General features: G+C 40.7%; 42 protein-coding genes and 12 tRNA genes. 28 read left to right on the top strand and 26 right to left on the bottom strand.

Features of this window, described 5'->3' with window-relative positions; all coding sequences use genetic code 11:
- The first annotated feature begins 125 nt into the window (after window positions 1-125).
- Window positions 126-1763, top strand: coding sequence for a tetratricopeptide repeat-containing response regulator (locus B5G52_RS19335; protein ID WP_087534266.1), 1638 nt, complete (start codon window positions 126-128; stop codon window positions 1761-1763).
- Window positions 1764-1925: 162 nt separating this feature from the next.
- On the opposite strand, the gene msrB is transcribed toward B5G52_RS19335, so the two are convergent.
- The 8 genes from msrB to B5G52_RS19295 all read right to left on the bottom strand — a co-directional run bounded on the left by msrB (window position 1926) and on the right by B5G52_RS19295 (window position 10761).
- Window positions 1926-2366, bottom strand: a complete 441-nt coding sequence (gene msrB, locus B5G52_RS19330; RefSeq protein ID WP_087534265.1) for a peptide-methionine (R)-S-oxide reductase MsrB — start codon at window positions 2364-2366, stop codon at window positions 1926-1928.
- 25 nt (window positions 2367-2391) lie between these two features.
- Window positions 2392-2832 (bottom strand): hypothetical protein, encoded by a 441-nt coding sequence (locus B5G52_RS19325; RefSeq protein WP_087534264.1) that lies wholly within the window; start codon window positions 2830-2832, stop codon window positions 2392-2394.
- Between the two features lie 16 nt (window positions 2833-2848).
- Entirely contained in the window at window positions 2849-3346 is a 498-nt protein-coding gene (locus tag B5G52_RS19320; protein ID WP_087534263.1) for a DUF2919 domain-containing protein, read from the bottom strand.
- Window positions 3346-3690, bottom strand: a complete 345-nt coding sequence (locus B5G52_RS19315) for a DUF3392 family protein (RefSeq protein WP_087534262.1) — start codon at window positions 3688-3690, stop codon at window positions 3346-3348. The genes B5G52_RS19320 and B5G52_RS19315 overlap by 1 nt, the downstream gene beginning before the upstream one ends.
- A complete protein-coding gene (ligA, locus tag B5G52_RS19310) occupies window positions 3683-5704 on the bottom strand; it encodes an NAD-dependent DNA ligase LigA (protein WP_087534261.1) in 2022 nt (673 codons plus the stop codon). Before ligA ends, B5G52_RS19315 begins: the two co-directional genes overlap by 8 nt.
- A 92-nt stretch (window positions 5705-5796) precedes the next feature.
- Window positions 5797-6528 carry a cell division protein ZipA gene (zipA, locus tag B5G52_RS19305; protein WP_087534260.1) on the bottom strand — a complete coding sequence of 244 codons (732 nt, stop codon included), beginning with the start codon at window positions 6526-6528 and terminating at the stop codon, window positions 5797-5799.
- A 38-nt stretch (window positions 6529-6566) separates the two neighbouring features.
- The gene (locus B5G52_RS19300) at window positions 6567-9962 is read right to left on the bottom strand and encodes a chromosome segregation SMC family protein (RefSeq protein WP_087534259.1); all 3396 of its coding nucleotides are present in this window, start codon (window positions 9960-9962) and stop codon (window positions 6567-6569) included.
- A 67-nt stretch (window positions 9963-10029) separates the two neighbouring features.
- A complete protein-coding gene (locus B5G52_RS19295) occupies window positions 10030-10761 on the bottom strand; it encodes an RNA methyltransferase (protein WP_087534258.1) in 732 nt (243 codons plus the stop codon).
- 174 nt (window positions 10762-10935) lie between these two features.
- Here B5G52_RS19295 and B5G52_RS19290 point away from each other — a divergent pair, with 174 nt between their 5' ends.
- The 3 genes from B5G52_RS19290 to B5G52_RS19280 are packed head-to-tail and all read left to right on the top strand — an operon-like array spanning window position 10936 to window position 13360.
- Window positions 10936-12033 (top strand): YjgN family protein, encoded by a 1098-nt coding sequence (locus B5G52_RS19290; RefSeq protein ID WP_087534257.1) that lies wholly within the window; start codon window positions 10936-10938, stop codon window positions 12031-12033.
- Entirely contained in the window at window positions 12033-13070 is a 1038-nt protein-coding gene (locus B5G52_RS19285) for a M48 family metallopeptidase (RefSeq protein WP_087534256.1), read from the top strand. Before B5G52_RS19290 ends, B5G52_RS19285 begins: the two co-directional genes overlap by 1 nt.
- Window positions 13067-13360: a hypothetical protein gene (locus B5G52_RS19280; RefSeq protein ID WP_087534255.1), complete on the top strand. Its 294-nt coding sequence runs from the start codon at window positions 13067-13069 to the stop codon at window positions 13358-13360. Before B5G52_RS19285 ends, B5G52_RS19280 begins: the two co-directional genes overlap by 4 nt.
- Window positions 13361-13405: 45 nt before the next feature.
- Here the strand turns inward: B5G52_RS19280 and speB are convergent, their stop codons facing one another.
- The 4 genes from speB to B5G52_RS19260 form a co-directional block, all read right to left on the bottom strand.
- Entirely contained in the window at window positions 13406-14329 is a 924-nt protein-coding gene (speB, locus tag B5G52_RS19275) for an agmatinase (RefSeq protein ID WP_087534254.1), read from the bottom strand.
- Window position 14330: 1 nt separating this feature from the next.
- Window positions 14331-16244 (bottom strand): biosynthetic arginine decarboxylase, encoded by a 1914-nt coding sequence (gene speA / locus B5G52_RS19270; RefSeq protein ID WP_087534253.1) that lies wholly within the window; start codon window positions 16242-16244, stop codon window positions 14331-14333.
- Window positions 16245-16441: 197 nt separating this feature from the next.
- On the bottom strand, window positions 16442-16903 hold the full coding sequence (locus B5G52_RS19265; RefSeq protein ID WP_087534252.1) for a GNAT family N-acetyltransferase: 462 nt from the start codon (window positions 16901-16903) through the stop codon (window positions 16442-16444).
- A gap of 138 nt (window positions 16904-17041) precedes the next feature.
- Window positions 17042-17662: a sulfotransferase gene (locus tag B5G52_RS19260; protein WP_176372590.1), complete on the bottom strand. Its 621-nt coding sequence runs from the start codon at window positions 17660-17662 to the stop codon at window positions 17042-17044.
- A gap of 249 nt (window positions 17663-17911) precedes the next feature.
- Between B5G52_RS19260 and cysZ the strand changes: the two genes are divergently transcribed.
- A complete protein-coding gene (gene cysZ / locus B5G52_RS19255; RefSeq protein ID WP_087534251.1) occupies window positions 17912-18637 on the top strand; it encodes a sulfate transporter CysZ in 726 nt (241 codons plus the stop codon).
- A 40-nt stretch (window positions 18638-18677) separates the two neighbouring features.
- On the opposite strand, the gene B5G52_RS19250 is transcribed toward cysZ, so the two are convergent.
- From B5G52_RS19250 to hemA, 13 genes are all read right to left on the bottom strand, one after another.
- On the bottom strand, window positions 18678-19031 hold the full coding sequence (locus B5G52_RS19250; protein WP_087534250.1) for a YkgJ family cysteine cluster protein: 354 nt from the start codon (window positions 19029-19031) through the stop codon (window positions 18678-18680).
- A 47-nt stretch (window positions 19032-19078) separates the two neighbouring features.
- Complete coding sequence (rlmM, locus tag B5G52_RS19245) at window positions 19079-20164, bottom strand: 23S rRNA (cytidine(2498)-2'-O)-methyltransferase RlmM (RefSeq protein WP_087534249.1); 1086 nt, start codon at window positions 20162-20164, stop codon at window positions 19079-19081.
- Between the two features lie 39 nt (window positions 20165-20203).
- Entirely contained in the window at window positions 20204-20572 is a 369-nt protein-coding gene (locus B5G52_RS19240; protein ID WP_176372589.1) for a DUF423 domain-containing protein, read from the bottom strand.
- Window positions 20573-20592: 20 nt separating this feature from the next.
- Window positions 20593-21219, bottom strand: a complete 627-nt coding sequence (locus tag B5G52_RS19235; RefSeq protein ID WP_087534248.1) for an alpha/beta family hydrolase — start codon at window positions 21217-21219, stop codon at window positions 20593-20595.
- A gap of 1 nt (window position 21220) precedes the next feature.
- Window positions 21221-22117 (bottom strand): transcriptional regulator GcvA, encoded by an 897-nt coding sequence (locus B5G52_RS19230; protein ID WP_087534247.1) that lies wholly within the window; start codon window positions 22115-22117, stop codon window positions 21221-21223.
- Between the two features lie 121 nt (window positions 22118-22238).
- On the bottom strand, window positions 22239-23093 hold the full coding sequence (kdsA, locus tag B5G52_RS19225; RefSeq protein WP_087534246.1) for a 3-deoxy-8-phosphooctulonate synthase: 855 nt from the start codon (window positions 23091-23093) through the stop codon (window positions 22239-22241).
- A 9-nt stretch (window positions 23094-23102) separates the two neighbouring features.
- Window positions 23103-24356: a DUF819 domain-containing protein gene (locus B5G52_RS19220; protein WP_087534245.1), complete on the bottom strand. Its 1254-nt coding sequence runs from the start codon at window positions 24354-24356 to the stop codon at window positions 23103-23105.
- A 17-nt stretch (window positions 24357-24373) separates the two neighbouring features.
- Window positions 24374-25201 carry a tetratricopeptide repeat protein gene (locus B5G52_RS19215; protein WP_087534244.1) on the bottom strand — a complete coding sequence of 276 codons (828 nt, stop codon included), beginning with the start codon at window positions 25199-25201 and terminating at the stop codon, window positions 24374-24376.
- 125 nt (window positions 25202-25326) lie between these two features.
- The gene (locus tag B5G52_RS19210; protein WP_087534243.1) at window positions 25327-25701 is read right to left on the bottom strand and encodes a SirB2 family protein; all 375 of its coding nucleotides are present in this window, start codon (window positions 25699-25701) and stop codon (window positions 25327-25329) included.
- Between the two features lie 37 nt (window positions 25702-25738).
- Complete coding sequence (locus tag B5G52_RS19205; protein WP_087534242.1) at window positions 25739-27277, bottom strand: response regulator; 1539 nt, start codon at window positions 27275-27277, stop codon at window positions 25739-25741.
- Between the two features lie 53 nt (window positions 27278-27330).
- Window positions 27331-28173 carry a peptide chain release factor N(5)-glutamine methyltransferase gene (prmC, locus tag B5G52_RS19200; protein ID WP_087534241.1) on the bottom strand — a complete coding sequence of 281 codons (843 nt, stop codon included), beginning with the start codon at window positions 28171-28173 and terminating at the stop codon, window positions 27331-27333.
- A 2-nt stretch (window positions 28174-28175) separates the two neighbouring features.
- Entirely contained in the window at window positions 28176-29261 is a 1086-nt protein-coding gene (gene prfA / locus B5G52_RS19195) for a peptide chain release factor 1 (RefSeq protein ID WP_087534240.1), read from the bottom strand.
- A 7-nt stretch (window positions 29262-29268) separates the two neighbouring features.
- Window positions 29269-30525, bottom strand: a complete 1257-nt coding sequence (gene hemA / locus B5G52_RS19190; RefSeq protein WP_176372588.1) for a glutamyl-tRNA reductase — start codon at window positions 30523-30525, stop codon at window positions 29269-29271.
- An 83-nt stretch (window positions 30526-30608) separates the two neighbouring features.
- On the opposite strand from hemA, the gene lolB reads away from it, so the two are divergent.
- The 18 genes from lolB to B5G52_RS19100 all read left to right on the top strand — a co-directional run bounded on the left by lolB (window position 30609) and on the right by B5G52_RS19100 (window position 37628).
- Window positions 30609-31205 carry a lipoprotein insertase outer membrane protein LolB gene (gene lolB / locus B5G52_RS19185; protein ID WP_087534238.1) on the top strand — a complete coding sequence of 199 codons (597 nt, stop codon included), beginning with the start codon at window positions 30609-30611 and terminating at the stop codon, window positions 31203-31205.
- Window positions 31198-32079: a 4-(cytidine 5'-diphospho)-2-C-methyl-D-erythritol kinase gene (gene ispE, locus B5G52_RS19180; RefSeq protein WP_087534237.1), complete on the top strand. Its 882-nt coding sequence runs from the start codon at window positions 31198-31200 to the stop codon at window positions 32077-32079. Before lolB ends, ispE begins: the two co-directional genes overlap by 8 nt.
- 76 nt (window positions 32080-32155) lie before the next feature.
- Window positions 32156-33103 (top strand): ribose-phosphate pyrophosphokinase, encoded by a 948-nt coding sequence (locus B5G52_RS19175; protein ID WP_087534236.1) that lies wholly within the window; start codon window positions 32156-32158, stop codon window positions 33101-33103.
- Window positions 33104-33254: 151 nt separating this feature from the next.
- The gene (locus B5G52_RS19170) at window positions 33255-33872 is read left to right on the top strand and encodes a 50S ribosomal protein L25/general stress protein Ctc (protein WP_087534235.1); all 618 of its coding nucleotides are present in this window, start codon (window positions 33255-33257) and stop codon (window positions 33870-33872) included.
- 18 nt (window positions 33873-33890) lie between these two features.
- The gene (gene pth, locus B5G52_RS19165) at window positions 33891-34475 is read left to right on the top strand and encodes an aminoacyl-tRNA hydrolase (RefSeq protein WP_087534234.1); all 585 of its coding nucleotides are present in this window, start codon (window positions 33891-33893) and stop codon (window positions 34473-34475) included.
- Between the two features lie 49 nt (window positions 34476-34524).
- Entirely contained in the window at window positions 34525-35616 is a 1092-nt protein-coding gene (gene ychF, locus B5G52_RS19160; protein WP_087534233.1) for a redox-regulated ATPase YchF, read from the top strand.
- A gap of 278 nt (window positions 35617-35894) precedes the next feature.
- A tRNA-Met gene (locus B5G52_RS19155) sits at window positions 35895-35971 on the top strand.
- Window positions 35972-36118: 147 nt separating this feature from the next.
- A tRNA-Leu gene (locus B5G52_RS19150) sits at window positions 36119-36203 on the top strand.
- 38 nt (window positions 36204-36241) lie between these two features.
- Window positions 36242-36316 (top strand) — tRNA-Gln (locus tag B5G52_RS19145).
- Window positions 36317-36321: 5 nt separating this feature from the next.
- Window positions 36322-36398, top strand: a tRNA-Met gene (locus B5G52_RS19140).
- A 169-nt stretch (window positions 36399-36567) separates the two neighbouring features.
- Window positions 36568-36652: transfer RNA gene (locus tag B5G52_RS19135), tRNA-Leu, on the top strand.
- 40 nt (window positions 36653-36692) lie between these two features.
- Window positions 36693-36767: transfer RNA gene (locus tag B5G52_RS19130), tRNA-Gln, on the top strand.
- A 70-nt stretch (window positions 36768-36837) separates the two neighbouring features.
- Window positions 36838-36922 (top strand) — tRNA-Leu (locus B5G52_RS19125).
- A gap of 40 nt (window positions 36923-36962) precedes the next feature.
- Window positions 36963-37037 (top strand) — tRNA-Gln (locus B5G52_RS19120).
- 70 nt (window positions 37038-37107) lie between these two features.
- Window positions 37108-37192: transfer RNA gene (locus tag B5G52_RS19115), tRNA-Leu, on the top strand.
- Between the two features lie 40 nt (window positions 37193-37232).
- Window positions 37233-37307 (top strand) — tRNA-Gln (locus tag B5G52_RS19110).
- A gap of 122 nt (window positions 37308-37429) precedes the next feature.
- A tRNA-Leu gene (locus B5G52_RS19105) sits at window positions 37430-37514 on the top strand.
- Between the two features lie 39 nt (window positions 37515-37553).
- A tRNA-Gln gene (locus B5G52_RS19100) sits at window positions 37554-37628 on the top strand.
- A gap of 637 nt (window positions 37629-38265) precedes the next feature.
- Here the strand turns inward: B5G52_RS19100 and B5G52_RS19095 are convergent.
- Complete coding sequence (locus B5G52_RS19095) at window positions 38266-39435, bottom strand: FAD-dependent monooxygenase (RefSeq protein ID WP_176372587.1); 1170 nt, start codon at window positions 39433-39435, stop codon at window positions 38266-38268.
- A 270-nt stretch (window positions 39436-39705) separates the two neighbouring features.
- Between B5G52_RS19095 and miaB the strand changes: the two genes are divergently transcribed.
- Genes miaB through lnt form a run of 5 tightly spaced genes read left to right on the top strand, consistent with a single transcriptional unit; the run spans window position 39706 to window position 45168 of the window.
- Entirely contained in the window at window positions 39706-41151 is a 1446-nt protein-coding gene (gene miaB / locus B5G52_RS19090; RefSeq protein WP_087534232.1) for a tRNA (N6-isopentenyl adenosine(37)-C2)-methylthiotransferase MiaB, read from the top strand.
- A gap of 51 nt (window positions 41152-41202) precedes the next feature.
- A complete protein-coding gene (locus B5G52_RS19085; protein ID WP_087534267.1) occupies window positions 41203-42264 on the top strand; it encodes a PhoH family protein in 1062 nt (353 codons plus the stop codon).
- A 4-nt stretch (window positions 42265-42268) separates the two neighbouring features.
- On the top strand, window positions 42269-42727 hold the full coding sequence (gene ybeY, locus B5G52_RS19080; protein ID WP_087534231.1) for an rRNA maturation RNase YbeY: 459 nt from the start codon (window positions 42269-42271) through the stop codon (window positions 42725-42727).
- 22 nt (window positions 42728-42749) lie between these two features.
- Entirely contained in the window at window positions 42750-43634 is an 885-nt protein-coding gene (gene corC / locus B5G52_RS19075) for a CNNM family magnesium/cobalt transport protein CorC (protein ID WP_087534230.1), read from the top strand.
- Window positions 43615-45168, top strand: coding sequence for an apolipoprotein N-acyltransferase (lnt, locus tag B5G52_RS19070; RefSeq protein WP_087534229.1), 1554 nt, complete (start codon window positions 43615-43617; stop codon window positions 45166-45168). The genes corC and lnt overlap by 20 nt, the downstream gene beginning before the upstream one ends.
- The last annotated feature ends 220 nt before the right edge of the window (window positions 45169-45388 follow it).

The following is a 45388-nucleotide window of genomic DNA, read 5'->3' as shown; positions in this document are numbered from 1 at the left end:
ATTGCACTTATTATCCGAATCTAGGAAATAAAAAACTCACTAATAACGAATAAATTTTAAATTCACTTGTAAGCTACTAGACTGTTGATTATAGTCACCAATACATTCACGTGGTTTTAAGCTTAATGCCAGCAAAGATTTTTTCTAACGCAAAAATACTCATAGTTGAAGAGCAACCTCTTGCTCAAAGCTATATGAAGCAATCGCTCGAAAAGCTTGGCTTTCGGCAATTACGCTTTGCTGATCATGCGAATTCAGCAAAAGAGCAATGTTTAACCGAGCAATTTGATTTGATCGTTTGTTCATTTAATTTGAGTAAACATCAGGATGGCTACCAATTATACGAAGAGCTAAGAGTTAAAAAGTTAATTAAAAACTCCACTGGCTTTATTTTTATCTCTGCAGAAACCACAGGCTCTTTAGTACATAGCGTCCTTGAGCTGCAGCCTGATGACTTCCTTGTAAAACCATTCACTATTTACGAACTTAAAATACGAATTGAAAAAATCTTATTACGTAAAACTAACTTGCAAAAGGTTTATGATTTAATTGATGATGGGAATGATTCAAAAGCACTCAAGTTTATAAATACCGCGCTTGAACATAAGACCAGTGCTTATAGCGCTATTTTATTACGTTTAAAAGGTGATGTATTACTGCGGTTAAAACGCAGTGAAGAGGCTAAGAACTTTTTTAAGTCAGTTCTTGATATACAAAAATTTGCATGGGCAAAAGTTGGTTTAGTCGAAGCGCTTATCGCGAATAATGAGCATATATTAGCGCAACGTATGCTAAAAGCAATGCTTATTCGTCAAGAGACTCGACTAGTTGCACTTGATTTACTTGGCTCTTTGGAAATAAAACTAAACCAGTTTGAAATCGCTCAAGAGTTCCTCAGCGAAGCGGCCGAAATAGCGCCAAGAAACCTTAATCGTCAGAAAGCCTTAGGCCATGTTGCACAGCTCAATCATGATTACGAAAAAAATTATGCAACCCAAAAAGATATCGCTCAATTTGCCAAACATTCAATTCATGATCACCCTGATGTTTACTTGAATGCGGCCCGCGCTGGTATCGACTTTGCCCTAACGACAGATCAAAGTGATCAAATACAACGCATTACACGCCAAACTAATAAATATTTAAATGATCTGAAAGGGCAGTTTCCCAATAGCCAGAACCAAGCTCAAATCGATGTGCTTAATGCACGCTTACACTACCTAAAGGATGAGCATAAAAAAGCAAAAATGCTTATTGAGCAACTTGATGACGATACTCATATACGATCAATAGATGGCGCACTTGATAAAGCAAAGGCCTTTCACGAATTAGGCTTTCAAAATAAAGCACAAACACTGTTTAATAAAATAATCAGTCATTGTGAAACCCACCCGAATGTGAGTGATCCAGTCTATCTTCGTTATATTCAACAGCAACAAAGTGAACGCCGAGATATAATAATGGGCCCTAAAGAACTCAATAATCATGCTGTTACTCAGTTTAACCGAGGCCACCTAAATACTGCTCTAGAGGCATTCAGCCAAGCCTTTAGAATAATGCCTCGCAACGCAAGCATTGCACTAAACTTATTACAATGTTTATTCGATAGCACAAAGAACAATAGCCAAAGTCTTAATTTGATAATGGCTAAAAAGTGCTATGCTTTACTTGTAAAAACAAATCTAGACTCTGAGCAACAACAAAGATTTGATAAAATCACACAGCAAGCCAATACTATGGGCTTAGTATTAACGAATAATTAGTTACTACTCAATACAGGGAAATCTATTGAAATCCCTGATATCACCTATACCAAGTCTCAAAGTAACACTAATCACATGCAAAATGTCAGCCGGATCTAATTATTATGGATATGAAAATTCCGGTTATGGCTGGCTTAGAAGTAACTAAACAGTAACGGTTTGTTATAATTTTTTTAGTGCTAACGCGTTTACGCAATAGCGCAAACCGCTGGGCATTGGGCCATCAGGAAAAACATGACCTAAGTGAGCATCGCAGACGTTACAAACAGCTTCTATGCGTTGCATTCCATGACTGATATCACTGTTGTAGGCAATTGCATTTATTTGCGCGGGCTGAGTAAATGATGGCCAACCTGTGCCACTATCAAACTTTTCTCCGCCTTCAAATAACACATTATCACAACACACACAGGCATATTCACCCGGTTCGAACAAGGTGCAGCTATTTGAACTGTGTGGCCGCTCAGTGCCCTTATTACGAGTTACATAATAAGCTTCATCTGTTAATTGCGCGCGCCACTGCTCATCGTTTTTTATTACCCTGCTACTTGGCTCAGGATTACCATTGCTTGCAAAGCCTAAAATATCATTCCACGTCAACATAACTACCTCTTAAGAAAATGAACTGTTAGTCAATTATCATTGATTGTTTTTCTCGATCAGTTAGTAAAGAATTAAAATAAGTAACTAAGTCCGCTTTGCTACTTGGCAGGCTTGTTGAGAATACACACTCCCGATTAGCAAAAATAGACACAGAGTCTTCATAACACTTAATATGGTCGATGCTATCAATTGCAAGCCAATGTGGGCCAGCAGTACGGTCAAAAAAACCGGTAAGCGTAAAAAGTATTAACTGATGTTGATTCCTCTGTATCAGTTTATCTAAGCCATTACGTTCTCTAAACAAGGAGGTAAGACGATAACAACATGAACTAAATACAAAGACCCAAAGCGCAAGCAGTAACACAAACCATGGCTGCGCCAATAGTGGAGTGAAAATGCAAAGCAAAAATAATACACAACCAATAACAGCAACTATCAAGGCAAGTTGTCTATTAATTTTGTACATGCACAGCTCCTAATATTTACTTTGATTGAGCTTTATTTTCAGGCTCAGGCCAATCATTAAAAAATACAGTTAAATATCGGCTTTTAGCTAAGTATAATAGCACCCATAACACCACCACCATTTGCAATGCTAAATACATCGAAAATTGATAATAACTATGCGCAGCTTGGATAATCAACCAAGTTAAATCAAGCACCGCACATCCAAGTAAAGGCCAGCGCATAAAACGCCACAGTTTGGCTAGCCGTACTGCACTCTGAGCGTTTTTTTGCGGCCTGCGTAAACAAAACACCACCGCAGGGATAATGGCAACGGCACCGATTGCCAGTGCACTAAAAAAATCATGCTTTGAGCGAAAAACTAAAGACATAATATCTAATTCAGGACGGCGACTTAGCGCGGCGATTACCCAAATAAAATAAGCACGCAGAAGCACAAGCAAGCTTAAGTGAAATGCAATCGGCGTACGGTATGTACCATATTTATCCCAGTACTCTGGACCATAATAGCGCATTATAATTGGTTCTTCTTATCTGCAATCACACCTAATATGGCAAAAGCACATATCACCATAATACCTAACCACTGGCTACCAAACAGCATGAGTAATTGACTCAGCAAAGGAGTGACAAAAACCACTAGTAGACCAAAACCAAAGCCAGTCACCAACACAAATACAGCAACCCTTATGAAAAAGTGACGACGAGCAACAAAACGTTTAGTGACTTTGATAATGTCATTTGCATACAAAGATACAAGGCACACCACTAAGAGCAAGGCTATATTATACAAGTGAGGCCTTAGCCACTGACCAAAGCTCATGGCAAGGCTTGAGAGCATAACTAAAACACTATCCATTATGCTTTACCAACAGTGCAATTAAATCATCCTCGGTAAGAATATCTATGCCTAAATCTTGTGCTTTAGTCAGTTTTGAGCCTGCCTTTTCACCAGCAATAAGTGCATCGGTTTTTGCAGAGACACTCCCAGATACTTTAGCACCTAATGCTTGTAGTCGTGCTTTAGCATCGTTGCGGTTAAGCTCATTAAGAGTACCAGTCAACACATAAGTTAGCCCTACTAGTGGCTGAGAAGCTTCACTTGGGGGGGTTAACTCAGGCCAATGCACACCTTGCTCTATAAGCGCATTAACCACATCTGTATTGTGTGGCTCAGCAAAAAAGTTATTCACGTGTTTTGCCACTATTTCGCCTACATCATTTACTTCCACCAAAGCTTCGATGCTTGCTTGAGTTACTTTCTCGAGAGTTAAGAAATGCGTTGCTAAATTTTGCGCAGTGGCTTCACCTACTTCACGAATACCTAATGAATATAAAAACTTAGCTAATGTAGTTTGCTTTGCATCTAACAGTGCATTCACTAAGTTTTTGGCTGATTTGGGTCCCATTCGCTCAAGTGACTCAAAGTGCCCTTGTTTCAAAATAAATAAATCTGCAGGTGTTTTAACAAGCTCTCGGTCCACCAGCTGGTCAACAATCTTATCGCCAAGTCCATCAACATCAAGGGCTTTACGCGAGGCAAAGTGCTTTATTGCTTGTTTACGTTGCGCTTGACAGACCAAGCCACCAGTACAACGAGCAACGGCTTCACCTTCAATTTTTTCAACGTGAGAGTCACATATTGGACAGGTTATTGGAAACACGATGTCTTTCGCATCATCAGGGCGACGTTCAAGCACAACTTGAGTAATTTGTGGGATCACGTCACCAGCACGACGGATAATAACTGTATCACCCACTTTTACGCCTAATCGGGCAATTTCATCTCCATTATGCAATGTCGCGTTTGAGACAGTTACGCCACCAACAAAAACAGGCTCTAATCTAGCAACTGGCGTAATAGCCCCTGTGCGCCCAACCTGAAATTCAACATCGAGTAACTGGGTGATCTCTTCTTGAGCAGGGAACTTGTAGGCGATCGCCCAGCGTGGTGCACGTGCAACAAAGCCTAAACGCTCTTGCATGGCTTTGTTGTTGAGTTTAATAACTACGCCATCAATTTCATATTTTAAGCTGCTTCTACGCTCTAAGATATCTTGATAATAATCCAGAGCAGCTTTTTCACCTTCCACCAGCTTGGTCTCAGGACATAAGGGTAGCCCCCAATCAGTCAGCTTAGCCAGTTGTTGATAATGGTCGCTCGGTAACTCACCTTCAGTCACAACGCCAATACTGTAGGCATAAAACATCAGTGGTCGCTTTGCCGTTATTTTTGAATCGAGTTGGCGTAGACTACCTGCGGCGGCATTACGGGGATTAACAAATACTTTTTCGCCCCTTTTTTCAGCCTCTGCATTAAGTTTGTCAAAACCTGCGCTATCCATAAATACTTCACCACGGATCTCGATTTCTCGCGGGTAATCATCACCTCGTAATTTCAGCGGGACGTTACGAATTGTTTTCACATTTTGGGTGATGTTTTCTCCCGTTTGCCCATCTCCTCGGGTTGCTGCCTGCACGAGCACACCATCACGGTATAAAATAGAAACCGCCAAGCCATCAAGCTTTGGCTCACAACAAAAAGTAAGCTCACTTTTATCCATTAAGCGCTCTTTTACACGGCGGTTAAACGCGGCAAACTCAGCTTCGCTAAAGGCATTATCAAGCGATAGCATAGGCACCTGATGGGCGACTTGCTCAAATTTAGCAAGCGCAGCCCCACCGACTTTCTGCGTTGGAGAGTCGGCAGTTAAATATTCTGGGTTAGCCGTTTCTAACGCACTTAATTCACGTAATAGGCGATCGTATTCAGCATCTGGAATAGATGGGTTATCGAGCACATAATAATCGTAATTATGATCTTCTAATTGCTGACGAAGCGCGCTAATTTGCGTTAAAACTGGAGTAGACATACAGGCCTCTAAAACATAAAAAAGCCACTTAAACGAGTTATCGCCTAGTGGCTTAAAAAATTCTTAATTAATTAACTTTGTTTGGTTACTGCTCACGCGCAGAAGCTTCTCACTTTTTCTACATACTCACGTACACTATCAACGGTCATTTCTTCACGTTGTGAGTCTAAAATGGTAGCACCAAACTCATCTGCAAGCTTTTTCGCAGCACTATGAAGCATATTAAATGCAGCTAGACCATCACCATCACATGGTAAGGTCATAAATAGGCTGATCCCTGCAGTACTAAACTGTTCCATATTATCAATATCAAACGTACCTGGGTTGTACATATTAACTAAGCGAAATAGTACAGGGCCAAGACCTGCTGGGTCTAAATGACGATTAAAGAAACCTTCCTCTGAATATTTAAAACCAAGCGTATTAACCGCTGGTAATAATTTACTGCCTTCCATCACCATGCCTTCAGGCATTTGAATGTGCACAATAATAAAGTCAGCTGCGGGAGCCGCAGATTCACTTTCTGCTTTGGGCTCTTCAAGCTCTTCTGGCGTTTGCTCAACGCTCTGCTGTGGCTCATGCTGTTCATCTGCTGCAGAGAAACTAAGATCACCAAACTGGGGCTCATCACGTTCAGCTGAACGCTCTTGAATCGGCTCTGCCGCTGTTTGTTGTACAGGGGCTTGTTCAGTAGGTTCAACTCGCTCATCAGCGGTTGTCGCAGGCTCATCTTTTTTACGAACTGACCATAGGCCATGTATTAATAATCCACCAATGACAATTACACTGATAATGATTAAAACCCATCTTAATTGCTCGGCCATCCCCTCACCTTTTATTATTTGATTTGCCAAAAATTGTATTATGCATGTGCCATTTGCACCGCTTGTTCAATATCAACTGCCACCATGCGTGATACGCCTGGCTCAGCCATTGTAACACCAGTCAATCGCCCTGCCATTTCCATGGCAATTTTATTATGACTAATGTAGATAAATTGCACCGATTGTGACATTTCTTCCACTAAACGGCAAAACCTGCCAACATTCGCATCATCAAGTGGTGCATCTACTTCATCCAGCATACAGAAAGGAGCTGGATTGAGCCTGAATATTGAAAACACTAATGATAATGCGGTCAGCGCTTTTTCTCCACCACTTAAAAGGTGAATTGTTGAATTTTTCTTGCCCGGAGGCCTTGCCATTATACTAACACCACTTTCGAGTAAATCATCACTGGTTAATTCAAGGTATGCGCTACCGCCACCAAATACTTTAGGGAATAACTCACCGAAGTCTTGATTGACTTGATCAAACGTTGCTTTAAAGCGCGTTTTTGTTTCTCTATCAATTTTGTGAATTGCCCCTTCAAGGCTTGAGAGTGCATTGGTTAAATCATCTAATTGTTGTTCTAAATATTCGCTGCGCTGCTTAGCTTGTTCATATTCATCGATTGCCGCTAAATTTACCGCACCTAAACCCGTTACCTCCTGCACAACTCGGTTTAGTTGCGCTTGCACCCCCGATAAGCTGGCTGACTCAGGTAATTGCTCTAATACAGTTTTTAAATTCTGCTCAAGTTCAGTTAATGGCTCTAATGCGGCTTGTGCCTTTACAAGCAAACTTTGCTCTTCGAGTGCCAGCGTTTGCAGTGTCTCCTGCAACATTGTTAATTCACTTTGCGACGACTTCAGTACTGTTTGTTTATCTAATAGTGCCGCTTTAGCATCTGCTAACTGCTCATTGAGTTTACTTAATTCTTCTTCGCCTTGCTGGTGCTGTTCAAGCAATAATAAAATTTGTTCCGCGCTTTGTTCAAGCGGAATCACTAACTCTTCAATTTGGCAGCTGAGCTCTGATACAGCTTCACTGGCACTGTCATACGCAGTAAGTGCATGCTGAAGTTTAGTTTCACTTAATTGGGATTCACTACGAGCTTTTTGTTCAGCAAGATGCGCTTGATGAGCTTGAGTTTTATACTGCTCAAATACCGCATTGTGTTGGGTGTATTCGTTATCGCATGCTTGCTGATGTTGTTGTGCGTGTGTAAGTTGCGCTGCTAACTGCTGCTTTTGCTGCGCTAAACTATCAATAAGCTGTTGTTGATGCGCAATAGCTTGCGTTACGGATTGTTGTTCAGCAGTTAGTTGCTGGCGTTTTTCAGTTAGCTTTTGTTGTTGAGTGCGCCACTGTGTTAATTGCTCTTTAAGCATATCGCGCCGGGTACTCGCTGACGCTATTTTTTGTGCAAGTTGATGCACCGCTTCTTTTAAATTATCTCCTTGAGTTAATAACTCGCGGTGTTTAACTTCATTCTCTGTGACGTCAGCATGCTTTGCTTGTCGTTGCTCCTGCAATGAGGTTGCCCACTCTTTTGCATCTTTTAGCTGCTTATGTTTGAGTAATAATGAACTTTCTTCATCGCCTTGATTGCTTAGCTGCCAATTACGTCCATAGATTGTGCCATCCCTATCGATAGCCGCAAGCCAAAACTCATCACTGAATAAAGCCTGATCAAAATTATCTTGAACAGCAATTCGCTCTAATAAATCAGGGTAGACGCCATGCTCGATTAGCGCGGCAACAGAGTCAGTTTTGGCTTTATACGTACTTGGCCAAACACTATTGTTAGCCCTATCCGAGCTTACAGTTAAGTGCGTTAATCCTAAAAGCGCTTGCTCTACAATTTGTTCACAACCAGACTGCACACTAAGTTGGGCTAATAAATTAGCGTTACTTTCACTTGTTTGATCTGCCAGCATACTGGTTAAACCGGCAATTTGGGCTTTATTTTCATTAACCTCTTGTGTCACATTTTGCAGTACTGCTTGGCTTGTTGTTAATCTTTCATGCGCACTTTGTGTCGCCTGCTTAACGGTGTTTAACGCACTTTGCTTTGCCGCTAACTCTTTGGTTAGAGACTGCATTAACGCTTGCTGCTGCTCTAATTGTTGGGCAATTGCGTTGTCTGCTAGATCTTTTCCCTGTTGCTCAATATCAGCAATTTGTGTATCGAGGTATTGTAAACTTTGCTGCTGCTGTGTTTGTGTATTGCACTGTTTATTATAGTTATTTTCTAACGTTTGACACTGTTCTTTCAGTGCTTGCCACTGTTCATTAGCGTGTTGCTTTTGCTGTTGTGATTGTTCAACTTCCTGTGCAATCTGCTCTACTTGCTCATCACAAATAAGTGTGTGTTCAATTGCATGCTGTAGTGCTTGTGCGAGCTCATCGGTATGCCCTTGCTGCTGTAATTGCAGTTCCTGGTTTTGCAGTTGCAGGCTTTGTTGTTTAATTAAATTTTGGCTCAGGGTTTGATGTTGTTGTTTTAAGCTAATTTGCTGTTGTTCAATTCGGGTTAGCTGAGTATGCGTATTATGTTGTGCATGTTGCGCATCACTGAGATGTTGCTGCTGTTGTTCTACTTTAACTTCTAAGCTCGCCAGTACATCATCATGGCCTGAGTTCGCTTGCTTAAAAAAATCAATTTGTTCATTTAATTTAGCGATCTGTTGATTTTTATCAACTTGTTGCTGATGCAGTTTTTGCCATTTTAAAACCGCAATTTGTCCCTTAAGTGCACGCTCTTGGCTCTTTAGCTCGCGATACTTTTTCGCATTAATTGATTGCACAGCCAATTTATCAACTTGTGTTTGCAACTCTTGGCGAACATCAAGTAAACGTTCTAAATTCTCTCGCGTGCTCTTGATCCGAGTTTGCGTTTCTCGACGACGCTCTTTGTACTTTGAAACACCTGCGGCTTCTTCAAGAAATATTCGTAAATCAGCAGGTTTACTCTCAATTAAGCGTGAGATCATCCCCTGCTCAATAATTGCGTAGCTACGTGGGCCAAGCCCAGTGCCTAAAAATATGTCGGTAATATCACGTTTTCGACACTTACTGCCATTTAAAAAATACAATGATTGGCCATCACGCGTTACTAAACGCTTTATAGCAACTTGGTTACGATCGGCAAAAGTATTAGGAAGCTGGCCTTGAGTATTATCAAAAATCAGTTCGACAGAAGCTTGGGAGACAGGTTTTCGATTAGTTGAGCCATTAAAAATAACATCAGTCATGGCATCGCCACGCAAATTTTTAGCCGAGCTTTCACCTAATACCCAACGCACCGCATCAATGACATTTGATTTGCCACAGCCGTTAGGGCCAACGACACACGTCATTTGATCAGGGAACGGAATTTTAGTGGGCTCTACAAAGGATTTAAAGCCCGCTAATTTTATGGTGCTCAAACGCATCTATTTGGTTTACCGATTGTTATTATTATTTACTAAGTACTAATCTAACCTATTTTGAGACAAAAGGTTAAGCTTGGCGTTTAAAGTTATCTAAAATAATACCTGTAGCCATAGCAACATTTAATGACTCCGCAGCACCAAATGCCGGAATCGTAATTTTATTGCTTACTAACGCTGCGCATTCACTGCGAATGCCGTGTGACTCACTACCCATAAGTAACACACCTGATTGCGATAATTCTGCTTTGTGTAAATTCTCACCTTCTAAAAATGCACCATAGATTGGTAAGTTTAATGCAGATAAATAAGCAGGTAACTCAACTTGGCTAACTGCAACGCGCACGAATGACCCCATTGTGGCACTGATTGTTTTTGGATTGTATGGGTCTGCACTATCAATACTTGTCACTATGTGCTTTATACCATACCAATCGGCAACACGAATAATGGTGCCTAAATTTCCGGGATCTGAAACCCCATCGAGGGCTAAAATTAACCCTTCTGTGTTGGGTAGTTCTACTGTTGGCATTGCTACAACTGCAATTGCCGCATTGTTGGAAACTAAAGTACTGGCTTTTGTTAAGCTCTCTTCATCAGCCTCAATCAGAGTGATTTTATTAAACTGAGTCTGATACTGACTAATAAATGCAGGTGTGGCAAATACATCTACAACCGCTAAATCACTTGCTAATAACTCAAGTACATTTTTCTCACCCTGTACAAGGTATTGATTATACTGCTTTCGGTACTTTTTTTGACCTAATGCACGAATTAACTTGAGTTGGTTTTTTGAAATCATAACAGCCTCATAAAATGACGCCGTGAGTATAGCAGATCTAACCAATAATTCTAAAACTGATAACTCATACTTCGCTATAAACTAAAGATAATCAATGAGTACTGTTAATTGTGATTGATTAAAACGTAATTTTTTAGTAAGTTTTTGGACCTAACATAAGGAATTGGAATAATAATGGAACCCACCACTGTTCAAAACGAATCAACCGCAAACGAATCAAACCGAATTATATTTCAAGGGCGAGTACAATTTGGTGGCCAAGCCAGCGAGTTTTTTGGTATTTGGTCGGTAAATATTTTACTCAGTATTCTAACCCTTGGTATTTATTCTGCTTGGGCTAAAGTACGTACTTATCGTTATTTTTATAGCAATACGAAAATAGACGGCCACAGCTTTGATTACTTAGCAACGCCCATGCAAATTTTAAAAGGTCGTATTTTAGCAATCGTTGTATTTATTATTTATAGCCTAGTTGTACAATTTTTACCTGTTATTGGTCTGTTATTCGCCCTTGGCTTTTTATTTTCAATGCCATGGATCATCAATCAAGGACTGCGCTTTAATATGCGTATGACCCGTCATCGTAATGTACGCTTTGCGTTTTCAGGAAATTACGGTGATGCATTAATTAATTTTGTTCTACTACCTATAGCAAGTGTATTCACGTTATACTTATTACTGCCTTATGCACTCAAACGTATTGACCAATATTTACATGAAAACATCAGTTACGGTAATAAACCGATTAATGTCAACCTTGAAGGCGCCACCTATTACATGGCGGCATTAATCACCATTGGTGTTGCGATTGGCGGCTTAGTTATATTTGGCATTTTTGCAGGTTCAGTCGGTGCAGCTATGAGTTTAACCAGCTTTGATGTTGATAATTTTAATATCTCTACATTAATCTTCCCTCTGATGATTGTGGCACTTTATGTGGCTTTTCTAACAATTTTACGCGGCGTGTATGTGTCGATAATTCGTAACCATATTTTTAATAGCAGTGAATTTGAAGACGTTGCTAGCTTTAAATCTGACTTAAAACCAGCTGATTACGCACTAGTGTTGTTTACCAATGCACTGGCTATTATTTTTACCTTAGGGCTAGCTTATCCTTGGGCAAAAATACGCAGAGCACGATTACTTGCTGCGGCCACTGAAGTAACGATTTACGCAGGCGCACTTGATATTATTGATACCGCAGAAGAGCAACAATCATCGTTTGCTGAAGAAGCGGCAAATGTGTTTGATATTGATATATCGCTTACTTGATGAGTAAACATCATATTAAAGGCTGCTATTACTACCCTAATAGCAGCCAACACCAACACTGCTTTGCAACAATCAATAAGAGCCAAATACAGCTTATTGATACGCAGCAAAATGCGCTTTTATCTACATTTATTACTGACTGCCAAATAGATAGCCCGCTTCGTGGTGTTGCTTCAGAATTAAGCTTTGCTGAAGGCGGCCGCTTTGTTCCTGACGATATTAACCATCGCTGGGCATTTACGCATAAAAAAACGGGTATGAGTGAACGCCTCGAAAAATCTAAGCCACTCATAGTTGCCTCAATCATTTTAATACCTTTATTACTATGGTTTATTTTATATCGCGGGATCCCCGCTATCGCTGTGTACAGTGTTGGTTTAGCTTCTCCAGCTACCATAGAGGCAATGGGCGAGCAAACCCTCAACGTGATTGAAAAAGTAGCATTAGCACCGACTCAATTACCTGATGAAACTCAAAATGATATACAACTGACATGGCTGCAAATGCTCGATAAACTACATTTAGATAGTGCTAGGTATAGATTATCTTTTTACCAATCAGATTATTTTTCTGCTAATGCGTTCGCGTTACCCCATGGCCGAGTGATTGTTACCGATGAGTTAGTCATTTTTCTCAAAGATAAACCGGATGCATTGCGGGCAATTTTACTTCATGAAATAGGCCATGTTGAGTACCACCATGGCATTCGATTAGCGGCGCAAGCAACTGCCAGCACCATAGTGTTAGCGATTATTTTTGGTGACTTAGAAGGGATCACTGAAGTCGTACTTGGGTCCAGCTCTTCTTTTTTGCAGCAAGCATTTTCACGAGATATGGAACGAGAGGCCGATAAATACGCTATCGAGAAACTAATTACTTTAGGTTACTCTAACCATGATTTTGCCGATGCCATACAGGCACTGCAAAAAAAATTAGATGAGCAAACACAACTTGATAAGTCTTGGCTTAAATATTTATCTACACATCCTAGTTCTCAAGAACGCATTGATTTTGCGAGGCAGTACACACCACAATGACACCTGAGTTAACATTAATCACCTTGGTTATTACCGTAATCGCACTAGGTTATGGGGTTATTTACCCGCGCTTTGCTGGCAATGACTTTGTAAAAGTATCAAGCCAAGACTTGTTCGCGACAACCATTACATTAATCGTTGCGGGGAGTCTTTATTATGATTCTGGCATTGAGTTTAGCTGGTTAATCTTTAAGGTTAATTGGTTTTGGTTCACGTTTTTAACCTATGTCCTCATCGAAGTTCCTGTATGTTTGGCTTATGCAAAAAAACATAATATGAAGTTCAAGTAAATTATGTAAAAAGCGCCTACATGGCGCTTTTATTAAAGTGCTCAATCAGTACTTATGTTTTAACGTCCATAAATGCAGTAATTCATTAGCAATGGTCGCTGCTGCAATGGCGGTGAGTTCACTTTGATCGTACGACGGCGACACTTCTACAACATCCATTCCCACCATATTTATGCCTTTGAGTGCGCGTAATATTTTCAGCACTTTATCACTGCTTAGCCCGCCACAAACAGGTGTGCCAGTTCCTGGTGCAAATGCGGGATCTAAACAATCAATATCAAAGGTAACATACACAGGTAATTCCCCCACCCGCGCTAAAATTTGCTCAGCAATGGTTTGCGCCGATAAGTCATTCGCAGCCATCGCATCAATGACAGCAAATTCATGCTTGCTTTGATCAAAATCAGTACGAATACCAATTTGAATACTGTGCTCTACCTCTATCAGCCCCTCCATTGGGGCATGATAAAACATAGTACCGTGATCATAATGCGAGCCATTACTATAAGTATCTGTATGCGCATCAAAATGCACTAAAGCCATTTTGCCAAAGCGTTTAGCGTGGGCGCGAAGTAAAGGCAAAGTAACAAAGTGATCCCCCCCAAGGCCAAGCAATGTTTTACCCTGACGTAAAATTTGCTCCGCGGCTAATTCAAGCTGGGCGGTAAAATACTCAGGGTCGCCAACTGGGTAGGTAAAATCCCCAGCATCGACTAATTTTAAACGCTCAAACAAAGGAAACGTCCACGGGTATTTTGTTTCTTCCCACGCTAAATGCACCGATGCACGACGAATTGCATCAGGCCCTAAACGTGCACCAGGGCGACCCGACGTCGCCAAGTCAAACGGTAAACCAAGCACCACCAGATCTGCATTAATGTCGGTGATATTTTGCACCATGGGCTGGCGTAAAAACGTCATGCCATTGGAGTACAGTGAGTGATCGGTATGATCAAACAAGGTCGTCATATTAAAGCTCTTCTAAATAAGTATAACCGTCTAAACCTGCTTTTAATTCAGCAAGCACACTTTGCTGCTCGCTTGCAGGTAATTTACCGGCCACCAGCTGCGCATAAGAAGACTGAAAGCCTTCAACATCCAAGTGAACATAACGCATCATGTCTGCCACAGTGTCACCTTGGTTAATTTCTACAATACGGGCATCGCCTTGCTCATTCATCGTGATCATCGCACTGTGGGTATCACCAAATAAGTTATGCATATCACCTAAAATTTCTTGGTAGGCCCCTACCAAAAAGAAGCCCATTAAGTACGGTTTTTCAGCACTAAACTCCGGCACCGGTAGCGTGCTTTCAATGCCTTGACCATCAACATAGTGATCAAGTGCGCCGTCAGAATCACAAGTTATATCAAGCAACACCGCGCGCTTTTTCGGTGCTTCAGTCAAACCACTTAATGGTAATACCGGAAATACTTGATCAATTCCCCACGCATCAGGTAGCGACTGAAACAATGAAAAATTAACAAAAAACTTATCTGCTAATCGTGCATTAAGCTCATCAATAATGGGCCGGTGAAAACGGTTTTTATTATCCATATGCTTGTTAAGTTCATAACATACACGTAAGTTAATTTGCTCAGCCCACGCACGCTGAGTTAAATCTAATAACCCCATTGCAAATTGGTTATGCGCCTCAGCTAAATCACCTTGGCTATCGTGATAAATCTCAATTAATGCACGGTCATCAGTCAACACATGTAATTGCAGCCACGATTGCCACATATTTTTCAGTAATAACGGTGCGTCATCATCCGGTGCTTGAATGTCCTCTGGCACATAGCTTTCGGTGCCAATTACATTTGAAATAAGTACCGCATGGTGCGCGGTGAGTGCACGCCCCGACTCCGAGATAATTGTCGGAAATGGCTGCTCATACTGCTTACAAATATCGCCAATGGTATACACGATATTATTGGCATACTCACCTAAGCTGTAATTCATTGAGTTATGTGATTGGCTCCGTGTGCCGTCATAATCAACCGCCAAGCCACCGCCAACATCTAGGCAGTCAATTTGTGCGCCTAATTTTCGCAGTTCACAATAAAAACGCGCCGCTTCACTCACGCCTAAACGAACATCACGAATATTGGCCATTTGCGAGCCTAGGTGAAAATGTACTAACTGCACTAAATCAAGTTGGTCAGATTCTTTTAATTTATTTACCACATGCAATACTTGTGATGCCGATAAACCAAACTTTGATTTTTCGCCGCCACTGGCTTGCCATTTGCCTTTACCTTGCGACGCTAGACGCACACGAATACCAATGCGTGGTTTTACATTAAGCTCTTTAGCTTGGCTGAGTACCATGTCCAGCTCTGAGAGCTTTTCTAGCACGATATACACTTTGTGACCGAGCTTTTCGCCAATCAATGCAAGGCGCACGTACTCTTTATCTTTGTAGCCATTACATACAATCACAGCGCTGGTTTTTTCTGCCAATGCTAGTACCGTTAATAGCTCAGGCTTACTACCCGCTTCAAGGCCTAGTTGTTTCTTTTCAATATTTGCTTGGCTTGCGACTATCTCTTCAACCACTTCACGCTGTTGATTTACTTTTATTGGGTAAACCAGTAAGTAATCTTTCGGGTAACCGTAGCCTTCTATTGCAGTATTAAATGCTGCACATAAGCTATGAACGCGATGATGCAATATCTGCGGAAAACGCACCAAAGCAGGCAAACTCAATCCTTTATCTTCAAGTTGTTTGGCAATATCAATTAATGCAATGGTTTGCTCTGGGGCATCTGCCCTCGGCGCAACATACACATCACCTTGATCATTAATACCAAAAAAACCTTGGCTCCAATGACGAACATTGTAACTCGTGCGAGCTTGTTCAAGTGATGTTGTATCTTTCATTTATCTTTCTCTCTTATTTAATGGTGCCGACATCATTGTCGGCGAATTGCGCGCATTAAAAGAAAAAAAGACTATTGTGTCCAACAAGTATTTTTACTCGTAACGAGTGATATTTAACATCTTGGATTCACTGGGAGGATTAGGAGAGTGTTTGGTGCTTAATAAAGTATAAGCACCATAATAAAACCATAAAAAATCTACTGATTTAGGCCAAGTTCCATAAATAAACTTTGAGGGTTTTCACTGTAATTGCCAAATGGTCCGCAAGATTTAAACCCTAAGTTTTCATATAAGCTAATTGATTTTTTTTGTTTTGGGCCTGTTTCCAAACGAATTAAAGGAATTTGCTCTTCCCCTGCATGGTGCAACAGAATTTGCATAATACGACGAGACAAACCTTTACCACGATAGCTAGGTTTTACATATAAGCGGCGTATTTCGCCATAAGGAGGAGTGTCAAATTGCATAACAATAGCACCGCAGGCAACAATGCCATCCTCGTTTTTTAAGCCTATTGCATACACATTATCTAAGCTTAATTCATCTAAGGTAAGAGACTGCGCAGTCGCAACTGGGTACAAGGAGCAAATAAGTCGGTCGATATCGGTAAAAACATTAATCACATCCTGGTCATTGGGGTTTAAATCGACTAACTGCATAGAACATCTCAATTTTATATTAAAAATTTGTTGTCAAACTATACCGAATTGTAACAAATGAACAACCTTGTTCGGCCTGTTTTTTACTACTTTAAACTTATAACCTAAAAATATTACCTTAATATGGTCGTATAATGTTCAGGCATAATCAAAAAACTTTCGATGCTCTATACCTGCTAAGTTAGCATTCACTTTATTTGGGTGTTTATACTCACGCCAGTTGGCGACATTACGGCCAACATTCAATTTCGAAAAGTTAGCCTTCCCGTGTATGGGCAAACCTAAAAATTGTTTTAATGTTAAAAGGCTTCCAGGCTCGCTAACATCAATTGTTAAAAAGTCATCTCGGTCTTTAAAATATTCGAATACCTCTTGTTGATGCCCAAGAAAATAGCGAGTCAGGGTTGCTGTACATAACGGATGAATATCTGGAAAGGTCATATGAAAGCTTCGCTTGAGGACTGGGCTAAAATGCCCATTAGTTAACTCTAAATGCGGTGCCATTTTTTCAAGTAACATGGTGATTGACGGAAGCCACTTTTCTAAATCACGGCTTAAATACACAAATTTTGAGTTTGGGAATAATTTATCTAAATGCATATAATCACTAAAACAAGGAGCATCTGATATTGCATCTGCCACTTCAAACGCTTTTTTAGTAAAAGCGGTATGCGCTACTTTTAAACCCAACTCTAATAAAGCGACGCTAATACTGGTTGTACCGGTTCGTGGTAAACCAATAATAAAGATTTTAGACATGCTCATTGCTCAAAATGATGGGCCATTAGTATATCGGGATCCTCGAGATAAACCTACTAAACACTAATATTTGCACATATTTAAACCCAATATAGCGATTTTAAGTATTTTTAAAATTCCAGGTCATTAAAACCCACTTCTTCTCCTGAATTTCTAAAGAAAAAACACTTTGTTACTTAAAAACGCTGTTCAATAAAACTGAGCAATTTATACTGCGCTTAATGATAAAAATGATCCGAGGTATTTAACGTGCAGTTTACTCAAGGTATGGAGTATTTTTTTTCCGGTTTTAAGTTGATCACTCAAAAAGGTCTCAAGCGTTTTGTATTTATTCCTTTATTAATCAATATTGCGCTATTTGGTAGCTCACTGTTTTTTTTATACGGCTGGCTAACTGAAGGGTTTACTTATTTAAATAATATGCTGCCTAGCTGGTTAAGCTGGCTTGAGTGGTTAATGTGGCCTATTGCTATATTAGTCATTCTATTTAGTTACAGTATGCTGTTTAGCGTAATCACTAACTTTATCGCCGCGCCCTTTAATGGCTTACTCAGTGAAAAAGTAGAGCTTTATTTAACGGGTCAAAAAATTAACGATGACGGCTTCACTGATTTAATCAAAGATGTCCCCCGCATGTTAGGCCGCGAGTGGACCAAGCTGTGTTATTACCTACCCCGCGCGATTGGTTTCTTTATTTTATTATGGGTATTGCCTGTGATCGGCCAAGTACTATGGGTGTTGTTTACATGCTGGATGTATGCGGTGCAATATAAAGACTATGCATTTGATAACCACAAAATTTGTTTTAAACAGATGAAACAAGATTTAAAACAAAAGCAGGGCTTATCATATGGTTTTGGTTTAGCTGTTATGCTGCTTACTGCAATTCCAATCGTTAATTTAATTGTGATGCCTGTGGCTGTTTGCGGGGCAACACGTTTATGGGTAGACCAATACCGTCCTAAATACCGCTAATAGCATGACTCACAGGGGACATTAAAGTCCCCCTCCGTTTTTACACCAAAACTTGGCGTGTATTAGCAATAAAGTGGTGTACTTCACGTTCTATTTTTATGTCTACAGGCTTTTCTGGCTTACGGTCATTCGGGCAAGGCATTCTGGGAGTGGTACCAAATAAGCGGCAAATCAATGGGCGCTCATCATAGACAGTGCAGCCTTTTGGGCCAAGATGTACACAATTAAATTCATTTAACGCCGCTTCATGCTCTGCATCTGTTTTTACTGGTAATCGAGACATTTCTTCAGATGAAGTTGTCACGGGCCCACAGCAGTCATGGCAGCCTTCAACACATTCAAACTGTGGTATATTAGCGCGCAAGCGCAAAATAACTTTTTGGTTTTTATACATCAATTTTTACCTTTATTTAGCCAGTATTCATGCCGCACTAAAATTAATTAGCTATATAGGCTTTGCGGCACTTTTGTCACGTTCAGGTGTACTGTGATCTCTTCTCTGTCATGATATAAATGCTTAGCTTGTAGCTCATAGTTAATACCATATTTATCAAGCTCCTCCCTTATCATGGTTAAACACTCGTAAACACTGTCAAAGCGTTTTTTCATGGGGAGTTTTAAGTTAAAAATAAGCTCTTTAGCATACGCATTCACAGCCCAATCAATCATCAAGTTTGTTACTTTTGTTGGCTTTTCTACCATGTCACACACGAGCCATTGAATGTTGCGCTTTTCTGGGCGGTATTTAAAACCATCAACACGAAAATGTTTAACTTGGCCTGTTTCCATTAAATCATCATTCATTGGACCGTTATCAATCGCGCTGACAAACATGCCACGGCGTACTAATTGATATGTCCAACCGCCTGGGCATGCGCCCAAATCTACGCCGCGCATGCCTGCTTGTACCCGTGACTCAACTTCATTAGGCGGTATAAATACATTAAATGCTTCATCAAGCTTTAACGTTGAGCGACTCGGTGCATCACTTGGCATACGCAAGCGCAAAATGCCCATAAAGAATGGTGAATTATTGTAGCTATACGAATGACCCACATAAGCGGTGTTATTAGTTAAGAACATAACGTGCATAACTGGACGGTTAGCTTTAGGCTCACGTAACACGGTGTTTTGTTTTTCTAATGCTTTTTTGAGCGGTGTAGATATTTTTTTGCAGAACGTTAATAGCTCTTTGCCTTCATTAGTATCAGGGGTTTCTACACGCAGCTCTGAACACAGCGGAAAATCTGCTGCTGCGGTTTTAATTTCACCAACCCGGTCTTCAACGGGCATATTCTCAAGTAACGTTCCTGCAAACCATTGGCGCGCAAACACCATGTTTTTAAAATCAACTTTTTTTATGATCTCGTCACTGTGTGATGCTTCAAAGCACTCATAAACCACATAACCTGTGTTGGGTTTGGCTTTCACATAACCGGCAAAACCTTGCTCGGCAGCATGAAAAGTTATTTCTGCTGCGGCATCATTTTCAAACCCACTACGACAATAAATCACTACGCTTGACATAAAAACCCTTAAATTGCGCATTCTGCGCGATATTCTTTATTAAAATTTAAACCGTGCAACTTGCACTAAAATAATCAACCAGCCAACAATAAAACACAGTCCGCCTAAAGGGGTAATTGGCCCAAGCCACTTTTGCCCAGTCATTGCGAGTAAATATAAACTCCCGCTAAATAGTAAGATACCCGCAATAAAAAACCAGCCAGCGACGGTTAAATTTAAGCCCCACTTTATCAAAATAGCAACTGCAATAAGCGCAAGACCATGGACCATTTGATACTCAGCAGCGGTTTTAAACACGCCGATAGCATATTCAGAAACCCGACTTTTTAAACCATGGGCGGCAAATGCGCCAAGTACAACTGATAACATACAAAACACACTACCCGCCATTAAAAATAATTTAATCATCTGCTTTACCTTTAATTCAACTAACAATGCTGCTTAATAAATTTATTTGCGTGCTCTGCTGCTCGCTGTAAATTTTCCTCAAGCGTCGTGCCACTTTTTTTACGGGGCTTTAAAGAATGATCGCCATCCGCTAACCAGACAAATTCAGGGCGTTTATCGAGCGTGAGCACATTTAACTCTTCACGAGTGCCAAATGTATCTCGCTCACCTTGGAGCACCAAAAACGGGCAGGGGATTTGGCCAAAATGCTCAATACGCAACTTCTCGGGCTTACCCGGAGGATGAAATGGATAGCCGAAAGCCAACACACCGTTAATTTTTTTATTTGTTTCACACGCCAGCATAGAGGCCATTCTTCCCCCCATTGACTTACCACCAATAAATAATGGCAATGTTGGCTCTGTTTGTTCAATTACTTGGGCAAAATAAGCAAGTAATTTGGGAGCTCGCTCAGGCGGTCTGCGCTTATTCGTTTGTTTGGCGATTTGCATATATTCAAAATCAAAGAGCCCTACATTAATACCCTGTTCGGCTAGCAAATCTGCCATTTGTTGCATAAATTCAGAGTCACTGCCTGCACCTGCACCATGGGCAAAAATAAACTGTGCGTGGGCAGGCTGTTTTGCTTTTATCCATTGTATTGTCATGTTAAAACTCTTGTTCTTGCTCGACTAAATCAAGCATCCACTCTTTAAAGGAGACTATTTTACCCAGCTCTGATTGTGATTCACGATTCACCAAGTAGTAGGCATTTTTACTTTCTAGGCTATGGCTAAAGGGGATCACCAAACGTCCTGCGTCAATATCTGGTTTTGCTAAAACACTGTTACCAATTGCAACGCCTTGACCATGCACCGCAGCTTGGAGCACCATAGAAGAGTGACTAAAGATAGGCCCTTGGTTCACTTGTACATTACGTACACCGGCGGTTTTCATCCAGGTCTTCCAGTTTTTTCGCGTAGTATCATGCAACAATGTGTGATTAGCTAAATCGCTTGGTTGATCAAGAGGTTTAGGCCCTGTTAGCAACATAGGACTACATAAGGGCACCAGGTATTCGGTGTGTAGTTTATGTGTTTGCACCCCACTCCAATGACCACGGCCATAATAAATAGCCACATCAACATCATCAGAGAGCGAATTTTCGTCTTGATCTTGCGCCTTTATTCGTACATCAATCTCAGGGTGTAACTCATTAAATAAACTAAGTCTTGGTACTAACCACTGAATTGCAAAACTCGGGGTTAGGCTTACCGTTAGGGAGCCTTTCGCACCTCGCGCTAGCAGTTTTTCTGTCGCATCGATTAACTGGGTAAAGATTTCTTTTATATCTAAAAAGTAACCCTGTCCTTCCTCGGTCAATAATAACGAGCGGTTTTTACGCAAAAACAGCTTTAAACCAAGGTGTTCTTCAAGTGTTTTAATTTGATGGCTCACTGCTGCCTGAGTGACATAAAGCTCTTCAGCTGCTTTGGTGAAACTCAAATGACGAGCAGCTGCTTCAAATGCTTTTAGGGCATTCAATGGCGGGACGCGACGAGACATATTAACCACTCTTAGAATTAGTTTTTCTTATGAGTAGATTATATACCCATGCCAAGGATGTGTATATTCGAGACATAAAAAAAGCGACTTTATAAGCCGCTTTGTTTATCAAATCTTGTAATTATAAATCGCTGGCACTGGTATCCAGTGGTGCAAAGCTTTTAATTAAATCATCAACTGCTTTCATTTGGCTCAAGTAGCCTTCTAGTTTACTCAGTGCAAGGGCACAAGGTCCATCGCATTTTGCTTCATTAGGATTAGGGTGAGCTTCAATAAATAACCCAGCTAGCCCTAATGCCATGCCGCTGCGTGCAAGTTCAGCGGCTTGTGCGCGACGCCCATCTGCTGAATCAGCACGCCCTCCTGGGCGCTGTAACGCGTGCGTTGCGTCAAAGATAACAGGAGCCATTGGCTTCATGTCATCCATACCAAGCATATCAACAACTAGGTTGTTATATCCAAAGCTAGAGCCTCGCTCACATAGTGCAACATTATTATTGCCAGCCTCATTGAACTTAGTAATGATATGGCGCATTTCATGAGGTGCTAAAAACTGTGGTTTTTTCACATTAATTACAGCACCTGTTTTTGCCATTGCAACAACAAGGTCAGTTTGACGAGCTAAAAATGCAGGCAACTGTATCACGTCAACAACTTCAGCTACCGGTGCGGCTTGATGCGGCTCATGTACATCGGTGATTAAAGGTACGTTAAAGGTTTTTTTAATTTCCTCAAAAATCTTTAGTCCTTCTTCCATACCTGGACCGCGATAAGAGTTGATTGACGAGCGGTTTGCTTTATCAAACGACGCCTTAAATACATACGGTATATTCAATTTTCTGGTCACTTCTACATAGTGCTCAGCAATGCGCATGGCTAAATCACGCGACTCTAATACGTTCATACCACCGAACAATACAAACGGTTTGTCGTTTGCAAGTTCAATGTCATTAATTTTAATTAAATGATTGTTCATCGTTAGTCCTTAAGGTGCAACTGCTTGCATCATTAATCCACAAATATAAGCCATATAAGTGCCCACCCCGTAGCCCATTACCGCTAATAATACACCCACTGGCGCAAGTGATGGGTGAAACGCCGATGCAACCACAGGTGCTGATGCGGCTCCGCCAACATTGGCTTGTGAGCCCACGGCCATATAAAACAAGGGGGCTTTAATAATTTTAGCTACAATCAGCATCAAGCTTGCATGAGTTAACATCCAAATTAAGCCGATAACAAAATACATAGGCGATTCAAGAATAGCTGTAATATTCATGTGTAAACCAATTGAGGCAACTAAAATGTATAAAAAGCTCGACGCCACTTTAGATGCACCAAATGATTCAATATGGCGTACTTTAGTAAAAGATAAACTAATACCTATGGTTGTTGAGATAACAATTAACCAGAAAAATTTACTATTTAAGCTGTACTCTTGTGCCCACGGGAAGTTAGCGCCAAAGAAAGGGCCTAAAAAGTCAGCACAAAAATGGGCAAGTCCCGTAATACCAAATGCAATAGCAATAATCGTCATATAATCGTTAAGTGTAGGCATACGTGCATGTTCTGCATGATACTTCTCTACACGATTTTTTAAGTCTTCAATTGCACTGGTATCAGCACCCGTTTTAGCGTCAATCGCTTTATGGTTAGCAGCCATTAATAATAATACCGCCATCCATAAGTTTGCCACAATGACATCCACCGTAACCATAGCAGAGAATATATCGCCGCCAACATCAAACATTTCTTTCATCGAGGCTTGATTTGCACCGCCGCCAATCCAACTGCCTGCGATAGTCGTCATTCCGCGCCAAACAGCATCAGGACCGTGACCACCTACCGCATCAGGGTAAACTGCACTCATTACAAGTATGGCTAAAGGCCCACCGATAACAATACCCACCGTGCCTGTTAAAAACATGATAAGGGCTTTAGGACCTAAATTTATAATTGCTTTTAAATCAATACTGATTGTCAGTAAAATTAAGCACGCTGGTAATAAGTAGCGCGATGCAACGTAATACACGTTAGAAGAATGGCCATCAACAATACCAAAGGTATTCAGTAGCGAGGGTAAAAAGTAGCATAGTAATAATGCAGGGACATATTTGTAAAACTTTTTTAGTGCACTATTTTCGCTGTGCGATGTTTTAAAAATAAAGCCGAGAATTACAGCGAGTAAACCAAATACAACAGCATCATTGGTGATCAATGCAGTATGGGTGTCAGCCATGTTAATTCCTTAAAATTTTAGTGGTGAGTTTTATTATTATCTTCGAGTTCTTCAATCTGGTGTTGAATAATTTCAATGGCAGGATCGTCTGGGCATTCATCTATAAAAAATTGCAGATCATCACGTGCCATTTTTGGGCAATCTAATTGATTAAGAAGATATCCGCGGTCTCTGCGTTCATAGGGATCGTCACCCAACATTTCCATCAGCATTTCTACACATGTTAAAGCATGACCAAATTTATTTTCGCTTATAAATGCCCACTTCTGCTGGGCTAAATAAAGCTTATAAACATCCTCATCAAAGATGAGCTCTAACGGCTCTTGCTCGTCACCATTTTCTTCACTGGCATTTTCAGGAATGATATACCAACTTTGCTGACCTGAACTTGGCTCGAGTACATAACCTTCTTCGTCGCTTATGGCAACATGGACGTTAACGTCGTTATTAGAAATACACACGCTAGCATCATAATCCGCATGCTGTAATAAGTGACATAACAAAATACCTAAGGTTGTTGGTGAACCGCTACGCATAGCCAATGTATAGGTAAAGCTATTTAAGGTGTATTCAGGCACTTTCAAGCTGGATACACTAAACATCCACTTGGTGTAAAACATATCAAGCAGAGTATCAAGGCGGTCATGAATATCGTCTTGTTGTTGACACAGCTCAGTAATTTGGTTTTCAAATTCACTCAGAGTAGCAAAACTTTGGCTTAGGTGAGCCTGTGGATCCCATTTAGCTTCTGCGCTTATACAACGATACAAAGCTGCGGGAACAAATGCATCATAATTTTCATCTTGATAGGTTTCGTTTTCATCTTCAAACCAAGGTGTGGTCATTAATACTGCAACATCTGTTATTAATACGAAGAGTTAGTTTACCTAGTTTTTAGCCCAGTTACCAACGCGTTTACAGCCCAAAGGTATGAAGATATACCGATGAGCTGGTTTTACTGCCTATTTTATTAAAGTAGGATCGCTGTTTTTGTCACAGCTAGCTTACCTATTAACGCAATAACAGCGGTGGTTACTACTAAGAAGGCTAATTTCGCTGGCAATGCTTTTTGTTTACTCGCAATAATGCCAAAGGCAATATACGCAACAACCAAAATTATTTTCTCTAATAACCACATTTGTTCAAGTGGGTTTATTTTGGCAATGGCCATTAATGTAATTGCTGAGATAAGCAAGAATGTGTCTGTTACGTGGCTACCAATAAATACCACTTTATTTTTAGCAATGGCACCACTGCCAATACGTGAGAAAGATCGTACATAAAATAAAAGTATACTTAAAACGGCGATTGCCATATGTGTGTGTTTTACTGCTAAATAATCCATATTGCCCTATCTTAGTTTATAAAAAATGACGGTGTAATTAATCTGGGTATAACGCTAATATTTTCTCTAATTCATCTACTTGTTGATTAAATACATCAACTAATTTCGGCTCAAAATGTTTGCCTTTTTGCTCGTTGATTTCACTCACAACGGCCTCAACACTCCATGCCTCCTTGTAACAACGTTTATGGCGAAGCGCATCATATACATCAGCTAGTGCCACAATGCGACCAAATATGTGAATATTTTCACCTACTAACCCTTGTGGGTACCCAGTACCATCCCATTTTTCATGATGATCGCGTGCTACCTCAGCCCCAGCCTTAACAATATCGCGTTTCGACCCTTTTAATATTGCATGGCCTTTTTGCGCATGGGTTTGCATTATTGCCCATTCTTCATCAGTTAGCTTGGCCGGTTTATTCAAGATAGCATCAGGAATACCCACCTTACCTACATCGTGCAGCGGTGAAGCTAAGCGAATTAATTCAGCTTCTCGCTTTGATAAACCATAGCCTAAGGCTAATGAGTTACATATATGCGACACGCGTTTAACATGATTACCAGTCTCTGTTGAACGTTGTTCGAGTGCTTCACTTAAGCGCAAAACAAGTTCTTGTTGCGTGGCTTCAACTTCTGACTGCAGTTGCACATTTTCATACGCTAGCTGTACATTTTGTGAAAATATTTCAATCAAATGACGTTGAGTATCTGTTAAATATTGCGGAATTCCTGAAATAAACAGCATTGAATTATGGTTATATTCACTGCAACAATAGGCAAATAGGTAATTATTTTTATAAACAATTGTTTTATCTTGCAATGCTTGTTTGCATGCAAGTAATTGCTCATTATCAAGCACGTCTTCAATTGCTTTACCTTCGCTGCGTTCAAAGTCTCCTCGGCCAGAAAAAACAACTAACTTTTTTTGATTATCATCTGGGTTACTCGCCACTAGGCTGGTTGCATACATTGCTTTATCAACCGTCCCTAACAAAGAGGTTAACTGTTGCATAACCCCTTCGATAAAGTTTTCTAGTGAATGAGCAGCAAAGATATCTCTCGAGGCTTTAATTATTTTTTCGAGCCCTTGGCGAGATTGCTCAATGGATAAAATATCGCGATATGAACGTAAGCTCGACATCACCACAGTAAATAACTTTTGTGCGGTAAGCTCTGTCTTCGATTTGTAATCATTTATATCATAATTCACAATTACTTGGCGTTCAGGCGCTTGTCCTGGCTGACCGGTGCGAAGAATGATTCTGATATGATTATTTTTTGCTGTTTCGCGGATATACTGGGCGACTTTCAAACCTGCGTCATCGGTCTCCATGACAACATCAAGTAATACAATGGCCGCATCTGGGTGATTATCAATCATTGCTTTGGCTTCTTCGCCAGAATAAGCACTTATAAACTCTAAACGTTTATCTTGAAACTCAAAGTCGCTTAAAGCCAGTTTAGTTACTGCATGTACTTCAGGTTCATCATCAACAATAATGACTTTCCAAGTTCCCTGAACAATATTACTTACTTCTTCTTGTGGCTCATCCGAAAACAAAAAATCATCCATCACACTGGGTCCTTTGAAGGCTGTTACATTTTATTCTCACAGCGCTTTGTTGTTTATTTTGGCCACTGTGCGAACGTTACACGATCGTTATTTGCTAAATCTTTCACTGTAAGTATATTTGTATACGCCATTTGTGCAAAAAAACTATGCACTTTAGTACTTTGTTGATACCCATGCTCGAATATTAAATAGCCATTTGGCGCTAAATAATTCCTCGCTTGAGTGATAATATGCTTAATATCAGCCATACCATCATCATCGGCAACCAATGCTGAGAGTGGTTCAAAACGCACATCCCCTTGGGTTAGATGTTCATCATCATGCTCAATATAGGGCGGGTTACTTACTATTAAATCAAACTTTTGATTACTTACTTCACTAAACCAGTTACTTTGTAAAAAAGTAACCTGCTGTAAGCCTAATCGCTGTTTGTTTATTGTCGATAATGCAACTGCTTGCGCTATGCGGTCAACCCCTGTTATTTGCCAGTTTGCTTTTTCAAAGGCTAATGCAAGCGCAATTGCGCCAGTACCCGTGCCCAAGTCGAGTACTTTTGCATCTTCTTTGAGTGGTAAGTTTAGTGCAACTTCAACTAAGGTTTCTGTATCAGGTCGAGGGATTAGCGTTGTGGCGTTAACCTGCAGTGGCAAACTCCAAAACTCTCGCGTGCCGGTGATATGCGCAATAGGTTCACCATTTAAACGGCGCTGACAATAACTATCAAACAGCTGTTGTTGCTCTACCGTAAGTTGCTTTTCAGGCCAACTAAATAAATAGCTACGAGGTTTGTTTAATACCTCAAGCAGTAATACTTGGGCATCCAACTTAGCGCTGTCAGTGCTATTTTGCAAAAGCAAAGTAGCACTGTGGATTGCCGATTCAACTGTGTCTGTCACCTTTATTCATCGCCCATCGCAGCGAGTAAATCAGCTTGATGTTCTTGCATAAGCGGCTCAACAACACAGCCTAAATCCCCAGCGACAACTTCATTTAAACGATACAGTGTTAAGTTAATGCGGTGATCAGTAATTCGACCTTGTGGGTAGTTATAAGTACGAATACGCTCTGAACGGTCACCACTTCCCACTAAGTTACGGCGCTCAGATGCTTCTGCCGCGTGACGTTTTTCATCTTCAGCTTGTTGTAAGCGAGCAGCAAGTACTGACATCGCTTTAGCACGGTTTTTATGTTGTGAACGCTCATCCTGACACTCAACCACAACTCCCGTTGGAATGTGGGTAATACGTATTGCTGAGTCAGTTTTATTAACGTGCTGACCACCGGCACCTGATGCACGAAACGTATCAACTTTAATATCTGCGGTGTTTATTTCAATAGCCTCCGCCTCCGGAATTTCGGCCATAACCGCTACGGTACACGCAGAGGTATGAACACGCCCTTGCGACTCAGTTTCTGGCACACGTTGTACGCGGTGGGCACCTGATTCAAATTTAAGTTGGCCGTAAACACCTTCACCACTAATGTTTGCAATCACCTCTTTAAAGCCGCCATGCTCACCTTCATTGGTGCTCACAACTTCCACTTTCCACTTTTTCGTCTCAGCATAACGGGTATACATACGGAATAAGTCTCCCGCAAAAATAGCCGCTTCATCTCCCCCTGTTCCTGCACGTACTTCAAGAAACACGTTATTATTATCACGCGGGTCTTTTGGCAGCATCAGCACTTGAATTTGATCTTCAATAATTTGAATTTGTGATTTTGCTTCTTTATATTCTTCTTGCGCCATTTCACGCATATCAGGGTCAGAATCTTTTAGCATTTCTTCAGCGGTAGCAACATCCTCTTGTGACTGTTGGTACGATAAAAACGCTTTTACGATTTCTTCCAGCTCTGAGTATTCTTTTGAAAGAGCACGAAAGCGATTTTGATCGCTTATAACAGAGGGGTCACTTAGCAGCGCTTGCACTTCTTCATAACGCTCAACTAAGGTTTCTAATTTACGATAAACGGACTCTTTCATGTAACTGCTATTCCTGATCAATACCTAACATTTTCTTTAATTGGCTTAACTGATCAACTTCACCTTTTTTAGCCGCATCTTGAATTGCACGGGTAGGCGCGTGCATTAAACGGTTGGTTAATTTGTTGGCCAGCTCTAAAATTACTTTTTCTGCGTCTTTTCCGGTTGTTAATTGGCTTATAGCCTTATCAACCAGCTCAGACTTTATATCTTGTACATCTTGACGATAACTGCGAATTAGATCGACAGAATCAAGTGAACGCATCCACATTGCAAATTCGGCACTGCGATGAGTAATAATACCTTGTGCTTCTTCTGCGGCTTGCTCACGTGAGGCGATATTCTCGCTCACAATGGCTTGTAAGTCATCAACGGAATATAAATAGGCAGCATCAAGCTCCCCTACTTGGCTTTCAATATCCCGTGGTACTGCAATATCTATAAATAGCATAGGTTTATTGCGACGTTGTTTAAGCGCTTGTTCCACCACTCCTTTACCTATAATTGGCAACGTACTAGCGGTGGAGCTAATTACAATGTCGGCTTGGTGCAAACGTTCAGGTAACTGTGCTAACGCGATGACGTCAGCGGATACGTCTTGGGCTAAAGAGCGTGCACGTTCTATTGTGCGATTAGCAACCGTAATTTGCTGCGGTTCGTTTTGGTATAAATGTTTGGCAACCAACTCAATGGTTTCACCTGCGCCGATAAGCAAGACTTTAGTCTTGTTTAGCTTTCCGTATATATGCTTTGCTAAATTAACTGCGGCATATGCAACAGATACAGCGCTTGCTCCAATGTCAGTTTCAGTGCGCACTTGTTTTGCCACTGAAAAGGTTTTTTGAAATAAACGGTCGAATACCACATCAACAGAGTTGTGGTTTTTTGCACTATTATAAGCCTGTTTTATTTGGCCAAGTATTTGTGGCTCACCTAAAACAAGCGAATCTAAACCACAAGAGACTCGCATCAAATGGTTGATGGCTTCGTTATCTTGGTGGCAATATATATTTTTGCTCAGTTCCTGTTCATCTAACCCATGGAAACTGGCTAACCATTGCAACAGTATTTGGGAATTTTGCTGAGCAAGGCTACAATAGATTTCTGTACGGTTACAGGTTGATACAATAACCGCTTCATTAAACTGATCATGATCACTCAATTGCTGTAATGCTTCTGATAATTGCTCAGGTGAAAAGGCGACTTTTTCACGCAGTTCTACAGATGCGGTTTTATGATTAATACCAAGTGCTACTATGGTCATATGTGCCAAATATTGCTAAGCCATGCTCGAAAGGCAGTAATTTTATCAAAAATCATTGGAATATGGAAAGTAAGGAACGACATTTGATTCGACTATATTTGATTTTACTCACATTTTTTTTATTTTTAAGTGGTTGCGCACAGCGAATTGACCCACAAACGTCTCTTTATGTTGATTGGAAAGCAAAACTTTCAGCGCAAAATACATGGCAAGTTGAGGGGAAGCTGGCTTTTATTAGCCCTGATGAGCGTCAATCTGCCAATTTAAATTGGCAACAACAAGATGGTTTGAATCAACTGGTACTCACCACCTTTATTGGTACTCGTGTATTAGCACTTAAACAAGATGCCCAAGGTGCTGAGCTTGAGTACGATGGTGATACCTACCACGATACCAATGCAGCACAATTATTAAATCGTTTAACTGGATTTACTATCCCAATGGATAGTGCCGATGATTGGCTTAAAGGCACGGTTTCGAATGAGTCTTTGCAAGTAGATGAACTTGGCCGCGCGAAGAATGTAATGTGGCAGTCTCTTAACGGTCAAAAATGGCATATTAGCTACGGTGATTATCAACAATATGCAGGATTTTGGTTACCGAAAAGACTAACTTTGAAACATCAAAATATCAAAATAAAAATTCAATTATACCAATGGTACTTCAACGAACATGACTGATAGCACACTAACTCAATTTTCATTAATAGCCCCTGCTAAACTCAATTTATTTTTACATATAAATGGTCGCCGAGACGATGGCTACCATGAACTTGAAACCCTGTTCACATTTTTAAATTACGGCGATCAATTAGAGTTTACCTTATTAAATACCAATACAATTGAGGTAACTGGTGACACTCAAAATATCCCTTTAACTGACAACTTAATTTATAAAGCCGCTGTATTATTGCAAAAGCATACAAAAACCAGCCTAGGCGCAAAAATAAATTTAACTAAAGTTTTACCAATGGGAGGCGGTGTTGGCGGTGGCTCTTCAGATGCTGCAACCACCCTTTTAGCACTTAATACATTATGGCAGTGTAAGCTTTCTCTTACTGAATTAGCTCGCTTGGGTGTAACTCTTGGCGCAGACGTTCCTGTATTTATAAATGGTCGAAGTGCCTTAGCACAAGGGATTGGTGAGAAGTTGGTCGATGTTGAGCTTGAACAAAAATGGTATTGTGTTGTTCACCCAAGTGAGCATGTAAGTACCGCAAAAATTTTTACTCACCCTGATTTAACACGCAATACACCCAAGCTTAAAGGTGATTGGCAACAGCAGGTTTTACGTAATGACTGCGAGCCATTAGTTAAAAAGCTCTGTCCTGAGGTTGAAAAAACCCTCCAGTGGTTGCTAAAATACGCTCCGTCTAAGATGACTGGTACAGGCTCATGTTGTTTTGCTGAATTTGCAACGCAAATAGAAGCACAACATGTTCTTGAAAACCTCCCCCATAATTGGGATGGTTTTGTTACCAGTAGCGTTAATACCTCTCCTGCCCATACGCAGTTGAACGCAATTCATTTAAGCAATCAAGTAACGTACAAGTAAAATACAATGTAAGTTAACAAATGGCGCACTTGCCTCGTTTGTTAGTCCCAAAATTCAGTGCCTGAGGAACCCTACCGTGCCTGACATAAAGCTCTTCGCTGGTAACGCAACACCTGAGTTAGCTCAAAAAGTTGCAAAACGTTTATATATTGAAGTTGGCGATGCTGTTGTTGGCCGTTTTAGCGACGGTGAGATCAGTGTTCAAATAAATGAAAATGTTCGTGGCTCGGATGTTTTTATTGTGCAATCAACCTGTGCCCCTACTAACGATAACTTAATGGAGTTAATCGTTATGGTTGATGCATTACGTCGTGCATCTGCAGGTCGTATTACAGCCGTCATTCCTTATTTTGGTTATGCACGTCAAGATCGTCGTGTACGTTCTGCCCGCGTACCAATTACAGCAAAAGTAGTTGCTGATTTTCTATCGAGTGTAGGTGTTGACCGTGTTGTTATGGTTGATTTACACGCAGAGCAAATCCAAGGCTTCTTTGATGTGCCAGTTGATAACGTGTTTGGTAGCCCTGTGCTACTTGAAGACATGAAAAACCGTAACTTCGAAGATGTTGTTGTGGTATCTCCTGATATTGGTGGTGTAGTCCGTGCTCGTGCAATTGCTAAACTACTCAACGATACCGATCTTGCTATTATTGATAAACGTCGCCCACAAGCAAACGTTTCTCAAGTAATGCATATTATTGGTGATGTTGAAGGCCGTGATTGTATCATTGTCGATGATATGATCGACACTGGCGGTACTTTATGTAAAGCGGCAGAAGCACTTAAAGAACACGGTGCAAAACGTGTTTTCGCTTATGCAACTCACCCAATTCTTTCTGGGGTTGCAGCTGAAAACATCCGTAATTCTGTCATTGACGAAGTAATTGTTACCGATTCAATCCCATTAACTGAAGAATTAAAAACAATTGACAAAATTAAAGTACTGACACTTGCAGATATGCTTGCTGAAACGATTCGTCGTATTAGCAACGAAGAGTCTATCTCTGCGATGTTTGAACATTAAGCACACTATTTATTAGTGATTAAAGCGCCTAAATGGCGCTTTTTTTTTACCCTATGTTTCTTTTGCTGAGAGGTGGTGGTATGATAGCGCGCCTTTTGGCTAGGGACCTTGGTCGCAAAGGCCCTAACACTTTTAAATTACTGGAGACATTATGTCTAATACAACTTACACTTATGACGCTGAACTTCGCGTAGAAACTGGTACTGGTGCGAGCCGCCGCCTACGTCGCGAAGACAAAGTACCTGCAATCCTTTACGGTGCAGAAAAAGAAGCAGTAGCGCTTACTCTTGCTCATAAAGATATGATCAAAGCACAAGAAAGCGAAGGTTTTTACACTCATATTCTTACGCTTAACATTGGCGGCGAGTCTGTTGAAGCTATCTTAAAAGATATCCAACGTCACCCATTCAAGCCTAAGCTTACTCACCTTGATTTCCAACGTGTTGACGCTACTCATAAACTTCACACTAAAGTTCCTCTTCACTTCATCGGCGAAGATAAAGTAACTAAACTTGGTTCGACTGTTGTTCACCAATTAACTGAAGTTGAAATCACATGTCTTCCAAAAGCACTTCCAGAATTCGTTGAAGTTAACGTTTCTGACCTAGTAGCTGGTGATTCAATCCACCTTTCTGAACTTAAACTTCCTTCTGGCGTTCAATCAGTTGAACTTGCTAAAGGTGAAGGCCATGATCAGTCAATAGTTACTATTAAAGCTAACAAAGCAGCTCCAGCTGAAGACGAAGAAGCTTCAGACGCTGCAGAATAATATTTAAGGTCTTGCACCTTGAATTCTATTCAAATGCTTGTGGGCCTGGCTAATCCAGGCCCCGAATACGCAAACACACGCCACAATGCAGGTGCTTGGTTTATCGAGCAACTCGCAGCACGCTACAACTGTACGCTTAAACACGATCCTAAATATCACGGCCTAACCGGCAAAGTGATCATTCAAGGCCAAGAATTCAAATTATTGATCCCCACCACCTACATGAATTTAAGTGGTAAAGCGGTCAGTAGTTTAGCCAATTTTTTCAAAATCCCTATTGAAAACATCTTAGTTGCACATGATGAAATGGATTTAGACCCCGGCGTTGCTAAATTAAAAAAAGGCGGCGGACATGGCGGTCATAATGGTTTAAAAGACATTATTGCAAAAATGGCAAATCAAAAAGACTTTATGCGTTTACGTGTTGGTATAGGTCATCCTGGACATCGTGAAATGGTCACTGGTTGGGTGCTTGGAAAAGCAGCCAAAGAAGACCAAGAAAAAATGGATGCCGCTGTAGATGAAGCAGTTCGTTGTATGGAAATACTTGCAAAAGACGGTGTGTTAAAAGCACAAAACAGACTTCATTCGTTTAAACCCTAGTAACATCGTTATTAAATCGGTTAAACGGATCTAAACAAGGTATCTTACTATGGGTTTTAAATGTGGTATCGTTGGTTTACCAAATGTTGGTAAATCTACATTATTTAATGCATTAACCAAAGCGGGCATTGAAGCCGCTAACTTCCCTTTTTGTACCATCGAACCAAACACTGGTGTGGTTCCGGTTCCTGACGCTCGCTTAGACGAACTTGCTAAAATCGTTAACCCTCAACGCATTCTTCCAACCAGTATGGAATTTGTTGATATAGCAGGATTAGTAAAAGGCGCATCAAAAGGTGAAGGTCTTGGTAATCAATTTTTAGCTAACATTCGTGAAACAGATGCGATTGGCCATGTTGTGCGTTGCTTTGAGGACGAAAATGTCATTCACGTTGCAGGTACTATTGATCCAGCTGACGATATCGACGTAATTAACACTGAACTCGTACTTGCTGATATGGACAGTGCTGAGAAAGCGCTTTTCCGTAATGCCAAAAAAGCGAAAGGCGGTGATAAAGACGCAAAAGAGCAAAATGCTGCACTTGAAAAAGTAAAAGTACACCTTGATGAAGGGTTAACTTTACGTTCTTTAGAGCTAACTAAAGAAGAAAAAGCAGCCATTGCTTCTATCAACTTCTTAACTATCAAACCAACTATGTATATTGCTAACGTTGCTGAAGATGGTTTTGAAAATAACCCGCTCCTTGACCGCGTACGTGAAATTGCAGCAGCAGAAGATGCGGTCGTTGTTCCTGTATGTGCAGCGATTGAGTCAGAGCTTTCTGAGCTTGAAGAAGAAGACAAACTTGAATTTATGGCTGACCTTGGTTTAGAAGAACCTGGCCTTAACCTCGTAATCCGTGGTGGCTATGAATTACTTCATCTTCAAACTTACTTTACGGCTGGCGTAAAAGAAGTTCGTGCATGGACCATTCCTGTTGGTGCAACGGCACCACAAGCAGCGGGTAAGATCCATACCGACTTTGAACGTGGCTTTATCCGCGCACAAACGATTGCTTATGATGACTACATCTCTTTTAAAGGGGAAAGTGGTGCAAAAGAAGCAGGTAAAATGCGTCAAGAAGGTAAAGAATACATTGTTAAAGATGGCGATGTAATGAACTTCTTGTTCAACGTATAGTTACTATTTACGCTAAATAATGTTTAGCGATGATTTTAAAGGCTCGTATTTACGAGCCTTTTTTGTTTTTGTGCTATTATCGAATAATAGTGACGCGAGCATTTATGCTCATTCGCTTGTTAAAAAAACAGCGTTTTTAATAAAAAATAGCCTCTTAGCTTAATTTTCCTGCAAACAAACCCTGATAAGTGTTTTTTTGCAAAAAAGGTGTTGACGGATTTAGGTCATATCAGCATAATACGCCCCGCACTCAGCGATGAAGTGCTAACAAAAAAGATGGCTAAGTAGCTCAGCTGGTTAGAGCACATCACTCATAATGATGGGGTCACAGGTTCAAATCCCGTCTTAGCCACCATTATTTTTTGTACTCAATGAAGAGTTTAAAATAACTACCATCTCTTTGATTAATTCAAAGCGATAATACGGGAGTGGCGGAATTGGCAGTTGTCTTGAATTAGACGCTGGATTTAGGTTCCGAAACATTGTTACCTGTATACTCGATGCGGGAGTGGCGGAATTGGTAGACGCGCTGGATTTAGGTTCCAGTAACTTAGGTTGTGAGAGTTCAAGTCTCTCCTTCCGCACCATGTTCTTGATAAGAATTAAAACTATCAATTGTTTCTGTTGGGATATCGCCAAGCGGTAAGGCACCAGGTTTTGATCCTGGCATTCCCAGGTTCAAATCCTGGTATCCCAGCCAACAATGGCTAAGTAGCTCAGCTGGTTAGAGCACATCACTCATAATGATGGGGTCACAGGTTCAAATCCCGTCTTAGCCACCATTTCTTCTTTTAGAAGTGGCTCTGCAAGAGTTAAATTGCACTCAATGAAGAGTTTAAAATAACTACCATGTGTTTTATTACACAAGTATGCGGGAGTGGCGGAATTGGCAGTTGTCTTGAATTAGACGCTGGATTTAGGTTCCAAAACAGTATTACCTGTATATTCGATGCGGGAGTGGCGGAATTGGTAGACGCGCTGGATTTAGGTTCCAGTAACTTAGGTTGTGAGAGTTCAAGTCTCTCCTTCCGCACCATGTTCTTGATAAGAACTAAAACTATCAAATAATTCTTAGTTGGGATATCGCCAAGCGGTAAGGCACCAGGTTTTGATCCTGGCATTCCCAGGTTCAAATCCTGGTATCCCAGCCAACTTCTTCTACCAAAGAAATGTTGTTTAAGAATAACTCTTGCTAGGAGTATAAAAAGCAAACCCTTTGATGCGGGAGTGGCGGAATTGGTAGACGCGCTGGATTTAGGTTCCAGTAACTTCGGTTGTGAGAGTTCAAGTCTCTCCTTCCGCACCATGTTCTTGATAAGAACTAAAACTATCAAATAATTCTTAGTTGGGATATCGCCAAGCGGTAAGGCACCAGGTTTTGATCCTGGCATTCCCAGGTTCAAATCCTGGTATCCCAGCCAACTTCTTCTACCAAAGAAATGTTGTTTAAGAATAACTCTTGCTAGGAGTATAAAAAGCAAACCCTTTGATGCGGGAGTGGCGGAATTGGTAGACGCGCTGGATTTAGGTTCCAGTAACTTCGGTTGTGAGAGTTCAAGTCTCTCCTTCCGCACCATGTTCTTGATAAGAACTAAAACTATCAAATAATTCTTAGTTGGGATATCGCCAAGCGGTAAGGCACCAGGTTTTGATCCTGGCATTCCCAGGTTCAAATCCTGGTATCCCAGCCAACTTCTTTTATCAAAGAAATGTTGTTTAAGAATATAGAACTGTGGGAGTGGCGGAATTGGCGGTTGTCTTGAATTAGACGCTGGATTTTGGTTCCAAAACGATTAACTGCATTCTAAGAACTGCGGGAGTGGCGGAATTGGTAGACGCGCTGGATTTAGGTTCCAGTAACTTCGGTTGTGAGAGTTCAAGTCTCTCCTTCCGCACCATGTTCTTAATTAGAACTAAAACTCATCCAAATTTAGAGTTGGGATATCGCCAAGCGGTAAGGCACCAGGTTTTGATCCTGGCATTCCCAGGTTCAAATCCTGGTATCCCAGCCAATTTCTTACTACCTCCCTCTTTAATCTTTAATCTTTAATCTTTAATCTTTAATCTTTAATCTTTAATCTTTAATCTTTAATCTTTAATCTTTAATCTTTAATCTTTAATCTTTAATCTTTAATCTTTAATCTTTAATCTTTAATCTTTAATCTTTAATCTTTAATCTTTAATCTTTAATCTTTAATCTTTAATCTTTAATCTTTAATCTTTAATCTTTAATCTTTAATCTTTAATCTTTAATCTTTAATCTTTAATCTTTAATCTTTAATCTTTAATCTTTAATCTTTAATCTTTAATCTTTAATCTTTAATCTTTAATCTTTAATCTTTAATCTTTAATCTTTAATCTTTAATCTTTAATCTTTAATCTTTAATCTTTAATCTTTAATCTTTAATCTTTAATCTTTAATCTTTAATCTTTAATCTTTAATCTTTAATCTTTAATCTTTAATCTTTAATCTTTAATCTTTAATCTTTAATCTTTAATCTTTAATCTTTAATCTTTAATCTTTAATCTTTAATCTTTAATCTTTAATCTTTAATCTTTAATCTTTAATCTTTAATCTTTAATCTTTAATCTTTAATCTTTAATCAAAATTGTTTGAGCGAGCTTTCACCCACTCCACTTGTAATTTAGTTATTTCAATTCACCACTAATCGCATATTTCAAAACCCAGTTTTTTACCGGACCAGCATTATTCGCTAATTTCAAAAAGCGATTACGTGCCCATTGCAGCGGTGTCAGTTGATTCGAAAAACCAAAATAACAGGCATCCATCATACTCATCATCAGTAAGTTTACTTTTCGACGGCTCTGCTCGTAGTGTTTAAGGTGTATTGCAGCACCTATGTCATCTACCGTTGCTAAAATATCGCCAAGGGCTGCTACATCTTGAAAGCCTAGATTAACTCCCTGCCCGGCTAAAGGGTTTATAGTGTGAGCCGCATCTCCGACTAACACTAAACGTCCTGATGAATATTGATTAGCGTGTTGGCGAGCAAGTGGAAATACAGCTTGGTTAACAATTTCGAAATCACCCGCTAACGGAGCAAAATTTTCAATTATTTGTTGTTTTAACTGATCTGTAGGTAATTTATTTAAACCTTGTAACTTCGCTGCGTCGTCGTACCAGATTAAATTAGCGTAAGGTGCTTGCATAGGTAAAAATGCAACAGGGCCACTAGGTTTAAATTGTTGCCATGTTTTAATTTGCTGCGCAGCATCAAGTTTAATTAAAACCCCCATACAGTGTTGTTGGTATTGCCAACCAGTTACTCCAATATTTGCTTTTGCGCGTAATTGGGATTGACCACCGTCGGCTGCGATGACTAAATCTGCGCTGTAACGCTCTTCACCATAAATTAGGCTAATATCTTGCGTTGTTTGTTCAATAGCACAAATCGGTGACTTAATATCAAGTACTTCAATATCATGTTGTTCAAATTGCTGCCAGAGACTAGCTTGTATTAATTTGTTCTCGATTAGGTGACCCAAATGAGTGGTATCAATATCTTTACAATCAAACAAAAGATTATCGCCTATACATTCAAACGCTTCTAATTGCTGATATGGTGCTAATCGTGATTGTTTTAAATGCGTCATAGCCCCCAGATCACTTAACAGGTTTTCAGAAAAACGATTGATAGCTGACACGCGTATATCGATAGTCTCGCTTTGCAGTACTTGTTCAGCAATGATAGGTCGTTGTTCTATCACGCGTACAGCACAACCTTGCTTCGCTAACTTTACAGCCATTGCTGCGCCGACCATTCCACCGCCAACAACGATAACTTTGTTTTTTTGCATATTTTTAATCACAACTAAGGCCACTAATTATGGTGTTGATTGTAACGTACTTAATTGAAAAAATGCGAGTTGCTTTCATCCTTAGCAGTACTATTGCACACTTTGTTTGATTTCAAACCACAAAGATCAAATCTATACTTGGATCTGGACGGGTATCCAGATAAAATACGCGTCCTTTAAGTTAGCGGGCATTTAAATGCTCACATCACTTAATCCTGTTTCTAGCACACTTTAGTGCCACTACCGAATTGAAAACGAGGCTATATTTCAATGAGTAAAAAGCTGCATATTAAAACTTGGGGTTGTCAGATGAATGAGTACGACTCTCAGAAAATGGCGGATCTCCTCGATGCAACCAACGGCTATCAGTTAACTGAAGAAGCCGGTGAAGCAGATGTCATTCTACTCAATACGTGTTCAATTCGTGAAAAAGCACAAGAAAAGGTGTTTCATCAACTGGGGCGTTGGAAGTTATTAAAAGATGATAAGCCTGATTTAGTTATTGGTGTTGGTGGCTGTGTTGCCTCTCAAGAAGGTGACTCTATTCGTCAACGTGCTCCTTTTGTTGATGTGATTTTTGGCCCGCAAACGTTACACCGCTTACCTGAAATGATTAAACAAGTACAAGGTAATAAAGGCAGTTCAGTGGTTGATATTTCATTCCCAGAGATTGAAAAGTTCGACCGTTTACCTGAACCAAAAGCTGAAGGCCCAAGTGCATTTGTATCTATTATGGAAGGCTGTTCAAAATACTGTACTTTCTGCGTAGTGCCTTACACACGTGGTGAAGAAGTCAGTCGCCCGCTTGATGACGTATTACTTGAAGTCGCTCAACTTGCAGAGCAAGGTGTACGTGAGGTTAACCTGCTTGGCCAAAACGTGAACGCCTACCGCGGTGAAACCTACGATGGTGAAATTTGTTACTTCTCAGATTTAATTCGTTATGTAGCAGCAATTGATGGTATTGACCGTATTCGTTATACCACATCGCATCCCGTAGAATTTACACCTGATATTATTGACGCCTATGCAGATGTACCTGAGCTTGTTGATCATTTGCATCTACCAGTGCAAAGTGGTTCTGACCGTATTTTAAACTTAATGAAGCGCGGCCATACAGCACTTGAGTACAAATCAACTATTCGTAAACTGCGTAAAATTCGCCCTAATTTAAGCATGTCGTCTGATTTCATTATAGGTTTTCCTGGTGAAAGTAAGATGGACTTTGAAGCCACAATGAACCTAATTAACGAAATTGGTTTTGATATGAGCTTTAGCTTTATCTACAGTGCTCGTCCAGGTACACCTGCCGCGGATTTGCCTGATGATGTATCTGAGCAAGAGAAAAAAGAACGTTTATACTTATTACAAAACCGTATTACGCAAATGGCGCAGCAAATCAGCCGCCAAATGTTTAATACCGAGCAACGTATACTCGTTGAAGGCCCATCGAAGAAAAACCCGATGGAGCTACGTGGCCGTACCGAAAACAACCGCGTTGTGAACTTTGTAGGCCCACATAATGTGATCGGTCAGTTTGTTGATGTACGTATCACAGAAGCGTTGCCTAACTCTTTACGTGGTGACTTAATTCGTACAGAATCCGAAATGAACTTACGCCGTGATGTTGCCCCTGCTGATATTTTAAGTAAAGCAGCGCAGCCTGAAGCTCAAGTAACCCCGAACGAAATCGGTGTTGCGACATTCGTTCCGTAGGCGATAATGACTGTGCCAGCGCTGTCTGGCACACCACAACAGGAAGCAATTTTGAGTAATCAATTAAAAAAATTAGAGATTTATTTAGAACCCTCCGACAATAAGCGCCTTTCTTCTTTATGCGGCCCGTTTGACGAAAATATCAAGCAAATTGAACGCCGTTTGGGCGTCGAAATCACTCATCGCGATAACTACTTTAAAATTACAGGTAAAACCACCAGTGCCTTTGCTGCAATGGAAATTGTTAAAGACCTGTATGTTGAAACACAGCCTGTGCGTGGCGTAGTTAATGACATTGAACCGAACACAGTACATTTAGCCATAACTGAATCCACAGCGCTTGAACAAGATGAGCTTAGCGAATATGGCAAAGAAGTGGTGATAAAAACGCGCCGAGGCGTGATTAAACCACGTAACGATAACCAAGGACATTATGTATCAAATATTTTTCGTCACGATATTACCTTTGGTATTGGACCTGCAGGTACGGGTAAAACATACCTAGCAGTAGCCGCAGCCGTTGATGCCCTAGAACGCCAGGAAATACGCCGAATATTGCTTACTCGTCCTGCTGTTGAAGCGGGTGAGCGACTGGGTTTTTTACCTGGTGACTTAAGCCAAAAAATCGACCCATACCTGCGACCGTTATACGATGCATTATTTGAAATGATGGGTTTTGAAAAAGTTGAAAAGCTACTTGAACAAAATGTTATTGAAGTAGCGCCACTTGCATTTATGCGTGGTCGTACACTAAACGATGCCTTTATTATTTTAGATGAAAGCCAAAATACCACTGTAGAACAAATGAAAATGTTCTTAACACGTATCGGCTTTAACTCTAAAGCGGTAATCACTGGTGATATCACCCAAGTTGATTTACCGCGCGGTGCTCGCTCTGGCCTTCGACATGCCATTGAAGTGCTCAGTGATGTTGAAGAAGTCAGTTTTAACTTCTTCCAATCACACGATGTTGTTCGCCACCCTGTTGTAGCCCGTATTGTTGAAGCCTATGAGCGCAACGACGAAGCAGACCGAATAAGACGCGCAGAAAAACAACGCGCTAAAGATTTACTCGCCAATGCCGAGCAATCAGACCCTGAGACTAAAGAGTAATACTGTGACAACAGAACTTGATTTACAAATAGCCTGTGAGTTTGACAACTTACCGAGCCTTGAACAATTCGCTTTATGGGCTAACAAAGTACTCAGTCAATATCGCGACGAATCAGAGCTAACCATTGTTATTGCTGACGAAGAACAAAGCCAACAGCTAAATAATGATTACCGTAGTAAAAATAAACCGACAAATGTTTTGTCGTTTGAATTTGAAGCACCACCGGGAATTGAACTCCCATTAGTAGGTGATTTAATCATTTGCCCAGCCATTGTTTTAGCCGAAGCAAATGAGCAAGAAAAGACCTTTCACGACCATTTTGCCCATATGGTGATCCACGGATGCTTGCATTTACTTGGATTTGACCATATAAAGGATGAAGATGCGAATGAGATGGAAAGCATAGAAAAGCAATTACTTGCCGATCTAGGCATAGCAGACCCATATCGGGACGATATTTAAATTAACGGAGCAGATAGACGCAATGAGCGACGATAACTCGCAGACTAGCCAGGGTTCTTCTAGCAAGACCTGGTTGGGTAGAATTACCCAAATGTTGCAAGGGGAACCCCAGAATAGAGAAGAGCTGGTTGAAGTAATTGCCGATGCGCAAGAACGGGATGTCATTGATCCTGAAACGAAAGAGATGATTGAAGGTGTGCTTGGTGTATCCGAGCTTAAAGTGCGAGACATCATGATCCCGCGCTCACAAATGATCACCTTAGAAGTTGACGCACAGCTAGAACAATTAATTCCGATGATGGTTGATTCAACGCATTCACGTTTTCCTGTGGTATGCGAAGACAAAGACCATGTTGAAGGTATTTTATTAGCAAAAGATTTATTGCCGTTAATATTAAATAAAGATGATCAATTACCCTCGTTACGCGATTATTTACGCCCAGCCGTTGTGGTGCCTGAAAGTAAACGCGTAGACACACTATTGAATGAGTTTCGCCAACAGCGCTACCACATGGCTATTGTTATTGATGAATACGGTGGTGTATCAGGGCTTGTTACAATAGAAGATATCTTAGAAATTATCGTCGGCGAGATTGAAGACGAACACGATGAAGAAGAAGAACAACAAGACATTCGCAAACTTGCCAAACATGTATATGTAGTGCAAGCGCTAACACCTGTAGATGATTTTAACGAAAAATTTAAAACAGGCTACAGCACACAAGAAGCCGACACAATTGGCGGTACTGTGTTGCATGCGTTTGGCCATATGCCAGGGCGCGGCGAAACCATCGAAATCGATGGCCTACAATTTAAAGTAACTAATGCAGATAACCGTCGGTTATTGCAACTACAAGTTACTGTACCTAAGGCTGAAGACAGCGACAGTGAAGACAATACTGACTAACTGCCTACATTTAGCAAAAGATAAAAAAGCATGGCTCGCACTAGTTGCGGGCCTCTTTTTGACTTTGAGCTATGCCCCATTCGGGATTTGGCCCCTGACCTTTATTTGCCTAATTGTGGCAATTTACACCTCACATAACCAACAATACGGTAAAAAGCCCAGCAAACAAGCTGCTAAATATGGCTTTCTGTTTGGTCTAGGATGGTTTGGTGCTGGTATAAGTTGGGTGCATGTGTCTATAGCCACATTCGGCGGTATGCCACTGGCAGCCTCAGTGCTGCTTATGGTGCTGTTATGTGCCTATCTAGCTATTTACCCTGCCCTCGCCTTTATGTTTGCTACACGCTTTGCTAGCGGCGCACATAGCTACGGGTTATTACTTATTACCGGTTTTGCTGTAACAGAGTATTTACGTGGTGTGGTACTAACTGGCTTTCCTTGGCTAAGCTTTGGCTATACACAAACCGATAGCCCGTTAAATTATTTAGCGCCCACGCTCGGTGAGTTTGGCCTAACATTAATCTGTATTGCCATTGCATTTTCATTTTACCAATTACTGTTCAATCGCAGTTTAAAGAGTACTATTGCAACGGCAGCCTTTATTGCCCTCATTTCACTGATTGGCAATATATCTCAAAGCCCTCACTATAACGATAAAACCATCAGCACATTACTCGTTCAGGGTAATATAAAGCAACATCTACGCTTTGAACCCAGTGAGTTTTGGACCACCATGAGTAAGTACCAAGACATGACGCGCCCGCACTGGAACGCTGACTTGGTAGTTTGGCCAGAAGCCGCGGTGCCTGAAATAGAAGCCCTTGCCGACAGTTTTTTAGCTGGCCTTGATAGCGCCGCCTCATTTAATGAAACCGCCCTTATTACCGGTATTGTCGACTACCAGCTTGATACCAAAACTATCTTCAATACCCTTATAGTACTGGGTAATAAAGAACGTGACGACGAGCACGGCCACTATCAATACTTAGGTAAAAACCGCTATCAAAAACACCAGTTACTCCCCATTGGTGAGTTTGTGCCGTTTGAAGATATTCTGCGCCCTATCGCGCCGTTATTTGATTTACCCATGTCGTCATTCACACGGGGTGATGAAGTACAAAACAACTTACGCGCCAACGGCCTAAATATTCTTCCTGCTATTTGCTACGAAATCGCCTTTGCTGATTTAGTGCGTGGCAATTACCACAGCGAATCTGATATTTTGTTTACGGTAAGTAACGATGCCTGGTTTGGCGCATCTCACGGCCCGCACCAACATATGCAAATAGCTCGTATGCGCGCCCTTGAATTACAACGCCCGCTTATTAGAGTAACAAATAACGGCATCAGCGGCGTGTACGATCCAGTTAGTCAAACTCAAATCAGCATGCCACAGTTCAAGGCTGAAACTCTAAAAGTGAACGTTAAGCTTATTGAAGGTGATAGCATTTATAGTCAATATGGTAATTTGCCAGTGTGGATAGTAGTGGTGTTGATGGGTTTTGTGGGAGTGGTTAAAAGATTAAAGCTTTAAACAAGATGTAAAATTATCTTTATTGATAACTTTCACTTGTCCCAGCCAGCTTTGATGTAATTTCTTAACTAACGAAATTTTAACTTCTTAGTTTGCCGCTAGAGTATGTAATTGATTACATACTCTAGGAGTCTATGAGCTTGTGCTAAGTGAGTACTATGCTTCAAATAGTTAGCTAAATCTTGAAGCATAAATAAACATCCCCGGGGCAAGCCCTTCT

It is taken from the genome of Pseudoalteromonas sp. A601 (assembly GCF_002165575.1).
GTDB lineage: Bacteria > Pseudomonadota > Gammaproteobacteria > Enterobacterales > Alteromonadaceae > Pseudoalteromonas.
Note: the sequence above shows the minus strand (reverse complement) of the source record. Positions and strands in the feature narration are given on the sequence as shown.

Bases quoted from the DNA above. Each gene is read 5' to 3' on its own strand.
- B5G52_RS19220 (WP_087534245.1), bottom strand. From the start codon at position 24,356: ATGGCTGACACCCATACTGCATTGATCACCAATGATGCTGTTGTATTT.
- B5G52_RS19230 (WP_087534247.1), bottom strand. From the start codon at position 22,117: ATGTCTCGTCGCGTCCCGCCATTGAATGCCCTAAAAGCATTTGAAGCA.
- rlmM (WP_087534249.1), bottom strand. From the start codon at position 20,164: ATGTCAAGCGTAGTGATTTATTGTCGTAGTGGGTTTGAAAATGATGCC.
- speA (WP_087534253.1), bottom strand. From the start codon at position 16,244: ATGAAAGATACAACATCACTTGAACAAGCTCGCACGAGTTACAATGTT.
- B5G52_RS19295 (WP_087534258.1), bottom strand. From the start codon at position 10,761: ATGATTTCAAAAAACCAACTCAAGTTAATTCGTGCATTAGGTCAAAAA.
- B5G52_RS19095 (WP_176372587.1), bottom strand. From the start codon at position 39,435: ATGCAAAAAAACAAAGTTATCGTTGTTGGCGGTGGAATGGTCGGCGCA.
- B5G52_RS19325 (WP_087534264.1), bottom strand. From the start codon at position 2,832: ATGTACAAAATTAATAGACAACTTGCCTTGATAGTTGCTGTTATTGGT.
- B5G52_RS19285 (WP_087534256.1), top strand. From the start codon at position 12,033: ATGAGTAAACATCATATTAAAGGCTGCTATTACTACCCTAATAGCAGC.
- B5G52_RS19290 (WP_087534257.1), top strand. From the start codon at position 10,936: ATGGAACCCACCACTGTTCAAAACGAATCAACCGCAAACGAATCAAAC.
- zipA (WP_087534260.1), bottom strand. From the start codon at position 6,528: ATGGCCGAGCAATTAAGATGGGTTTTAATCATTATCAGTGTAATTGTC.
- ligA (WP_087534261.1), bottom strand. From the start codon at position 5,704: ATGTCTACTCCAGTTTTAACGCAAATTAGCGCGCTTCGTCAGCAATTA.
- B5G52_RS19240 (WP_176372589.1), bottom strand. From the start codon at position 20,572: ATGATTAAATTATTTTTAATGGCGGGTAGTGTGTTTTGTATGTTATCA.
- B5G52_RS19320 (WP_087534263.1), bottom strand. From the start codon at position 3,346: ATGCGCTATTATGGTCCAGAGTACTGGGATAAATATGGTACATACCGT.
- B5G52_RS19250 (WP_087534250.1), bottom strand. From the start codon at position 19,031: ATGTATAAAAACCAAAAAGTTATTTTGCGCTTGCGCGCTAATATACCA.
- B5G52_RS19265 (WP_087534252.1), bottom strand. From the start codon at position 16,903: ATGCAGTTAGTCGATTTAAACCCCAATGACCAGGATGTGATTAATGTT.
- prfA (WP_087534240.1), bottom strand. From the start codon at position 29,261: ATGAAAGAGTCCGTTTATCGTAAATTAGAAACCTTAGTTGAGCGTTAT.
- ispE (WP_087534237.1), top strand. From the start codon at position 31,198: ATGACTGATAGCACACTAACTCAATTTTCATTAATAGCCCCTGCTAAA.
- B5G52_RS19280 (WP_087534255.1), top strand. From the start codon at position 13,067: ATGACACCTGAGTTAACATTAATCACCTTGGTTATTACCGTAATCGCA.
- B5G52_RS19215 (WP_087534244.1), bottom strand. From the start codon at position 25,201: ATGACCACACCTTGGTTTGAAGATGAAAACGAAACCTATCAAGATGAA.
- miaB (WP_087534232.1), top strand. From the start codon at position 39,706: ATGAGTAAAAAGCTGCATATTAAAACTTGGGGTTGTCAGATGAATGAG.
- corC (WP_087534230.1), top strand. From the start codon at position 42,750: ATGAGCGACGATAACTCGCAGACTAGCCAGGGTTCTTCTAGCAAGACC.
- ychF (WP_087534233.1), top strand. From the start codon at position 34,525: ATGGGTTTTAAATGTGGTATCGTTGGTTTACCAAATGTTGGTAAATCT.
- B5G52_RS19205 (WP_087534242.1), bottom strand. From the start codon at position 27,277: ATGGATGATTTTTTGTTTTCGGATGAGCCACAAGAAGAAGTAAGTAAT.
- B5G52_RS19235 (WP_087534248.1), bottom strand. From the start codon at position 21,219: ATGACAATACAATGGATAAAAGCAAAACAGCCTGCCCACGCACAGTTT.
- B5G52_RS19210 (WP_087534243.1), bottom strand. From the start codon at position 25,701: ATGGATTATTTAGCAGTAAAACACACACATATGGCAATCGCCGTTTTA.
- B5G52_RS19315 (WP_087534262.1), bottom strand. From the start codon at position 3,690: ATGGATAGTGTTTTAGTTATGCTCTCAAGCCTTGCCATGAGCTTTGGT.
- hemA (WP_176372588.1), bottom strand. From the start codon at position 30,525: ATGACCATAGTAGCACTTGGTATTAATCATAAAACCGCATCTGTAGAA.
- B5G52_RS19300 (WP_087534259.1), bottom strand. From the start codon at position 9,962: ATGCGTTTGAGCACCATAAAATTAGCGGGCTTTAAATCCTTTGTAGAG.
- B5G52_RS19335 (WP_087534266.1), top strand. From the start codon at position 126: ATGCCAGCAAAGATTTTTTCTAACGCAAAAATACTCATAGTTGAAGAG.
- kdsA (WP_087534246.1), bottom strand. From the start codon at position 23,093: ATGAACAATCATTTAATTAAAATTAATGACATTGAACTTGCAAACGAC.
- B5G52_RS19170 (WP_087534235.1), top strand. From the start codon at position 33,255: ATGTCTAATACAACTTACACTTATGACGCTGAACTTCGCGTAGAAACT.
- B5G52_RS19260 (WP_176372590.1), bottom strand. From the start codon at position 17,662: ATGTCTAAAATCTTTATTATTGGTTTACCACGAACCGGTACAACCAGT.
- speB (WP_087534254.1), bottom strand. From the start codon at position 14,329: ATGACGACCTTGTTTGATCATACCGATCACTCACTGTACTCCAATGGC.
- msrB (WP_087534265.1), bottom strand. From the start codon at position 2,366: ATGTTGACGTGGAATGATATTTTAGGCTTTGCAAGCAATGGTAATCCT.